Source organism: Pseudohalioglobus lutimaris (assembly GCF_002866825.1).
GTDB lineage: Bacteria > Pseudomonadota > Gammaproteobacteria > Pseudomonadales > Halieaceae > Halioglobus > Halioglobus lutimaris.
Genome location: NZ_PKUS01000041.1, coordinates 1 through 48,000, shown reverse-complemented (window position 1 = coordinate 48,000; position 48,000 = coordinate 1). Strand labels below are relative to the sequence as shown.

The 48,000-nt window shown below is 58.5% G+C and carries 40 protein-coding genes and 1 tRNA gene; 25 read left to right on the top strand and 16 right to left on the bottom strand.

Annotated features, from left to right (window positions below; translation table 11 throughout):
- The first annotated feature begins 252 nt into the window (after nt 1-252).
- Both cgtA and proB read left to right on the top strand, forming a co-directional pair.
- On the top strand, nt 253-1,449 hold the full coding sequence (gene cgtA, locus C0039_RS19370; RefSeq protein WP_101519016.1) for an Obg family GTPase CgtA: 1,197 nt from the start codon (nt 253-255) through the stop codon (nt 1,447-1,449).
- A 1-nt stretch (nt 1,450) separates the two neighbouring features.
- The gene (gene proB, locus C0039_RS19365; RefSeq protein WP_101519015.1) at nt 1,451-2,572 is read left to right on the top strand and encodes a glutamate 5-kinase; all 1,122 of its coding nucleotides are present in this window, start codon (nt 1,451-1,453) and stop codon (nt 2,570-2,572) included.
- Nucleotides 2,573-2,636: 64 nt separating this feature from the next.
- On the opposite strand, the gene C0039_RS19360 is transcribed toward proB, so the two are convergent.
- Nucleotides 2,637-4,178 (bottom strand): aldehyde dehydrogenase family protein, encoded by a 1,542-nt coding sequence (locus C0039_RS19360; RefSeq protein WP_101519014.1) that lies wholly within the window; start codon nt 4,176-4,178, stop codon nt 2,637-2,639.
- A 35-nt stretch (nt 4,179-4,213) separates the two neighbouring features.
- On the bottom strand, nt 4,214-4,357 hold the full coding sequence (locus C0039_RS21140; RefSeq protein ID WP_165787196.1) for a hypothetical protein: 144 nt from the start codon (nt 4,355-4,357) through the stop codon (nt 4,214-4,216).
- Here C0039_RS21140 and C0039_RS19355 point away from each other — a divergent pair.
- Together C0039_RS19355 and C0039_RS19350 are read left to right on the top strand one after the other, a co-directional pair.
- Nucleotides 4,356-5,204: a ZIP family metal transporter gene (locus C0039_RS19355; protein ID WP_075998783.1), complete on the top strand. Its 849-nt coding sequence runs from the start codon at nt 4,356-4,358 to the stop codon at nt 5,202-5,204. The two genes, C0039_RS21140 and C0039_RS19355, sit on opposite strands and share 2 nt — an antisense overlap.
- A 12-nt stretch (nt 5,205-5,216) precedes the next feature.
- Nucleotides 5,217-5,672, top strand: a complete 456-nt coding sequence (locus C0039_RS19350) for a methyltransferase family protein (protein ID WP_133126052.1) — start codon at nt 5,217-5,219, stop codon at nt 5,670-5,672.
- Here C0039_RS19350 and C0039_RS19345 read toward each other — a convergent pair.
- On the bottom strand, nt 5,587-5,994 hold the full coding sequence (locus C0039_RS19345; RefSeq protein ID WP_101519011.1) for a rhodanese-like domain-containing protein: 408 nt from the start codon (nt 5,992-5,994) through the stop codon (nt 5,587-5,589). The two genes, C0039_RS19350 and C0039_RS19345, sit on opposite strands and share 86 nt — an antisense overlap.
- 105 nt (nt 5,995-6,099) lie before the next feature.
- On the opposite strand from C0039_RS19345, the gene C0039_RS20970 reads away from it, so the two are divergent.
- Nucleotides 6,100-6,342, top strand: coding sequence for a hypothetical protein (locus C0039_RS20970; RefSeq protein WP_133126051.1), 243 nt, complete (start codon nt 6,100-6,102; stop codon nt 6,340-6,342).
- A 21-nt stretch (nt 6,343-6,363) separates the two neighbouring features.
- Here C0039_RS20970 and hemH read toward each other — a convergent pair whose 3' ends face one another.
- The 6 genes from hemH to C0039_RS19315 all read right to left on the bottom strand — a co-directional run bounded on the left by hemH (nt 6,364) and on the right by C0039_RS19315 (nt 15,801).
- On the bottom strand, nt 6,364-7,401 hold the full coding sequence (gene hemH / locus C0039_RS19340; protein ID WP_075998780.1) for a ferrochelatase: 1,038 nt from the start codon (nt 7,399-7,401) through the stop codon (nt 6,364-6,366).
- A 140-nt stretch (nt 7,402-7,541) separates the two neighbouring features.
- Nucleotides 7,542-9,812: an OmcA/MtrC family decaheme c-type cytochrome gene (locus tag C0039_RS19335; protein ID WP_101519010.1), complete on the bottom strand. Its 2,271-nt coding sequence runs from the start codon at nt 9,810-9,812 to the stop codon at nt 7,542-7,544.
- A gap of 38 nt (nt 9,813-9,850) precedes the next feature.
- Nucleotides 9,851-12,121 (bottom strand): MtrB/PioB family decaheme-associated outer membrane protein, encoded by a 2,271-nt coding sequence (locus C0039_RS19330; protein ID WP_075998778.1) that lies wholly within the window; start codon nt 12,119-12,121, stop codon nt 9,851-9,853.
- On the bottom strand, nt 12,118-12,951 hold the full coding sequence (locus C0039_RS19325) for a DmsE family decaheme c-type cytochrome (RefSeq protein ID WP_165787195.1): 834 nt from the start codon (nt 12,949-12,951) through the stop codon (nt 12,118-12,120). The genes C0039_RS19330 and C0039_RS19325 overlap by 4 nt, the downstream gene beginning before the upstream one ends.
- A 364-nt stretch (nt 12,952-13,315) precedes the next feature.
- Nucleotides 13,316-14,812, bottom strand: coding sequence for a cytochrome c3 family protein (locus C0039_RS19320; protein ID WP_101519009.1), 1,497 nt, complete (start codon nt 14,810-14,812; stop codon nt 13,316-13,318).
- Nucleotides 14,809-15,801 (bottom strand): prenyltransferase, encoded by a 993-nt coding sequence (locus C0039_RS19315; protein ID WP_075998775.1) that lies wholly within the window; start codon nt 15,799-15,801, stop codon nt 14,809-14,811. Before C0039_RS19315 ends, C0039_RS19320 begins: the two co-directional genes overlap by 4 nt.
- Before the next feature lie 294 nt (nt 15,802-16,095).
- Here C0039_RS19315 and C0039_RS19310 point away from each other — a divergent pair, with 294 nt between their 5' ends.
- From C0039_RS19310 to C0039_RS19290, 5 genes are all read left to right on the top strand, one after another.
- Nucleotides 16,096-16,662: a cytochrome c3 family protein gene (locus tag C0039_RS19310; protein WP_075998774.1), complete on the top strand. Its 567-nt coding sequence runs from the start codon at nt 16,096-16,098 to the stop codon at nt 16,660-16,662.
- Nucleotides 16,659-17,972: a multiheme c-type cytochrome gene (locus C0039_RS19305; protein ID WP_075998773.1), complete on the top strand. Its 1,314-nt coding sequence runs from the start codon at nt 16,659-16,661 to the stop codon at nt 17,970-17,972. The genes C0039_RS19310 and C0039_RS19305 overlap by 4 nt, the downstream gene beginning before the upstream one ends.
- Before the next feature lie 182 nt (nt 17,973-18,154).
- On the top strand, nt 18,155-18,787 hold the full coding sequence (locus C0039_RS19300) for a glutathione S-transferase family protein (protein ID WP_075998772.1): 633 nt from the start codon (nt 18,155-18,157) through the stop codon (nt 18,785-18,787).
- A gap of 37 nt (nt 18,788-18,824) precedes the next feature.
- A complete protein-coding gene (locus tag C0039_RS19295) occupies nt 18,825-20,240 on the top strand; it encodes an ABC1 kinase family protein (protein ID WP_075998771.1) in 1,416 nt (471 codons plus the stop codon).
- Entirely contained in the window at nt 20,221-21,543 is a 1,323-nt protein-coding gene (locus tag C0039_RS19290; RefSeq protein ID WP_232334865.1) for an ABC1 kinase family protein, read from the top strand. Before C0039_RS19295 ends, C0039_RS19290 begins: the two co-directional genes overlap by 20 nt.
- Here C0039_RS19290 and C0039_RS19285 read toward each other — a convergent pair.
- From C0039_RS19285 to C0039_RS19275, 3 genes are all read right to left on the bottom strand, one after another.
- Nucleotides 21,540-23,000 (bottom strand): WS/DGAT/MGAT family O-acyltransferase, encoded by a 1,461-nt coding sequence (locus C0039_RS19285; protein WP_101519008.1) that lies wholly within the window; start codon nt 22,998-23,000, stop codon nt 21,540-21,542. The two genes, C0039_RS19290 and C0039_RS19285, sit on opposite strands and share 4 nt — an antisense overlap.
- A gap of 77 nt (nt 23,001-23,077) precedes the next feature.
- A complete protein-coding gene (nagA, locus tag C0039_RS19280; protein WP_101519007.1) occupies nt 23,078-24,253 on the bottom strand; it encodes an N-acetylglucosamine-6-phosphate deacetylase in 1,176 nt (391 codons plus the stop codon).
- 324 nt (nt 24,254-24,577) lie between these two features.
- The gene (locus C0039_RS19275; RefSeq protein ID WP_101519006.1) at nt 24,578-25,825 is read right to left on the bottom strand and encodes an MFS transporter; all 1,248 of its coding nucleotides are present in this window, start codon (nt 25,823-25,825) and stop codon (nt 24,578-24,580) included.
- 427 nt (nt 25,826-26,252) lie between these two features.
- On the opposite strand from C0039_RS19275, the gene C0039_RS19270 reads away from it, so the two are divergent.
- From C0039_RS19270 to C0039_RS19255, 4 genes are read left to right on the top strand one after another with little or no spacing between them, the layout of a single operon-like run.
- Entirely contained in the window at nt 26,253-27,923 is a 1,671-nt protein-coding gene (locus C0039_RS19270) for a formate--tetrahydrofolate ligase (RefSeq protein ID WP_101519005.1), read from the top strand.
- Nucleotides 27,924-27,981: 58 nt separating this feature from the next.
- Nucleotides 27,982-28,365 (top strand): hypothetical protein, encoded by a 384-nt coding sequence (locus C0039_RS19265; protein ID WP_075998765.1) that lies wholly within the window; start codon nt 27,982-27,984, stop codon nt 28,363-28,365.
- 32 nt (nt 28,366-28,397) lie between these two features.
- Entirely contained in the window at nt 28,398-28,865 is a 468-nt protein-coding gene (gene ybaK / locus C0039_RS19260) for a Cys-tRNA(Pro) deacylase (RefSeq protein ID WP_101519004.1), read from the top strand.
- A gap of 12 nt (nt 28,866-28,877) precedes the next feature.
- Nucleotides 28,878-29,933: a phosphotransferase family protein gene (locus C0039_RS19255; RefSeq protein ID WP_101519003.1), complete on the top strand. Its 1,056-nt coding sequence runs from the start codon at nt 28,878-28,880 to the stop codon at nt 29,931-29,933.
- Between the two features lie 10 nt (nt 29,934-29,943).
- Here the strand turns inward: C0039_RS19255 and C0039_RS19250 are convergent, their stop codons facing one another.
- Together C0039_RS19250 and C0039_RS19245 are read right to left on the bottom strand one after the other, a co-directional pair.
- Nucleotides 29,944-31,830, bottom strand: coding sequence for an autotransporter assembly complex protein TamA (locus C0039_RS19250; protein ID WP_101519002.1), 1,887 nt, complete (start codon nt 31,828-31,830; stop codon nt 29,944-29,946).
- Nucleotides 31,831-31,852: 22 nt separating this feature from the next.
- Nucleotides 31,853-35,449 carry a translocation/assembly module TamB domain-containing protein gene (locus C0039_RS19245; RefSeq protein ID WP_101519001.1) on the bottom strand — a complete coding sequence of 1,199 codons (3,597 nt, stop codon included), beginning with the start codon at nt 35,447-35,449 and terminating at the stop codon, nt 31,853-31,855.
- A 109-nt stretch (nt 35,450-35,558) separates the two neighbouring features.
- On the opposite strand from C0039_RS19245, the gene C0039_RS19240 reads away from it, so the two are divergent.
- From C0039_RS19240 to C0039_RS19195, 10 genes are all read left to right on the top strand, one after another.
- Nucleotides 35,559-36,017 carry an RICIN domain-containing protein gene (locus C0039_RS19240; protein ID WP_101519000.1) on the top strand — a complete coding sequence of 153 codons (459 nt, stop codon included), beginning with the start codon at nt 35,559-35,561 and terminating at the stop codon, nt 36,015-36,017.
- A gap of 185 nt (nt 36,018-36,202) precedes the next feature.
- Nucleotides 36,203-37,321 carry an AI-2E family transporter gene (locus C0039_RS19235; protein WP_243391671.1) on the top strand — a complete coding sequence of 373 codons (1,119 nt, stop codon included), beginning with the start codon at nt 36,203-36,205 and terminating at the stop codon, nt 37,319-37,321.
- The gene (locus C0039_RS19230) at nt 37,318-38,841 is read left to right on the top strand and encodes an efflux transporter outer membrane subunit (RefSeq protein ID WP_101518999.1); all 1,524 of its coding nucleotides are present in this window, start codon (nt 37,318-37,320) and stop codon (nt 38,839-38,841) included. Before C0039_RS19235 ends, C0039_RS19230 begins: the two co-directional genes overlap by 4 nt.
- Nucleotides 38,842-38,859: 18 nt before the next feature.
- Nucleotides 38,860-40,002 (top strand): HlyD family secretion protein, encoded by a 1,143-nt coding sequence (locus tag C0039_RS19225; protein ID WP_101518998.1) that lies wholly within the window; start codon nt 38,860-38,862, stop codon nt 40,000-40,002.
- Complete coding sequence (locus C0039_RS19220) at nt 39,986-41,044, top strand: DUF2955 domain-containing protein (protein WP_243391670.1); 1,059 nt, start codon at nt 39,986-39,988, stop codon at nt 41,042-41,044. The genes C0039_RS19225 and C0039_RS19220 overlap by 17 nt, the downstream gene beginning before the upstream one ends.
- Nucleotides 41,045-41,186: 142 nt before the next feature.
- Nucleotides 41,187-42,023 carry an SDR family NAD(P)-dependent oxidoreductase gene (locus C0039_RS19215; protein ID WP_075998756.1) on the top strand — a complete coding sequence of 279 codons (837 nt, stop codon included), beginning with the start codon at nt 41,187-41,189 and terminating at the stop codon, nt 42,021-42,023.
- Between the two features lie 72 nt (nt 42,024-42,095).
- The gene (locus C0039_RS19210; RefSeq protein WP_075998755.1) at nt 42,096-42,977 is read left to right on the top strand and encodes an SDR family NAD(P)-dependent oxidoreductase; all 882 of its coding nucleotides are present in this window, start codon (nt 42,096-42,098) and stop codon (nt 42,975-42,977) included.
- A 74-nt stretch (nt 42,978-43,051) separates the two neighbouring features.
- On the top strand, nt 43,052-44,227 hold the full coding sequence (locus tag C0039_RS19205; protein WP_075998754.1) for a saccharopine dehydrogenase family protein: 1,176 nt from the start codon (nt 43,052-43,054) through the stop codon (nt 44,225-44,227).
- Between the two features lie 9 nt (nt 44,228-44,236).
- A complete protein-coding gene (locus C0039_RS19200; protein WP_101518996.1) occupies nt 44,237-45,349 on the top strand; it encodes a DUF2855 family protein in 1,113 nt (370 codons plus the stop codon).
- 79 nt (nt 45,350-45,428) lie between these two features.
- Nucleotides 45,429-46,232: an enoyl-CoA hydratase gene (locus C0039_RS19195; RefSeq protein ID WP_101519017.1), complete on the top strand. Its 804-nt coding sequence runs from the start codon at nt 45,429-45,431 to the stop codon at nt 46,230-46,232.
- Between the two features lie 68 nt (nt 46,233-46,300).
- Here C0039_RS19195 and C0039_RS19190 read toward each other — a convergent pair whose 3' ends face one another.
- Together C0039_RS19190 and C0039_RS19185 are read right to left on the bottom strand one after the other, a co-directional pair.
- Entirely contained in the window at nt 46,301-46,630 is a 330-nt protein-coding gene (locus C0039_RS19190; RefSeq protein WP_075998752.1) for a hypothetical protein, read from the bottom strand.
- Between the two features lie 111 nt (nt 46,631-46,741).
- Entirely contained in the window at nt 46,742-47,629 is an 888-nt protein-coding gene (locus C0039_RS19185) for a LysR family transcriptional regulator (RefSeq protein ID WP_101518995.1), read from the bottom strand.
- Nucleotides 47,630-47,817: 188 nt separating this feature from the next.
- On the opposite strand from C0039_RS19185, the gene C0039_RS19180 reads away from it, so the two are divergent.
- Nucleotides 47,818-47,894 (top strand) — tRNA-Met (locus C0039_RS19180).
- Nucleotides 47,895-48,000 lie beyond the last annotated feature (106 nt).

Below are 48,000 nucleotides of genomic sequence, written 5' to 3'. Positions count from 1 at the left end.
AAGCCTTCCAAGGGCGTGGACGTTTGTTTTCAACCGAGGAAGGCTTACCCCATTCGTGGTGTCGGCTTTGTTTGAATGCCTCATTTCCCGCTAATGTGCGATGAACCTTTTTTTATGCCGCTGACTTGTGATGATGTGGCGATTAGAGTGAGATGTATTCGGTGGCGATATACTGTTAACAGCAGATTACGTTCCGGACCTTGTCACGGCACGGAACTACAAGGGTAAAAAGGCCCACGAGGGCAGCAAAACATGAAATTCGTAGATGAAGCAAGTATCACCGTATACGCCGGAAAAGGCGGGAACGGCAGCCTCAGTTTCCGTCGGGAGAAATACGTTGCCAGAGGTGGTCCCGACGGCGGCGACGGGGGTGATGGCGGCAGCGTTATTCTCGAGGGTGATGAGAACCTCAATACCATGGTGGACTACCGTTTCGTGCGCAGCTATCGCGCCGAGAACGGCGAGGGAGGTAAAGGGCGCAATTGCACCGGTAAAAAAGGCGAAGACCTCATACTCAAGGTGCCGGTTGGCACAACGATTCTCGATGAAGATACCGGTGAGATTCTCGGCGATATCCAGAGTAGCGGACAGCAGTTGAAGGTCGCCCAGGGAGGCTATCACGGCCTGGGAAATACCCGCTTCAAGTCCAGTACCAATCGCGCGCCGCGCCAGACCACCCCGGGCACCGAAGGCGAAGTGCGTTCGCTGAAACTCGAGCTAAAAGTGCTGGCGGACGTCGGCCTGCTGGGCCTGCCCAATGCAGGAAAATCAACCTTTATTCGCGCCGTCTCCTCAGCCAAACCAAAAGTGGCGGACTACCCCTTTACCACCTTGGTGCCGAACCTGGGTGTGGTGAAGGTCGAGGCGCATCGCAGCTTCGTCGTCGCGGACATACCCGGACTGATCGAAGGCGCTTCTGAAGGCGCAGGTCTGGGGATTCGCTTTCTAAAGCACCTCACGCGCAACCGTATTCTCCTGCATATTGTTGATATGGCACCCTACGACGGCGTCGAGCCGGCAGATGCCGCGGTGGCGATTGCCGCTGAGCTCGGGCGCTTCAGCCCTACGCTGGCCGAGCGCGAGCGTTGGCTGCTTCTGAACAAGATCGATATGATCGATGCAGAGACACTGGCGGAGCGCAAAGCAGCCGTTCTGGAGGCGTTGGATTGGCAGGGGCCAGTGTATGAAATCTCCGCCATCAGGGGAGAGGGGACCGATGCGCTGTGCGGCGACCTGATGACTTACCTGGAGGAAATGCGTGAGCGCGAGGCCGCCGACCCGGAGCTGGCCGAGGCGGACGTGGCTCTTCAGCATCGGATGCAGGAAGAAGCCAGGCTGCGCATCGCCCAGCTGCGTGCGCAGCATCGACGGGCCCCCGAAGAGGAGGACGGCGCCGACGATGACTGGGATGAGGACGATTACGACGTGGACGTAGAGTACGTGCCCTGAGATGACCGAACGAACGGAAATTACCGCCAGCCGGCGCTGGGTAGTCAAGGTGGGTAGTGCGCTGTTGACCGACGACGGGCGCGGTCTGGATGATGTGGTAATCAATGACCTGGTCAGCCAGCTGGCGCGCTTGCGCGATCAGGGCTGCGAAGTGGTACTGGTTTCCAGTGGGGCCGTTGCCGCCGGCATCGTGCGCCTGGGCATGGCGAGTCGACCACACCTTTTGCACGATCTGCAAGCTGCCGCGGCCGTGGGCCAGTCCGTGTTAGTGCAGAGTTATGAGAATGCGTTCAAGCAGCATGGCATTATCTCCGCCCAGGTGCTGCTCGGTCATGACGACGTGATTGCGCGCGACCGCTACCTCAATGCACGGGGTACGCTAAATACCCTGCTGGCTCTCGGTGTCGTCCCGGTGATCAATGAGAATGACACCGTGGTAACGGACGAAATACGCTTCGGCGATAACGACACCCTGGGCGCCCTGGTCGCCAACCTTATTGACGCAGATGCGCTTCTACTGCTTACAGACCAGCAGGGCCTGTACGAAGCAGATCCAAGGAAGAATCCTGACGCAGCGCTGGTGGAGTCAGCCGATGTGCATGCCCCGGAACTCGATGCCATGGCCGGGGAGGGTGGTAAGCTTGGTCGCGGTGGAATGGTGACCAAGCTGCGTGCGGCGAGATTAGCCGCCCGCTCGGGCACAGAGACGGTTATCGCCAGTGGGCGCGAGGAGCACGTTGTCGCCAGAGTCGCCGCGGGCGACAACATTGGCACCTGGCTGCGCACCGGTAAGCTGCCGCAGAACGCACGCAAACAGTGGCTGGCCAGCATGATCAAGATACAGGGTAGTGTCGAACTGGATGCCGGGGCCGTGCGCGTGCTGCGCGAGTCCGGCCGCAGCCTGTTGCCGGTAGGGGTATGCAGCGTCCAGGGACGCTTTGCTCGTGGCGATATGGTGTCCTGCCGTGACGTAGACGGCAGGGAAGTCGCGCGGGGCCTGGTCAACTACAGCGCCGATGAGACCCGGCGCATCCTGGGCTTGGCGTCTACTGAAATAGAAAGCATTCTGGGATACGCCGGCGATGAAGAACTGATCCACCGGGACAACCTTGTGCTGGTTTGATCCTTCAGAGCGAGGTGATGGGCGTGTTTTGCTGAAGCTGCTTTCCCGGGGCCCAGGCAACGCGTCAGCTCATCCATTTCCCCAGCGGCGTCTTCACCCAGAGTAAGTCCATTAACTTGCGCATCCCCTCCGCACTTTTGGTGCTATAGGGGTAGCCGTTTTGCATCTTGCCGCCAAAGCGGTCAATCACAATAGGCATCTCGTGGCAGTAACCGCGCAGGCCCTTCTTGCCGTTGACCTGCCCCAGGCCAGAGTTCTTCCTGCCGCCAAAAGGTGCCGCTGGAATGCCATAGCTCAGCGCCATGTCGTTGACCGAGCAGGAGCCTGTATCGATAGCTGCAGCGAGGCGATAACCTTTCTCCTTGTCCTGCGTCCAGACATTGCCGTTCAGACCAAATTCAGAATCGTTGGCCAACTGCAGCGCTTCCTCTTCCGAATCTACCTTCTGGATGCAGAGTACCGGTCCGAACGTCTCCAGCACCATGATATCCATGCTGTTGTCCACCTCGGTAATGACCGTGGGTTCATAATAGAGCCCGGCCAGGTCAGGATTACGGCGCCCGCCCATAAGAATGCTCGCTCCCTTCGCCCGGGCGTCCTCCACATGGGCTTCAATGATCGCCATCTGCCGGTCCCAGAACACCGCGCCCACATCTTCATCCCAGCCATGCTGACTCCCCTGGCGTAGAGCCTTGCCCTTTTCCAAAACCAGTTTGAGGAACTCGTCATAGACCTCCTTCACTACGTAAATGCGCTCTGTGCCACAGCAGTAGTGTCCCGTATTCATGCAGGAACCCACCCAGGCGCCATCCGCGGCGCGGTCAAGGTCGGCGTCGGCGCACACAATCATGGCGTCGTTACCGCCCAGTTCCAACGTACAGGGGATCAACTGCTCGGCACTGGCCATTGCCACCTTCCTGCCGGTGGCCACACTACCGGTGAAGGAAACCTTGTCGACACCGCCGCGAACAATCGCGGCGCCTGTTTCGCCGTCTCCCAGTAACACCTGCAGTACGCCCTCGGGCAGGCCTGCTTCGCGGAAGATGTCCTCGGCCAGCTTCGCAGAATAAGGCGTAACCTCCGATCCTTTGGCGACGACGGTGTTACCGGCCAGTACCGCCTGACATGCTTGATTCATAACCAGTACGAAAGGGCCATTCCAGGGGGTGATGAGACCAACAACCCCCAGCGGCTTGTAGACGATACGCAACTGTTTCATTAAGCCAAGCAGGCCGTGAACCTTGCGTTTGTGTGGTTTGAGGAACTTCTCCGCGTTCTTCGCGTAGTAGCAGAGCTGGTCTGCTACCGAAAATATTTCCATGCTCATGGCGTCTGTGCGCGCCTTACCCGTTTCCTCGACCACCGTATCGATGATCTGGTCCTGTTTCGCCAACACGATTTTCAATGCGCGCTCCACGATTGCGGATCGCTCCTTCATACTGGTGGCTGCCCAGGCGGGTTGTGCCGCCCGGGCGCGGTTTATCGCGGCTGCGACATCTTCGCGGCTTGCGCATATCAGTTCACCAGTGGTTTCCAGTGTCACCGGGCTGCGCAATTGCAGATGGCGGCGAGAATCTGTGGATTCAATCGGTTCGTACAGGGACACAGGTCTGCTCCAGGCTGGATAATCAGAACTCCAAGCTAATGGTCGATAGCCGGCGCGTCAATGGCAGCTTCCGCCAGCCGCAAGTGACCTCTGCGCTCATCGACGGACCGCAACGCTATGCGTTGCGGTACCGATTGTGAAATAATCGCGCGTCCGTTAATCAGGTTGCTCCTATTCATGTTGGCGTCACCCACGCTCACCCTGTTCGTTTACTGTCTGGCCATCGCCTGCTTCTCGCTGGTGGGCGGGCTGTTGCCCGGTTGGGTAAAGATGACGCATACACGTACGCAAATGGTGATGAGCCTGGTGTCAGGCCTCATGCTGGGCGTGGCTTTTTACCATCTGCTCCCGCACAGTATTGTGCTTTCCGGGCCTCGCAATGGTATCGATAATGCGGTCTGGTGGGTGATGGTCGGTTTGATCACCATGTTCCTGTTGTTGCGCATGTTTCACTTCCACCAGCACGATTTCAGCAGTGATGAAGAAGGGCATCACGATCACGCTCACCCGCATCACCATGAACCCGCCGCGCACCGCCTCAGTTGGGTGGGGATTGCCCTTGGGCTCGCCCTGCACACGCTGATCGATGGCGTGGCGCTGGGCGCGGTGATGCTGGGTGAGGGCCATGGCCACAGCACCGTGAGCATGGCGGGTTTCGGGGTGTTTCTGGCTATCCTGTTACACAAGCCGCTGGATGCGATGTCCATTACCACCATTATGGAGGCGGGTGGATGGGATAGAACCGCCAGGGCTACCACCAATGTGCTTTTCGCCCTCATGTGTCCGTTGGGCGCGGTTTTGTTCTATTTCGGCGTCGACATGCTGACCTTGTCTCGCGATGCCATTGTTGCCGCGGTGCTGGCGTTTTCTGCCGGCGCTTTTATTTGTATCGCGCTCAGCGACCTGTTACCGGAAGTGCATTTTCACAGCCACGACAGGGGCAAATTGACCCTCGCATTCTTGCTGGGTATTGTCATTGCTTATGCTATTGGCGCGGTAGAGCCCGCGGCAATGCACCACGGGTAGAGGAGGCAGGTAGTGGCCCGAGTGAAACGTTTTATTTATCCGCCAATGTGGCTGGCCTTCGGTATTGTTGCCCAGTTTGTCTGTAATGAGTATGTGCCGGGTTTACGTTTTACCAGTGTGGCGGGGCAGGTGGCCGGTAGTGTTGTTCTGCTGCTGGGCCTGGTCCTGCTGGTATTCGCCGGTGGCCTGTTCAAGCAGGCGGACACCGACATGGTTCCCTTCAAAAACGTCAGCGCTCTGGTGACCACCGGGGTTTATCGGTTTACCCGTAATCCAATGTATCTCGGTATGGCGCTGATTCTGTTGGGTTGTGCGGTGATAGTGGGCGTCGCCACTGCTTTCATCGTGCCCGTGGTGTTTATGCTGATTATCCAGTACCGCTTTATCCTCCCCGAGGAGCAGATGCTGCTGGAGTTGTTTCCTGAAGCGTATCCGGCATATTGCAGCCAGGTGCGTCGCTGGATCTAGCGCACAACTGCATTTGTGCCGAGGTTTGCTCTGCGTTTTCCAGTGTTTCCAGGTTGATCACGTGGGTGTAGCCCAATGAGCGCAGTGCATCGGCAGCGATGCCAGCCCTGCGTCCGCTGCGGCAGTACAGGTAAAGGGGGGTATCCATCCCCGGCTGCAACTTCGCAATGCCTCCCTCGATCTGGTCGTAAGGTATCAGTTCAGCACCTTCCAGGTGGCCCTGGTTAAATTCCTCGGCACTGCGTACGTCGATGAATACGGGAGCCTGAGCCAGACTGACGCCGGTGTAGAACAGGGCTAGCAGGGTAATCAAGGTTTTCATGCGGGGATGCCTCCGGTGAGTTTGGGCAATAATACACGTGAGCTATGCACTGCTCCAGCCGGTGTACTATAGTCTTGGCATTAACAATTGAAGCGAGGTGTGCCTGTGAACCGTCTGTATAAATCTGTGCTTGTTGCCCTTGTTATGGGGCTTTCGTTTTCTGCCTGGGCAGGAGACGAAGAAATATGTATGGACTGCCATGAGCCAGCCGAGGACTGGGAAGGAATGAGCGCCGAGGAGATTTATACCCAGGCCGCTGATACCTCGATCAAGCGTCACGCTGATAATAGTGAGTTCAGCGAGGATGAACTCAAGGCGATGATTGCCAAACTACTCGCAGACTCCTGAGCGGCGGTGTCCCGGCCGCGGTCAGTTCAGGCGGCTCTCCAGCCAGCCCGAAAGTTCCTCTTCGGCCAGCTGTGCCAGTACGGAAATGTGCTGGGGGTCGCTGTTCAGGCAGGGTATGTAGGTGTATTCCTTGCCCCCTGATTGCATGAAATACTCGCGATTCTCTTCGCCGATTTCCTCTAGCGTTTCAAGGCAATCCGCACTGAAACCGGGGCAGATGAGCTGTACAGAGGTAACCCCTTCGCCCGGCAGGCTTTTCAAGATTTCGTCAGTGTAGGGCTGCAGCCAGGCCTCTCGGCCGAAGCGTGACTGGAATGTCGTCATGTAACTGCCTTCGGGCAAATCCAGTAATTCGGCAACCAGCTGCGTGGTGTGTATGCACTCACAGTAGTATGGGTCACCCTCATCGCAGTAGCGCTGGGGCGTGCCATGATAGGAGAAGATGAGCCTGTCCGGGGTCCCGTGCTCCTGCTGAAACGTGCGAATACTCAGTGCCAGCGCACCGATGTAGTCCGCGTGGTCGTAATAGCGGGAGATAAACTTTAAAGAAGGCAGGTTGCGCCTGCGGGTAAAGTCCGCCGCGATAGCGTCGAAGGTGGAGCCTGTGGTGGCACAACTGTATTGCGGGTAGAGCGGCATGACCAGTAATCGTGTTACCCCGGCTGCCAGCATGCGGTCCAGCACCTCGCTGATAGAAGGCGAACCGTAACGCATGGCGAAGTCGACAACGATGTCATCCCCGTAGCGCTCTGCCAGCGCTTCCTGTAGTCCCCTGGCCTGGTCCTGGGTGTGAAACATTAGCGGCGAACCACGGTCTGTCCACACGGTTTTGTACGCCGCCGCGGAGCGGGACGGGCGAATGTTCAGAATCACCAGGTTGAGAATCAGCCACCAGATCAGGCGGGGTACTTCTACCACACGGGGGTCTGACAGGAACTCTTTCAAATACCGGCGCAGAGGTGCCTTTTCGGGTGCATCCGGTGTGCCGAGGTTGGTGATTAGAACTCCAACCTTGTCCGGTCCCCCCGGTACTGTACGTGCTGTGTTGACGTATTTCATGGGGCGTTAATATACGTGCGTGGACCAGGCTGGCCAAGTGTTGGATGGTGAAATATCGCGATTCACACGCTTGCGCGCGTGGTCTGCGTGAGCAGATGCCTGAGCCCGGGTAAACCCGGGCTCAGCGAACAGCTGAGTGCTTAGTGCGGGTTGTGCACTGCCGAGACATCGGCACTGCGTCCCTCGGCGTGACAGACGGAGCATTCTTCCACCACTTCACCGGTATCGATCGCTCCCTGTGTCGTCGAGAAGCTGCCGCCATTGGATTCCATGTGCGCGATGGCGACCTTGTCATCGTGGCAGCTGGAACAGACCGCGGAGGCGGGCGTGATCACCACATCGTCGTTCGGGTCAGCGCGGTCCGCACCCGTATCGACAGTGGTGCCCAGTACGCTGTCTGCCAGCGGCAGCGTGTAACCGCTGCTGGTATGACATGCGGTGCAGTTGCTGAGGTCGCCGGGATAGTGCACTGCCTCTTCGTTATAGCGGTGTGTGCTGAAACCGCGGAAGCCGACGATCTCCAATGCGTTCTCACGCATTGACGGTGCGTGAATGCCGTGAATCATGGTCTTGAAATCAATGGACTCCTCATCCTTGCCATCGGTGGGCGGGTCCATGGCGATTTCCCTGACGCGCTTGTCTGTATTGCGCGGATTGTGGCAGGTAGCACAGCCATCAATATCATCGGTGCGGTTGCTGCCGTGCAATACCAGTGTGCTGTGGCAACTGTTGCAACTGGCCAGTTCCACCGAGGTTCTGCGCGGTACCGGTGTGCCGTCGGGCTCATCGATAGAGAAAAATGCATGCGCATTGGTCAGCGGAATATTCTCGGCCTCTCCGTCGCCGTCCACGTCCGCCACCGGGTGCCCCTCAATGGTGGCGGTACCACTGCCGCTGGCAGCAATACCCGGCGACTGGCTGCCATCAGGGATGGCAACGGGCAGGGTTACCGTATAGGTGCCATCCCCATTGTCAGTAGAGGCAAGGATGGCATCCGACTGGGCATTGCTGGCGTTGTCTCCACCGTTGCCGGTGTTGGTGTAGTCAGCAGTATTCCAGGCGACACCGATGCGCACGCCAAAGGGCTCGAACACCGGGTCATTCTTGATGTCGTAATCCTCATTGGTGAGCGGGTTGCTGATACGGAAAGTGATCTGCGGGTTGTCGCCCGGCATGGTATTGGACACATCGGTGATCACCGCTGCAAACGACTTGCTCGCCTCGGTGATGAGGTTAACGTGACTCTGGGCGATGCTGCCGGCAAAGCCTCCCTCGGCGTGGCAGCTGGCGCAGTTGTTAGCGTCCTGGCCGTTGATATGGCCCTGGGCGCCATCGCTGTCATGACAGCTCCCACAGGCTGCGGGAGACGCGTATTCAGCCCAGTTGTCCCCCTGAGCTGTCAGCACCAGGTCGTCACGGCCACCTCCGGTGGCGGTGCCGGCGTGGCAGTTGACGCAGTTACGTATGTCCTGGGGATAGTGCAGCATGGAGTAGTCGTGCTTGCTGTCGCGAAAACCCCAGATCGCATACTCCCCGCCAGCCTGGACGCTGGGCAGGCTGGCACCGCGGTGGATCTTGTGAATCATCACCTTCATATCCACGGTATTGCCGCTGTTGGCGTCTGTAGAGCCGCCATTGTGGCAGGTCACGCAATACTGAATCTCCTGACGGCTGCCGCCGTGAATCGCCAGTGGGTCATGGCAGTTGTTACAGTTGGCAGTGGCGGCAATGTCCATGGTGAAGATGCCGCTGGTGGCGCCCGTGGCGGGCACCCAGTCATAGAATGGATTGGCTTTGCCGGGCGCACCGTCGAACTGCATGGACACCCGGTGGGTGCGATCCGGCTCAAAGCTGAGGTCCAACCCTTCGACCGCGGCCTGAGCGAGGACCTCCTCCGGCAGGTTGGTCAGATCGGTGGCGAATGTGTAGGTATAGGTCCCATCTTCATTGTTAAGGAGGCCATCTTCATTGCGCTCGTAGGTGGCCTGCAGCTTGTCGTCGGTACCTGGGCCGACACTGCCGGCAGACTCGATCCGGTTAACGTAAGACTGCCAGTTGCCGGTGAGGTTGCCCAACGCGCTGGCCTGTAGTCTGGCAATAGTGAAACGAATGTTATCCACCGCGAGGTCGAGGATGGCTGTTCCTTCCCCGTTAGTCAGCTGGAATTGCACAACGGCCTGGTTGCTGTCGTTGAGGGCGACCCCGGTGATGGTGGCCAACAGCACCGTCTGCTCGGCGTAAGGGGCCGGGCCGGGATCCGGTACTACCGGTGGGGGTATCACGGGAGGCTGTCCGCCGCCGGGAGGTCCGGGCTCGACACCTGTCGCCCGGTCACCGCCACCCCCGCCGCCACAGGCGACCAGGAGGCCGAGCATCGCTGCCATTGTCCAGTTGCGCGTAAGTGTTCCCATGGTTCCTCTCTCCCGCCCCTCCGGGGGCCTGGTTGGTGCTATTCCCAGCGATAAACCGCCGATACACCTACGTAGTGAATCTGTTCGTTGGGGTTGCTTGCCCCCAAGGTGAGTACCTTGTCAATGGTGTCTGCCCGCACGCCCTGCAGAGCCCAGTCGTCAGCACGGTAGCGGTAGTACTGGTAGTCCAGACGCAGGGACAGGTCTTCTCGCATATGCCAGGTACCGCTGGTCTGGAAGTGGTGCAATGTTGTGTTGACACTGGGAAGATTCTGCGGGCTGACATCGGCAGCACCGTAGCTGCGAAAATCCTGCTTGCTTTGTGTATCGACGAAGCTGTAGTCAGCTTCCACCTCAATCGTTTTGGTGATGCTCCAGAGCAGGTTGGCACCCACGGTGAGGCTGGTATCGGTGGTGTCCATGCGCCAGTCGCGATCAGGGTCGCTGGCCTGGGGCAGGGGTGGGTAGATCTCGAAGGCATTCTTTTCCGCCCCGCCCCGAAAGCTGCGGCCCATCTGCTCGGATTCAAAGCGATCGTAGCCGCCGTAGATTGAAGCAGAGAAACTCGCGGACGGGCTGTAGCTGGCACTGGCATGGTAACGTTCCCAGTACGAGTAACGCAGGCCGGTGTACGTCTTGTCGTAATCGTCGTTGCGCGCGAGCAGGTTGAAATTCAGGCTCCAGTTGTCTGCAGGAAGCCAGGTCAGGTCCAGTTTTCCCTGTTCCTGGTCGCGGTTGGCCATGTAGTACTGGCTCAACTCCGGGTGATTGATAAACCGCTGGCTATCGGGCGTTGCATTAATCAATTCCACATCGAGCAGGGCATAGTAGCGCTGGTCCCAGTTGTAGGTATCCGCGCGGCGATTGCCATAGAGCAGTTCCAGGCGGGCCGTGAAGTTGCTGATTGGCTGGATGCGATAGCCAACAGTGATCCGGTCCTCTTCGGTTTCTTCTACCGCGGTGTTTTCACGCTCCACCAGTTCATAGGCGTACTCCACCTGCAGCCGACTACGCAGGGGCATGCGGTAGGTGCCCTCGACGCCCATTGTCTGTGAGACCACGTGGTGTGACGTGTTGTAGACTGTTAACGCAGGGTCAGGTTGCCTGCTGCCGTCGCCGCGTAGGTAACGATAACCGTCCCGTGGGTTGTCGTAGTCACGTTCCCGCGCCTTGTAAAAAAGCTCAAGATCCAGTTTTTTCAGCGGCCGTAGCCACAGTTTTCCGTTGAGGGTGCCCGTCTGGGCTTCACCGTCGAACGCGTCCCGGGGCAGCGGCTCGCTAATGCTTGCGGCCGGGTTCAGGCTGTAGTCAAGATACTTCTGATCCTGGTTGGCCACGGCATAACTGCCATCAAATTGCAGGCGCGCCGTGGGGCTGATGATGTACTGCCCGGTGATGCGCCCCTGCAGCTGGTCGTTGTCAGGGGCCAGGCCGAGGCCACCGGTGCTATCTGGATAGCGGGAGCGATAGGGGTTTTCCCAGATCAGGATACTGTCTTTGTTGTCGAAGTCCGAGTAGTCCAAACGGCCTTGCAGGTTCAATTTCCCGCTGCTGTAAGTTACGCCTACATCAAACTCAGTGGTGCGGTAGTCTACCGGCATGGGCAGCAGGGTAGCGTCACCTGACGATGCATCCACATACATGGCGCCAGCCGTCACGCTGGTGCCCTGGCGCTCTTCATAAGACAGGCTGCTGTCAAAGTGCCATTGATCATTAAGCTTTATCGCCAGTGCTGCGGTCAGCTTGTCCCGCTCCAGCTCCTGGTCGAACCGGTGGAGGCTGGCATCCAGCTGACTGAAGTCCCCAGTCGTCGAGCCCGCTACCCAGTTCTCCGGTAGCCCCAGCGGGCTGTCATTACCGCGAAAAGGTGTCCGGCCACTATTGTTACTCACCTGTACCTGGGAGTCGAAGCCGAATGACAGCCGCAACTTATCGCTTCTGCCCCAGGCGATCTCTCCCTCCCGGGTGTCCAGCCCCAGGTTATCCACCGACGCACGCCAGTAACTGTTGCCGTCGCTGAAGTCCTGCCAGCGCAGATTGCCGATGACCGTCGTACCTTGCTCATACAGGCCGTTGTATTGGCCAAACATGAAATTGTCATCGGCTGTATAGCCCAGCCCCAACTGCAGGTTACCAGCGTAGTCGCCCTGCCAGCGCGTATCCACAGCGCGTGTGTTGATCAGCAGCGGGACGTAGTGCGCAGCAGCGCTTGCCGACGCCTCTTCGGTCTGGGCCACAGCAGCGCTCGCGGCCAACACGGCGGTGCCGATGAGGGATAACTGGAACGGTATCTGCTTGCGCTTCGTCATCGTGTCAGTCGCGCTCCTGACGGGTGGTTGGAGCCATGTACCTGGCTGTGACAGTTCAGGCAGTTCTTGCCCAGCAAGTTCTGGTTTCCGCCGGCGGAGGGCAGGCCTTCGGCACCGTAGGGAACGCTGGGGTGAAAGGCCGCAGAGTGGCATTGTTGGCACAGGGCCGGACCGCGTGCGGTCAGCAGCCCCCCATGTACAGAGCCATGGGGTTTATGGCACAACGCGCAGTCCTCAGTGACTGGTTCATGTTCCCACAACAGCGGGCCGCGCTTCTCCTGGTGGCAGCTGTAGCAGTTCTCGTTCAGGGTGACCTGGTGCAGGCTTGCGTCGCTGGCGCTACCGTGAGGGTTGTGGCAATCAGTGCAGGCAGTCTTCCCTTCAGCGATGGGGTGTCGTGAGGGCAGGTGTAGCTGTGCTTTCACCTGTGCGTGGCAATCTGTGCACTGCGCCTGGGCGGTGGACTGGTCAAGTGCAGGGTCACGCAGTTGATGGGATTGGTGGCAGTCAGCACAGGCCAGGTTCTCCTGTTCATGCTCGCTGCCGGCCCAGAGCATCTGGGCACCGTTCTCGTGGCAACTCTGGCATGCGCCATTGCGCTGCTCCAGCGGTGACACCCACTTGGGGCCGAAACTGACGTCCGGTTGATTGCGGCGGCCGCGGCGGTCGTGCGCCTCCGAAGGGCCGTGGCAACTGGTGCAGGCAGCTGCACCGCCCCCGGCGAGGTTGCCGTGCGCGGTGTTGAAAACAGTATGCACAGATGAGCCGTCATCGGCTTCATGGCAGTCGAGGCAACCCGGCTCTTCCGCAACAAGCAGTGGTGCAGCCAAACAACAGCCGGCACAAAGTAATATTCTGGCGAGTCTTCTTATCATTTTTTGTTTGCCCGGCTCAGTTACGAGTATCGTTTCACTGGATCTGCCGCAATGCGGCAAATCTGTGTTGCTCAGGGGTCGCTTCTGTGCCTGATCACCGCACAAAAAAACCCCAATATCAGGAAATGAACCACGTCCAGTATTGTCCAGATTCCGGGTCAGTGCCACTAGGCAATTGCGTATATTACGATTTTGTTGACATGGATTAAGTTTCCCCCGCCAGGGTCAATACCTGAGCGGTGCGGGAGGTTGCGTTCCGGGAGCTGAAGCGGTCTTCGCAGCGATGCGGCTGCGGCACCGCAGCCCTCTGGTGCAGTGCTTACTCGGCAACAAAATCGGTAGTGTTGCCCGAGAGGCTGAGTGTCAGCGGCAGGGATACCCAGTGTTGCCGTCCCGGGTTGTCGATGCCATGCAGCGCAACGCCAAAGGTATAGCGCTGATCAGCCCTGAACCTTGTCTCTGCATCGCCATCACCGGTGTCTACTGAGAAGCGGACTGACCAGTCTTCGCCGTGGTGCCGCGCGGTCGCGGTCACGCCCGGCCTCGCTTGTGGGCTCACGCCGGCGCCGACGCGCGCCATCTCCAGCACGCCTGTTTCCAGCGAGACCCGCCACAGTTCGGCCCCCGTTGTGAGCGCTCCCATAGTCGTGGTGGGAACGCTCCCGCCGCCGTGAAACAGCACGCGGCTGGCCTGGCTCTGGCCGTTGTCGTGGCAGGCGGCAAAGCAGCCGCCGCGACGAAACTCCATGTTGCGGTCATCGCCCCACATCAGTGCCAGGAAGGCGTCTCGCTCACTGCCTGTCCAGGTGATGTCGATCAGCAACTTGTCCGCCTGGCGAGAGAACGCAACACCCAGCTGGCGCGCGGGGTGGCTGAGGTCAGTGCCAAGGCTCGCCCCCAGTTGTGCCTCATCGCCGCGGTGACAGAGCGCGCAGTCTGCGCCCTGGCGCAGTGGCTGGGAACCGGGGTGTTCACTGGTCAACCACTGTCGCGTGGCGTTGCCGGGATAGAACAGGGTTACCTGGCGGCCTCGCACCGGCTGTGGATGCAGCAGCGCAGCACTGTCTTCCGGGGCGTGGCTGATGCCATGATGGCAGTCGAGGCATCCGCGCTTGCCATTGTCGAACGCGCGATGATAGTTGCCGGCCTTGGGGTTGAGGGCTGCGAGCGAAGCCATCTGTTCTGTGTTGTGGCAGAAGGTGCAGCCCGCTGACTGGTTGGCTGCCATATGCGGTTGGGCCGCCTCATGATTGTGCGGGTTATGGCACAGGCTGCAAGGCGGATTCTCGGGCCCCTGGTCGCCGAGATCGTGAATGCCTGTTTTTTGTGCTTTGTGGCAGGTAGTGCAAACCTGGTTTTGCTCGGCTGTCACCAGTACCCGGTCCTGCTCGGTATGAATGTCGTGACAGGTGACGCACGTCAGACTGTTATTCATATGCAAGGCGTGCTGCCAGTTGCGGGCTGCGTCCTGCTGGTGGCAGCTCAGGCAGGGTTCGTCCTGGGCGCTGCCAGTAGCACTCCAGCGAGGCCCGTAACTGAGGTCAGGGCCGCGCTCGCCAGGGTTTTCGCTATGTGCGGTGCTGATACCGTGACAATCCAGGCAACCGCGCCGACCGGCCATTTCAGTGGCATCGCCATCGATGCCGTGTGAGCCCAGCATGACCTGGTACGCCGGGGCACCTTCGCCGTAGTCATGGCAGTCGAGGCAGGCTTGAATGGCGCCAGTTGAATCTTGCGCACTGGCCTGTCGGATGACTATCAGTGAAATCAGTAGCAACGACGCCAGTAGGCCTGAGCGCGCAATCAGCGACTTCATACCAGCACCGTGTCGACGATTACACCGAGCAGGAACAGGGACGTAAACCGACGGGTGTGGCGGAATGCGTGAGCAGAGAACCACAGGGGCCAGACCCCCTCGGGGTAGTTACCGGGCGGACTGGACGGTTTGGGTTTGCCAAAGACTGCCAGCAGCACTGGGAGTACTGGCAAGCTAATCAGCACCACCAGCAGAGGCCAGCCAAAGCTGCCAGCCAACACCAGCGCAATGCACAGCAGGTACTGAGCACTGATCATGGCCAGTACAAATAAACGGGACAGGCGCTCACCCAGCAACACCGGCAGAGTGTTGACACCCTTGCTGCGGTCCGCCTCCAGTTTATCAGTATGCTTGCCGAACAATACGGTAGTGGGTCCCAGCGCGAACACCAGGCTGAGCCAGGTCACGTTCCAGCTCCAGCTGCCGGCCAGTACATAGTAACTACCGCCGACCATCAGCGGCCCCCATACCAGCAAAACGGCGGGCTCTCCCATACCGTAGTACTTCAGCGGCCAGGTATAGAACAGCACAAAGAAGGCCCCTGCCAGCATCAGGTCCATGGTAAGCCCGCTGCGCTGGTAGATAAGCCAACTACCCAGGGCCAGGGCAATGCCTGCAGTTACGCCGACGTAACGCCAGAACTGGCCCTCACTCATCAGCCCGTCTTCCAGCACATGCACCCCGTACTGGTTGCGGTAATAGTTATCCTTGTCGATTCCGCGGCGCGAGTCGGTGTAGTCGTTCAGCAGGTTATTGGTGGCATGAGCGAACATTAGTCCCAATACGGTGGCCAGCCACAGGTCCCAGTGAAAGCTGTCAGCACGCCAGGCCATCAGCCCGCCCAGAGCGGCGGCGGTGAAGGTCATGAACAGCACGGAGGCGCGACAGGCGATTAACCACCTGGCCACGGGATCCAGTGCCTGCCACTCGTGCTCGGACAGCTTGGGCATCTGGTTGAGGGCTTTGCCCCACATTGTTACGTTGATCATCTACTGCGTGTCCCTGCGATGGGCAAAAGCATGTGTGGTTTGCCCCCGGTTTTCCAAGGGCACAAGGTTACCGCTTCGGGAAGTTCACTGCGAGTCCGGAAACGCAATCCTTGCGGCAGCTCGTGGTCTTATGCCGTGCACAGGTCCTGCCTGGCGCAAGGCTGCTCCGAATTGTCGTTGCGAGATTACAGCGCTCTGCTATTATTCCCTGAAAGTTTGTGTGTGATTGGAAGGTGATGTCCTTGCCCTGATCATCACTGCAACGATAATGAAATAAGCAGGGATGGGTATTCAGTGAGTTTTTTCAGCAAACCTGTCGTTAAAGCACTGGCAGTGCTCGCAGTGGTCGGTGTGGGGGTGGTTGCCAGTTGGGCTGTTATGGATACTGCCTTCCATGCCACGGGCGATTACGAATTCTGCACCAGCTGCCACGGCTATGAACCGATTGCAGCTGCCTACCGCGAGGACGTGCACGGCGGGAACAACCCCTACGGAGTCCGTGCCGCCTGTAACGACTGCCACCTGCCACATGACAACTCCCTGCATTACTTCTGGGTAAAAGCCAGGAACGGAGTCGTTGACCCGATAAAGTCACTGCTCAAGGAACCCCACGAAATAGACTGGCACGGTATCCGTGAGCGTCGCAAGCAATTTGTCTACGACTCATCATGCCTTAACTGTCACAAATACTTGCAGGAAGCCAGTGAGGGCAATCGCAAAGCCTTCCGCAGTCACCGCAGGTACTTCAACGACCCGGATGACTACAGCTGCGTGGAGTGCCATGAGCATGTTGGTCACAACCGCCTGGGCTATCATCTGGAAGAGATGGGTTGGCCAAAACCTGTAGAGGAAGAAAAATGAAGCAACTATTTCGAATGAGCCTGGCGGTGATTATGCTGGCAGTCATGCCCGCCACCCTGGCTGACACCGCATTCAGTATTGCCTCCGCCAAGACGCTCAAGATCAACCGTGATTTGAGTGAGGAAGGTAAGGCCTGTATCACCTGTCACCAGCAGGTGTCGCCGGGCCAGGTCGCGGATTGGGCCGATAGCCGACATGCCCACGCGGGTATCTCCTGTATTGATTGTCACCAGGTGCCCGAGGACGCACCCCACGCAACGCGACACGCCAATGTGGAAGACACCCCCGTTTTTGTCTCCGCGCTGGTGTCGCCGGCGGTGTGCGGCCGTTGTCACGTCGATGCCAAGAAGCAGTTTGATGCTTCCGGCCACTTCCGCTCCTATCACCAGATTATTCCCAAGGACAACCTGCATGCCCTGCAGATTGTCCACGAGGGCCAGAACCATCCGGAATTGTCGGGCGCGCCGGGCGAGACCGGCTGTATGCAGTGTCATGGTACCGAAATTAAGCTGGATGAGAACAATCGGCCGACTCCGGAGACCTGGCCTAATAATGGCATGGGCAATATTTATCCCGATGGCAGCACTGGTAGCTGTAATGCCTGCCACAGCCGACACAAGTTCTCTATCGCCGAGGCCCGCCACCCCAACGCCTGTGCCTCCTGTCACCTGGGGCCAGATCATCCGAATATCGAGATTTACAACAACTCCAAGCACGGCCATCTCTACAATACAGAGGGTGACGAGTGGAAAATGGACTCTGCGCCGGATGCCTGGGAGCCGGGTGATTATCGCGCACCGACCTGCGCCACCTGTCATATGAGTGGTATCGGCGAATTGAGCGTTACTCACAATGTTAGCGAGCGCCTGTACTGGAACCTCTGGGCGAAGAAGTCCAATGTACGTGGATCGGATGATGTGATGAGTCCCTTACTGGGCGACGGCCCGGCGGGCCGGGAAAAAATGAAGATGGTGTGCAGCAACTGCCATACCGCCAGCCATACCGAGGGCTTCTTCAAGCAGGGCGACAAGGCGGTAATGCTCTACAACGAAGCTTATTATGAGCCGGCCACGGCCATGCTGAATGAGCTCAAGGAGAAGGGCCTGTTGCGAGAAAACCCCTGGGCCGATGAATTCCAGATCGTTTATTACCACCTCTGGCACCATCAGGGCCGCCGTGCTCGCCAGGGCGCCATGATGGGCGCACCCGACTATGCGCACTGGCACGGTTTCTTCGAGCTGCAACAGGACCTTTACAAGCTCAAGGGTATACACGCAAAGCGGCTGGAAACAGGCGAGATAGAGGACTGATCTGCAAGGTCTGGATCGGTAATCGTCACAGTCACGCGCCGGTCGCGTGACTGCTCTTCGCGTCAGCTGTTGTGGTTCCGCAATATCACGAATTTCATGATCTGTCGCACTGTACTACCGGTGAAGCACTCCGGTAGTATGCGCGTCCCATACTCACCGCTTATCTGAAACGGAGGCTCTCCATGAAGCTTTGGCACTGTGCGGGTGCTCGTTCCCTGCGTCCCCTGTGGGCGATGGAGGAGATGGGCCTGGAATACGACGTCGAGATACTGCCTTTTCCGCCACGCATCCTGCAGCGCGATTACCTGGAAGTAAATGCGCTGGGTACGGTACCCTATTTTGTCGATGGCGATACGCACATGACCGAATCCTCGGCTATCTGTCAGTATCTGGTAGATCGCTACAAGCGGTATGAATTCGGTTTGCAGGCCGATCATCCGGAGTACGGCGCTTACCTCAACTGGCTGCACCATGCCGACGCTACGCTGACATTCCCGCAGACGATCTTTTTACGTTACCACTACCTTGAGCCCGTGCCGGAAAAGCAAGCTGTGGCTGATGACTACGGCAAGTGGTTTTTCGCGCGCCTGCGACGCCTTGACGGGCATCTGGAGAGCAATGATTACCTGGTGGATGGCCGTTTTACCATCGCTGACATTGCCGTGGGATACGCGCTCATTTTCGCGCGATCAATGCAGTTACATGAGCAGTTCAAGCCGCAGACACTTGCCTACCTTGAGCGGATCACCGCCAGGCCTGCGTTCAAGCGGGCTGACGCTCAGGGTGAGCCCATGCAGTTGCCCGCTCGTAGCTAGCCCGAAAGATGTGATTGGCAAGAACCTGAGGTAATCCGTGGTAAAAAAAGACAAGCCGTTTCCCACCCGTGCCCTGAGGCGTAGTCTATCGGTGTCCATGGCCGGCCTGCGTGCGGGTGGTGCCCTGGCGGTAGACAGCGCGATGTCGAGGGTGCTGGGGCGCAGTGAAGATGACCCCCAGTCAGAATTCGCCCGTCGTGAGGCCCAGCGTTTTGCAGAAGAGCTCGGTCGCCTGAAGGGGACCTACGTCAAGATCGGGCAGATGCTGGCGCTGTTTGGGGAACACTTCCTGCCACCGGTGTTAGTGGAAGCCCTGCGTAATCTGTCTGATGCGACGGAGCCTTTACATTGGGACGCGCTGGAGTCTTTTGTGCGTGGTTCCCTGGGTCCGGTATTTGATGAATTGGAAATTGACCCTGAAGCAATCGCGGCGGCGTCGCTGGCCCAGGTGCACCTGGCGAAAGTTCGTCACACCGGGGAGTGGATATGCATCAAGGTGCAGTACCCCGGGCTGGCGCAGATGATTGATAGCGACTTCGACGCAGTGGTGAAGATGCTGGTACTGGCGCGCTGGGTCAAATCCGGACGCGACCTTGACGACTGGATGCAGTCCTTACGCACACACCTGCACAATGAGATTGATTACCGTCGCGAAGCGCGCCTCACTGTTGCAATGGCCGAGCGGGTAAGTGGTCATGAGATGGACGGCGTACGCTACCATGTCCCCGAGCTTTATCCGCGCTTCTGCAGCACTGAAGTGCTGGCAATGGAGTACATCGAGGGCTACTCGGTGGTAGAGGAAGAAGTCGCCGCACTGTCGCAGACACGCCGCAACGCGCTGGGTCGTGCCATGCTGGAGCTGTTTTTCTGCGAGCTCTATGACTGGGGAATGCTGCAGACTGACCCCAATTTTGGCAACTACCTGCTGTGTCTTGATGATCGCCGCAGAAAAGAGGCCCACGACGTGCTGGCGCTGCTGGACTTCGGTTCCGTGCTGGACTGCTCGGACGACTTCCTCTATCACCTGCGACATACGATTGCCGCCAGCCAGCGCGGGGACGAGGCAGCTATTGTCGACGGACTGACAGGGCTGGGGTGCCTGCAGCCTGATGCCAGCGAGGAGGCTCGTCGTATGTTTTCTGACTTCTGCCTGCATCTGCTGGAACCGCTGCGCGCACCAGAAAAGCTGCCTCCAGAGTACTTGAATGATCAGGGAGAGTACTGTTGGGGACGCTCGCGACTGATGAAGCGCGCGGGTAAGCAGGCCGCTGCCTCTGCTGCCAGTCGTCACTTCACCACCCCGTCGCGTGATTTTGCATTGATCGCCCGCAAGCTAACAGGCGTATTTAACTTTATCGCGGTACTGGACGCCCAGTTCAATGCCTGTGAAATGATTGAGGCCCATGTGGCTGCCTGGCAGGAGCGAGAACAGCGTGGCAAAAAAAGACGATGAGGACGATCACAAGGCGATCCCGACATCCAGAGTAGGCAGGTTTGCCCGCGTGGCACGAATGGCCGGTGGCGTCGCCGGCGGTATGCTCGCCGAGGGCACCCGGCAGTTGAGGGCGGGCAAACGACCGAAAGCGCGGGACATGCTGCTCACGCCGGCCAATGCCCGCAGGGTGGCAGACCAACTGGCGACCATGCGCGGCGCAGCGATGAAGGTAGGGCAGATACTGTCCATGGATACCGGCGACTTCCTGCCTCGTGAGCTCGCCGATATTCTTTCCCGCCTGCGCTCGAATGCGCGCTACATGCCACCCGGACAGCTGGATAAAGTGATGTCTGGTGCTTATGGGGAAGAGTGGGAGGCGCTGTTTTACAATTTCCAACATCGTCCCCTGGCCGCAGCATCTATCGGCCAGGTGCATCGTGCAATGTCGCCTGATGGTCAGGATATTGTGCTCAAGGTTCAATACCCTGGTGTGTCAGACAGCATTGATGCAGATGTAGACAACATCGCCTCCCTGCTGAAGCTCTCTGGCCTGCTGCCGGCGGAATTCAATATTCAGCCCCTGCTTGACGACGCCAAGGCGCAGCTCAAGGACGAAGCGGACTACAACAAGGAAGCGGAGTTTCTAGCCGCTTTCGGTGATCTTCTCTCCGGTGATGAGCGCTTTCTGGTACCCGAGGTGATTCCGGATCTGACTCGCAAGACAGTACTCGCCATGACCTATGTCAGCGGCGAGCCCATCGAGTCTATCGCCGGCCTTGAGCAGGCAGAAAGAGACCAGGTTATGAGCGCACTGATAGAGCTTATGTTCAAGGAGTTGTTTGAACTGCGCATGGTGCAGACCGACCCCAATTTTGCCAATTATCAGTACAACCCCGTCAGCGGCAAAATCATCCTGCTGGACTTCGGTGCTACCAGGCGTTTCAAGGCCAGCTTCGTCAACGCCTATCGCAGCCTGATCAAGGCGGCCATTGCCGGGAACGAAAAGCGCCTGGTCGCAGCCGCGGAAAAGGTGGGTTATGCGATGGGTGATGAAGACAGTGAGTATCGAGAGCTGGTTTTGTCGCTCTTTCTGTTGGCGCTGGAACCCGTGCAGGAGGATCAGCCCTATGATTTCGCCGCCTCTGATATGGCGGCGCGCATGTCAGCAATGGGCGAAGACGTTACCGGCTTCCGTGACTTCTGGCAGACACCGCCCACTGATGCAGTTTACTTTCATCGCAAGCTCGGCGGCATGTTCCTGTTGGCCAGCAGACTCAAGGCGAGGGTCAACGTCCACGCCCTGGTCAAGCAGTTTATCTAGCGCGCCTTCGACTTCTTGCGGGGGCGCGACGGCTTCGTTTTGCCCACAGTCGCGGCATAGAGTTCATCGAACGAGGCTTTCAGGCAACTGCTGTAGAACTCCGGGTCCGGCATCATGTCGCGACAGGCGGTGAATGAAAGAACGATAGAGCCTTTCTTGTTCTGCACCGAACTGTAGACAATCTGGAACAACCCCACGTTGGGTAGTAATGGCCCCAGGCTGATGGCGTCGATCAGGGCAGCGCCACACAGGTACAGCTGGAACGGCGCCCCGGGAACGTTGGTGACAATAGTGTTGAACATCACACTGGCCTCGGACAGGCCGGTCGCTGATGCGGTGCGCACTGCCAGCGACAGTACATTACCCGGCAATACATCGGTTAGATCCACCGCAAAGCGTGGCCCCAGTGCTTCAGCGTAGGTTTTGGCGTTTTTGGATTCCTCATGAATCGCCGCCAGTTGCTGTACAGGATCAGTGATTTCAGTGCGCATGGACACGTTCATAAAACCCACCATGTTGCCGCCCGCCGCTTTTTCCTCCGCGGAGCGCACGTCGATGGGGCAGCCGGTTACCAGTGACTCATCCGGCATTTCGCCCTTGTCCTGGAGGTAGCGGCGCATTGCCCCGGCGACGATCGTCAGCATGGTGTCATTGATCGTGGCGCCCGGGCAGGTGTTCTTGATGGCCCGAACCTGCTCAAAATCAAACTTTTTGGCACCGACAACGCGATGGCGTGAAATCTTGCCCTGAAACCGGGTAGCCACCTTGTCTTCAATAGAATGGAGAGATCCTTCCTTGCTGCCTTTACGAATGCGCAGGGCCGCGGGAATGGATCCACGGATGAATCCCAGGGCCTTTCCCGGTTTGCGCCAGGCGTCGAGGTAGGCCCGCCCCAGCATACGCGCTTTTGAGGGGCGCTCCACGATCCACGCAGGGGCATCGCCGGGGTCCTTCGTTTCCGGGGTCAGGTCGTGAACGATGTTCATGAACTGGGTGCCGGTGGCTCCGTCCATGGCGCAGTGATGGACCTTGAGCAACAGGGCGAAGCAATTTGAAGGATAACCCTCCACGTTGTTCAGACCTTCGATCACATACATTTCCCACATGGGCTTGTCACGGCGCAGGGGCACGGCGTGTATGCGCGCCGCCAGGATGCACAGCTGACGCCAGTCTCCGGGTTTGGGCAGCGCGATGTGGCGCACATGGTATTCGAGGTCGAAGTCTCCGTCCTCTACCCAGTAGGGGCGGCCCAGGCCACCGGGCACAAACGCCAGCTTACGCCGGAAGATAGGAGAGAGGTGAAGTCGTCGCTCAAGCATTTTCAGTATTTGCTTGAAGCGGACCTTGCCTTCCGGTGCGGTAGATTGGTCGTAGATGCTGACACCGCCGATGTGCTGCGGCAGGCCATCGATTTCTGCGTGCAGGAACATGGCGTCCTGGCCAGAGAGCTGTTGCATGGGCTTTCCTGTTGTTTAAAGTTATCCCTTAGGATTGCTGGAATTGAGAGTGGGGTCAATCTACTTTTAACACGAGTTCACGCGCATGCAGGATGTACGTGCGTCGCATGTTGACCTGCAACCCAGGTGTCGGTGACGCGGTAGCCGGCGTCAAAACACAGTAAATCAGCTCGATAGCCCCGCTGCAGGCGGCCAAGCTCCCCCTCCAGTTTGAGGAATGCTGCGGGATACAACGAGGCCATGCGCAGGCATTCACCCAGTTCGATTCCCGACAGCTGGTGGGCAATGCGTACCGCATCAATCAGCGCAATGGCGCTGCCGGCCAGCTTGCCCTCGGCGTTCACCAGGCGTCCGTCCTTAGTCTGGATGCGCTCGCCGTAGAGCTCAAAGCTGTCATCGGCGGCGCCCACAGTTGCCATCGCGTCACTGACCAGCAACAGCTTCTCCGGCGATTTGCAGCGCTTTGCCAGGCTGATGGTCGTCGGGTGTACATGGTGCCCATCGGCGATGATGCCAGCCCAGGTGTTGCTGTCGTCCAGTGCCGCGCCAACGGTGCCGGGTTCGCGCGCAGTCAGCGGACTCATGGCATTGAACAGATGGGTAAAGCCGCGCAGTCCGCAGTCGATGGCGCGGCGTATGTCCGCGTAGTTTGCATTGGTGTGGCCAGCACACAATAACAGTCCGGCCCTGGCCAGCGCGCGCAGCTGGTCAGAGGTAACGTGCTCGGGTGCGATCGTCAGCATTACCGGGAAGTCTTGCAAGGTGCACAGCCAGGCTAGATCCGCATCTTCCAGCGGGCGAATCATCTCCGCCTTGTGAGTGCCGCGTCGGCCCGGTTCGAAGAACGGGCCTTCGATATGTAGACCAAGAATGCCCTTTTCGCCACTGTGGCGAGCCTCACTGATTGCCTTTGCAGCCGCGCGGTGCACCGCAGGCGTGTCGCTGATGATGGTGGGCATCAGGCCGGTCGTGCCAAAGCGTCGGTGCGCTGCGGCAATTTGGCTTACAGCTTGCGCGTCCGCTTGATTATTGAACAACTGGCCGCCGCCGCCGTTGACCTGTATATCGATCAGTCCCGGCGCCAGGATGACGTCACCCAGATTGTTAACCGGTACACCTTGGGGCACTTCGTCAGCAGGGCAGATGTCTTCGATGTACTCTCCGCGCAGCAGTACTGCATGGTCCCACTGCCAGTATTCGCCGTCGAAGACCTGACGGGCCTTGAGCGCCGTTGGCGGACTGTGGCCGGGCATGTTTAGTCCTTCACCATACGACCGGGTATGAATGCGCTTCTTTGCGGCACACTAGGCGTGTCGCGCTGACACGCAATCGCGCGTGCTCTCAACAGCTGTGGATGCCAGTTTGATCGCTGGGGATATGCTTGTTAATAGATCACCAGTGCAGTTTACCGTGTCTCTAACACTTGCTTTCATGTAGTTTCCCGTATGCGTATTATCATTATCGTCAGGACCCTTTCAGCTGGGAGTTTACTGGGAAATCAACCACCGCACTACTCATCCATCCGGCTTTTTGCTGCTTCTTTGAACTCTGCACGGCCAGGGGAAATACCGCCGCACTCAGGCGGCGGTGGTAGCAGATCGCTCGTTGGCCTCCTGGCCCTGCTCGCGGTGAATGCGCACCACCAGCGGTACCAGTACCAGGCCCATTAGCGGCGCGAAAATAGCCAACAGACCAAATAGCGTGGTTTCCATGCCCTGTTTGTCCAGTGCCATTCCGAGCAGTGGCCCGGTGACGATAAAAATCGAGCGCACCCCCAGGCTGACAAGGGAATTCACCGTCGCGCGGAACTCACCGGGCACCCGGCGGTTGAGCGCTTCGTAGAACAGGCTCATGGACAGTCCGCGCGAAACCTGTATGGCGAAGCCGAACATGACGCCCCACCAACCGCTGCCCAGCGCCATGCCCAGCAGTCCGCATAGGGGCAGGATAGCGATAAGCACCAATAACTGCCGATAGCCCAGACGTTGTTCGACTGCTTCGCTGAAACGCGCGGACAGGCTCACGGTGAGCGCGAACGCCGCCCAGATATAACCAAACCAGGAGACCGGCACACCCTGCATCTCCCAGTACTTCTGGTAGATCCAGAATACGTAGACGGCCAACAGCCCGAAAACGGCAATAGCGAAGGCAGTCCACAACACGACCGGTTTGCCGAACAGCAACAGGTCGATGATGCGCCTGGCATTTTCACCGTGACCAGTTGTGCTTGTATCCTTACCGGATCCCGGGCGTGGGGCTTCCACCAGCAGCATCGCCAGCAGGAATGGTGCAAATCCAGTGAAGGCCTGTACCACAACAACTGAATCCATGGACCACAGCAACAGCAGGCTGGCGCCGATACCGGCGATGCCTGAGGCCGCCGCCTCGACTGCGATCAATCGGCTCAAGGACTTCCCCGGCCCCGCGCCACCACGCAGGCCACGCTCCCGCAGGTACACTTCGGTGTCGTAAAGCAGGGCAAGGTCAGACCCTGAAATCAGGCTGAAGCCCAGCCCCAGTATGAACTCATAGGCGAGAAAATCGACGAAACTGTCGGCCCACAGCAAGGAAAAAAAGCCAAGCGCGTTGAGACCGGAGCCCACCAGTATGGCGTTGCGACGTCCCCACAGATCCGCCAGGTAGCCGGAGGGGACTTCACACAGGGCGATGGTGAGCGCAAACAGCGCCTGGGTTTGCAGCACCTGACTCATGGACAATCCGTGGCCCTGCAGCAGCGGCACGAAAACGGGTATGACTACCATGAAGCCGGTAAAAAACCCCAGCAGGTAAATCGCTTTGATGTTGTTTTGCAGTGACCTGGTCACGGTTCTATTCCCTGTTTGGGAGAACCCTGAACGGTGACGCAGATATTTTTATCAAGAATAAAAAAAGGCCTCCGGAATCAGGGTTCTCGGAGGCCTCTTTTACTAATCAGGATGATTACAAATGCTTCCTCAAACCACGCTAACCGCCCACATACAGACGGGCGATACGACGTATCGTTTGCTGCTGTATGTTTGATGTAGTGTGGTCATGTATTCAGCTCAGTAATTTCGGTAACGATGCCCGTGGTTGCAAGGGGTGGTGGAAATTGCACAATTGCACGCCTGCCACCCTGGGCCAGAGGGGTATACTGCGTGTGAGTTTGATCATGGTCAATGGTAATCAGCGCAAGTGTGAAAAAATTCACAGCCAGCGCCGCCGAATGGCGGCTTGCCCCTGGGCGCTGGCAGAAAAATAAGGAGAAGCTGCGTGAAGTCCGATATAGAAATCGCCCGCGAGGCGACAATGCGCCCGGTTATCGACATTGCCAGTGATCTAGGCGTGGATCGCGCCCAGGTCATTCCCTACGGACATTACAAGGCAAAGATCGAGCTGGATTATGTTAACTCATTACAGGACCGCCCCAATGGTAAGCTGGTGCTGGTCACTGCGATGAGCCCGACGCCGGCGGGGGAGGGCAAGACCACGGTGGCGATTGGTCTCGCCGATGCCATGAACCAACTGGGCAAAAAGGCCTCCGTATGCCTGCGCGAGCCCAGTCTGGGCCCCTGCTTCGGGCTCAAGGGTGGTGCGGCCGGCGGCGGCATGTCGCAGGTGGTACCAATGGAAGATATCAATCTGCACTTTACCGGCGATATGCACGCTATTGGCGCTGCCCACAACCTGCTGGCGGCCATGATCGACAATTACATTCACTGGAGTAATGAGTTGCGCCTCGACCTCCGCAGGGTGACCTGGCGCAGAGTGGTGGACATCAATGACCGCCAATTGCGGCAAATCGTCACCGGCATAGGCGGTCCCGGCAACGGTTTTCCCATGGAGGGCGGCTACGACATTACCGTTGCTTCCGAGGTCATGGCCATCTTTTGCCTCGCACAGAATATCGAGGACCTGCAGCGGCGCCTGGGTAGCATAGTTATCGGCTATACACGGGATCGCGAACCGGTGACCGCTGCGCAGCTACAGGCATCGGGCGCAATGACCGCGCTGTTGCGCGATGCGCTGGCACCCAACCTGGTGCAAACACTGGAAAACAATCCGGCGTTTATTCATGGCGGCCCGTTCGCCAATATCGCGCATGGTTGTAACTCGGTTATCGCTACACAAACAGCGCTGAAACTTTCTGATTATGTGGTCACTGAAGCGGGTTTTGGCGCGGACCTGGGCGCGGAAAAGTTCTTTAATATCAAATGCCGAAAGTCAGGGCTGACGCCCGATGCAGCGGTTATCGTGGTGACTGTGCGCGCCCTGAAAATGCACGGTGGTGTGGCCAGAGACGCCCTGACCGAGGAAAACCTGCCGGCGCTGGAGGCCGGGCTGGAAAACCTGGGCCGGCACATCCGCAATTGTGGTCAGTACGGTATTCCCCTCACGGTGGCTATCAATCACTTTGCCGATGACACAGAAGCGGAAATCGCGGCGATCAAAACCTATACACAGAGCAGGGGCCTGGAAGCACACTTGTGCACGCATCACCGGGACGGCGGAGAGGGCGCGATTGATCTCGCCACCCAGGTTGCAGACCTGGCCGACAGTAGTCAGGCGCAGTTTCGCACACTCTACGATGACCACCTCAGTCTCTGGGAAAAAGCACGTACAGTGGCGCGCAATGTCTACGGGGCCGACGACCTGGATGCGGACCAGAAGGTTCGCGAGCAGTTTGATCAGTTTGAGGCGGAAGGCTATGGCCATTTCCCGGTCTGTATGGCCAAGACCCAGTACAGTTTTTCCACCGACCCGCGTTTAGTGGGTGCCCCCGGGAATCACCGTGTTAAAGTGCGCGAGTTGGCCCTGGCGGCCGGAGCCGAATTCCTGGTGGTTGTCTGCGGTGACATCATGCGCATGCCGGGCCTGCCACGCTCCCCGGCGGCAAATAATATTTACGTGAACGCACAGGGACAAATCGAAGGGCTGTTCTGAATGAGTGAGTTCATCGCCCGGGTGTTTAGACGATTATTCGACAATCAAGGAGATAACAATGCTTTTCCCCCGTTTACTTAACGTCGGTGCAGGGATGGCCCTGCTGCTCGCGATGACCACAGCCAGCGCGGAAAGCCTGGAGTCTGCCGCCAATGACCTGTGTGAGAAAGTGAAAGCCTGTTCACTGGCGGAACTCAACCAACAGGAACTCACCCCGGAACTAAAGGCTATGATGGAGCCCATCCTGGAGGGTATGTGCGCGGCCATGAGCGAGGGTATTCAGGAAGTGCCTGTGGAGCATGAACTCTATGCTTCCGCTGTCGCCTGTATGCGCAGCATGGCGAATCTCAGCTGCGCGGACTTTCGGGACGGGTCCAGGGTGGAAACACCGGAGTGTCTCTCCTATCGGGAAAAAGCAGAAAAGATCTATAACGGGTCCTGATGTACCCCGTTTTACCGCTGTAGCGCTCTGCGATGACACCGGCGATCAACATGGTCAAGCAGCTAGCCATCGCGCATACCATTCACGCCTACGAACACGATGCAGACAACGAGTCCTATGGGCTTGAGGCGGCGCAGAAGCTACAGCTTGCGCCCGCCAGGGTATTCAAGACGTTGGTGGTCAGCCTGGAGGGGGCCGGGTTGGCGGTAGCGGTCGTGCCGGTAGACAAGCAGTTGTGCATGAAGAGTATGACCCGGGTGCTGGGGGCGAAAAAGGTGAACATGGCCGCCCCGGATACTGTGCAGCGCAGCACCGGTTATGTGCTTGGGGGTGTCAGCCCAATGGGGCAAAAGAAGCGCCTGCGCACGGTGATTGACAGTTCTGCCGCGGCCTTTGCGACAATTTTCGTCAGCGCCGGTCGGCGCGGCCTGGAGATTGAGCTATCACCCGATGACCTGTCTCGTTTGCTCAGCGCCAGCATGGCGACGATTCAGAAATAGTCGGGGGCCAACATGGCGATACCGCAAACCATATCAGAGCTGACCCCGGCGTGGCTGGGTGATGCCCTGGGGGTAATGGTCAGATCGGTTCGGGTCGAGGGCACGGATAACGGTACAACGGGTCGGGCACAGATCGCGGTAAACTACGCAAAAGATTGCGGCTTGCCTGCGCGCCTGTTTGTGAAACTGCCCCCGGCAGACCCACAGCAACGAGCGTTTGTGACCTCCAGCGGTATGGGCCTGCGCGAGGCTCGCTTTTACCGCGAGTTGTCCGTCGACTTACCGCTGCGTGTGCCTCATTGTTATTTTGCCGACTGGAACCAGAGCGGCGAGCGTTACGTGATGGTGCTGGAGCAACTGCAGGATAGCGGTTGCACTTTCCGCAATGCCGCGACCCGCTATTCACCGAGTTATTTGTGTGAAGTGCTCTCCGCTTTCGCCAGCCTGCATGCAGGCTACTGGCAGTCCCCCCGCTTTGATGACGATCTCAGTTGGGTAGGCCCGATCAGGCAGCATGAGATAGCCCGTCAGTTACTGCCGCGTGCATTGAGTGCACACGGCACTAGCATGCCACCATTATTCAGCCAACTGTGCGAGATGTACCTGCAGCATGAGGACGCGGTACACAGGCTGTGGCGCGAGGGAGAGGTCACGCTGATTCATGGTGACGTGCACGACGGCAATCTGTTTTACGACGAACGGCGCGCTGCGCCGGGTTTCCTTGACTGGGCACTATTGGCGCAGGGTCCGGCCCTGCGTGACGTGGGGTACTTTCTGGCGGGCACGCTGGCACCGGATAAGCAGTTGGAACAGTCGCCCGCGCTGCTGCAGTTTTATCGCGATGAATTGCACAAGGCTGGCGTAAATGCTCCGGATTTGGCAGAGCTGCAGCGACAGTACGCCATTCAGGCGGTCTACCCCTGGTTGGGCGCCGCTGTCACCTTGGCCATGGGAGACGCCTGGCAGGACAGCAACTATGTGCTGCGTACGCTGGAAAGAATACACTTTACGCTTGCGTCGTTGCGCTCACCTGAGCAACTGCGTGATGCGCTGGGTCTGCGGGCCTGATGTTTGAGACCTAGAATTCAGGTCCTACCGTAATATAGATCTGGAAAGAGTCCTCGGCATCGTCCAGCGGGAAGCCCACATCGATGCGTGCCAGCCCAACGGGTGAACGCCAGCGCAGGCCGAATCCAGCGCCCAGTTTTTCATCGATATCATCGAAATCGTTAAAGGCGTTACCCGCATCCAGGAAAACGGCGGCACTGAAGTTGCTGATGAACTCGTGTTCATATTCCACACTGGCAACGGCCAAGTGTTTGCCGCCGGTAATGGTGTCTGCCGCGAATAGTTCTTCAAAACCATAACCGCGTACGCTGCGTGCGCCACCGGCGCGAAATTCGAAATACTCGGGTACCTGGTTGAAGTTGATGCCCAGCGCGGTTTTGCTTTCTGCGTCTGTATAGCCCCAGGCAGAGCGCAGCAAAAGCCGGTTGCGGTCTCCTACCGGCAGTATATTCCAGGTGTTCAGCCGCGCTTGCCAGAAGCTGGTGTTGGAACCAAAGCTTTCCTCGGTGCCCAGCAATTCAAGGTTGTAGAAATCGCCGCGGCGAATGTACAGTGGATCGTCGCTGCGGCGAAAGTTAAGTTGCAGTCTTGGCACCAGGGCTTCGAAGTCCGGCGCCAGCGTGTTGTAGGCCTCTGGGCCGATAACGTCGATTAAGTCATCTTGCGAACGGGAGGGCAGGTTGCCGAATAGCACTTCGAAGACGTCATAGGTCTCACCTACCAAGCTGAGACCGATACTGTGCCGGAATTCGAATCCACTCCACTGGCGATTGGGCCTGTGCCAGATCAGCGAGGCGATGTTGGTCGCGATGCGGCTCTCTCCGCCCTCATCCAGATCCACTTCCTCGAATGTCAGGTCCTTGCTTTCGTGACGGGCGGCGATCTCCAGGCTGCCGCCGGATAAGGGGTCCAGCGGTATGGTGTAACTCGCATCGCCGGCCAGCCGCTGGCGCTCTTCTACTACAGAGCCGCCGAGGTTGAAGTAGTGACCGCGTTTGCCCACGTAGCGCCGGGTCCAGTCAAGCTGTACACCAAAGCCGTAGTCGGTGCCCCAGCCCAGGCGCCCCCGGTAGCGATTGGGCTTAAATGGAGTCAGTTGGATATGCAGTGGAATGGCCGGCCGTTCCGCATCGGCAGGTTCACCCGTTACGATCGTGACTTCGCGGAAGTGTCCGCTCTTGCTCAATGCGGTGCGCTGCCGGGAGATTGCTGCCGGGTCGAATGGTTGGCCCGGGGTGATCACCAGGTAGTGCTGCAGGTAGTCCGTTGCAAACTGGTTTTGCGCGAAAGTGATTGGCCCGAAGACATAGCCCGGGCCGGTGTCCACACGCAATGCGATGCGGGCGCTGTAGGTGGCCATATCAACCTCCACCTTATGCGCGGTAAACACCGCATCCAGATAGCCGAGGTTACGAAGTTGTTCCATCAACTCGCGCTTGGTGTGTTCATACCGCCGGTGGTCCAGGGTGGAATCCCGGCGCAGTGGGAAACCCTCTGACAGAGCCTGCACCTCGTCATTGTTCTGCCCCGCTCCGACTACTGTCAGTTGCATTTCGGCTATAGGTATTTTTTCGCCTGCATCTATTTGATAGCGGGCCCGCCAGTCCGGGCTGCTCTCGGTGGGGGGCTGTAGCAATGAGGTGATTTGCGGACGATAGTAGCCGAACGGCTCCAGCGCCCGGCTAATCTCCAGCTCGGCCTGGTCATGCAGTGCCTGGATGGTGGCCGCGTCGAGTTCCGGGTCCTGCTGGCGCCGGGCGATACTGAGCGAGGCGCGAACGTTATCACGGGCGACGCCCCGTAGTCCGTCTACTTGCACCTGCAGTGCTGCCTGGGCGCTGGTCTGCACGCAAAGCAGCAGTGCAAACAGCGCTGCAAGGACGGGTGCGATCGCCACGACGGATTGCTTACGGGAGCTATCAGCGTTCAAGGGTAAAGGTCACGTTGATGTTGTTGTCTGCTTCCCCGAGGTTGGCGCCCAGCCCATACCGCGGTGTAACGGTGAATAGCGAGTTGAACTCGCTGGTTTTTTCCACCATGTTGTAGCCGTAACCCACATAGATGCGCGGACTCACGTAGGTGCCCAGGCTGAGTACGCTGTCATCGGAGCGGGGCGAGCGACCGGTGAGCAGATAGGACTGGATCTCACTGGCTTCCAACTGCGGCCGGGAAAAGAGTTCCAGCACGGGCTGGGTCAACGGCCCGGTGACCGTGACACCTGCTGCTGTTACCTGCGGATCGTTGTCGATCCAGCGCACTGCGCGCAGGTTAAGTTCGGGCTCGGTAGCCGGGACTTTGGCAAAAATAATCTGGCCGTTCTCGATTTCCAGATCCTGTCCGAATGAGCGGAAGGTGCCCCCCGACAGTGTGAGCCTTCCGTCAGCAATTGGAATGACCCCGGCCTGTTCCGGCGTATTGGTGAACCTGACTGCCCCGGTAATCTGGCTGATGAACCCGACTGCATTGACGTTTACAGCATCGCCGAGCACAAAGTCGATCTGGCTGTCGATACGAAACGGGGCTGCCGTCTCCAGGATATCCTGTGGCGATTGTACTTTACGGTTGATGACGACAACGTCAGGAGAAGTTCTGATGGTCTGCACCGTCGATGCGGTGTCATCCTCTGCAGCGGAAAACGCCGCCGGGTTCAGCTCCAGTCTGGGGGTGATAGCCGCTTCCGGAACCGTGAGCTGTCCGCGTACTGACAGCATGTCATCGCGCCATTTCAGTGCGAGATCGGGAGACATCCACACCCGGGCATCAGGTGTGTCATAAAGCTTGAAGCGATCTCCGAGGATGTGCATGTCCAGGGTTCCCTCCAGCGGGCTGGCTGTCCCGGAAAGGTCCAGCCGCCCGCCACCGGAGCGCATGCCGCCGCTGAGGACCAACTGCCCCGCAGCGGTGGGCTTGCTGAGGGCGCGCAAGTCGATCTCTCTCAATTTTAGACCTGCGAGCGGGACATTGGCGGCACCGTTCTGCAGTGAGAGTTCACCTGTTATTGCGGGCCGTTGCACAGAGCCACCAAGATTGAGGTCGGCGTTGAGGCTACCGGCAAGTGACGCGACCTCGGGCACCAGGGCAGCGAAGCCGGCAATATCTGGCATTACCGCCTGGATGCGGCCGATGATCGGTTGCTGCTCAACCAGGGGCAGTGTCCTGAGAGCGGGCAGGGCGATGCTGGCGTCTAGACGCCCCTGTTCTGGTGCTGCGAGATCTGCCCTGGCGGTGAGGCCTTTATCGTTGATCTCTAAAGTGATATCGCCACCCGCGAAGGGCAGCGACTGCAGAGCCTGGTCCAGTTGAATGCGCACCTCGCCCGGGCTTAACTGCAGTGTTCCGTTCGCGCGCAGGGCGCCATTGGCAGCGACACTGCCCTGAACGTCCGCGGAGATATCTCCGGTCGCCTGCTCCAGGAACATATCCAGCGGTAACCCGTTCAAACTGGCCGACAACTGCATCGCCCCGTCTGCATTCCAGTTGCCGGTGGTGCACAGGGTACTGCCGACTGAGCGCTCGCCCAGGCAGGCCTGCGTCAGTGAAATATGCTCGCCGGCGAGCTGCAGGGACGCCGGCGCCGTCAGTTGCCAGTTGCCATAGTCAGCGGTAACCGCATCCACCGACTGCAAGTTGCCCACCCAGGCGAGTGCAGCGGTATCCAGGCCGCCGACGAGGCCGAGTTGCAGTTGTTCACTACCTGTGTCGGCGCTGAGATCGAGGCGGTGTTGTGCATTGGACCCGGCTACGCGCAGTTGCATGGTGTGAAACAAAGCCGTCTCACCGGCAGTGGCAGCCCCGGCGTCAATCGTCAGCTCAAGGGCATCCTCAGCGGCAAGTCCGGCCTGCACCCTGGCGGTGACTGAGGTCACAGACAGGTCATCCAGCTGCAGTTGCTGCGCTTTAAACTGTGCCGCCAGCAGAGGGGAGTTCGGGCTGCCGGTCAGCGTGCCGCTGGCGGATGCGACACCACTGGCACCGGGCAGGAACGTAGCGGGATGTGGCGCAGCCAACGTCCAGTCAATCATCAGGTCCTCTGCCGATAGCTGGCCACGGGCGCTGAGCTGGTTGCCATCGCTGCTGGCCAGGAGCTGCCTGAGCTCAACTGATTCACCGATTAAGCTGGCATCAGCGGTCAGCTGCAGGGGATAGTTCAATAAAAATCCTTCGAGGCGATGTAGAGCGACCTCGGCTTCAATGGGTGAATCGGCCCGCAAGCTGCCGTGGGTGTCCAGTGCAAGTGACAGCGTGCCGCTAACCGCCGGGTCCAGTTGAGCGGGATCAAGGTCGGTACCTGTCAGTTCCAGCTGCCAGCTCGGATAAGGTTGCCAGCTTACCGGACCGCTCAAGCGCAGCTCGCCGCCCAGCACCTGTCCCCTCAGGGCAGAGATCTGTAATTGCTGGAGGTCCCCGCTGCCGCTGAGCTGCCAGTTGCCCGGGGGAATGTCCTGGCCGGTCAACGCTGCGTTCATCTCGACCGCGAATGCCGCGCTGTTGCCAGTGACTGTCAGTTTCCCCGTCTCGCTGGAGACCAGGGTCGCAGTCGCAGCCAGCGGCCACTGCAGGTGCTGCCAGGCCAGTGTGGCTGCGACTACCGGTGATTCGCCTGACAGAGCCGAAATTTCTGCGCTCGACTCCAGCTGCAGATCGGTTTCCTCCAGTGCCAGCGTGAGGCGCGTTATATCCACTTTGTCGCTGGCCTGATCACCTCGCAACAGACCCATCGCCGTCAACGCGGCTGGTATCTGCGGGTCGAATGCGTCCAGTCCCCGGGCGTGCAACCGGTAATCCAGGTTGAAGCCGATGTTGTCGCTCCAGTCCAGACTGCCCTCAACATGTGCGTTCCCGTTAAGTGCAATGGCGTCGCCCTGCGCAGCTGCGTCTTCCTCGGGAGGCAGCAAAACGTTCCATTTTGCCTCCAGTGCCAGTGGCATACTGTTGCTCAGCTGTATGCGGCCCAGCAGCGATACAGCGCCCTCCGGCATGGCAACTGACAGCGAATGCAGAATGAGTGCATTGCCAGCCAGCTCGGTATCCAGTTCAAGTGTGTCGACACTGAGCACAGGTTCGCCTGCCGACTGTAATTGCAGCTTGCTCAGCGAGATGTTGCGCAGGGAGATGTCCAGGGGTAGCTGCAGGTCATCGGGCCTGAAAGCCTCAGTGGTCTCCTGGGGCTCCGTCTCGGTCAGGTTTACCTGTATGCTGTCGGCCTGTAGTTCAGTGACCAGCAGCTTGCCCTGCAGCAGGGCGGTTGGCTGCCAGTCAAGCGCCAGCGATCGAATCTCTGCGTCCAGGCCCGGTTGCGACACGCGCACGTTCTCCAGGCGCAAAGGCCCCAGTAGCGAGCCCTGAAGCCGCTGCCAACTTATCTCTTCCCCCAGCTGCTGTTGCAGCTGGCGGGCGAGAAATGCTGTGCCATTGTCAGTACCGGCTAAAGCCAACAGCATCATTGCAGCCAGTGCGGGGAGCGCCAACAGCAGTACCAGCAGCAGGGCCAGGCTGAATCTCAAAGCTTTAGACAAGGTTGTACTCGTTTGAGAAAGTCAATTATGTGCGCCGTCAAGTGTTGTCAGTCGGCGTGTTAGCAGCTAATTTGCCAGCTGTCCTCATATTAGTGAAAGGAACAGGTCGATGAAACAGCTAACCGGGCTTAGCGTACTTTTTCTTGGACTGAGTGCTCAGGCAGTAGCCGTAGAGTTCAACAAGGATGCGCTTAAGTCTATGCAACAGGAAGGTCACAAGATTGTGGCAGAGTCCCAGGGCGGAAAACAGTTCAAGACGCCCAACGGCCTGTGCCTTGATTACGCCGGCAAAGTGCTGATGGTGAAGAGCTGCAAGGGCAGCGGGAGCAGCCAGACCTGGCACTTCGATGATCAGGGCCGCCTCGTGGCCAGCGATGGCCGCTGTGTTGCCGGGGCCAATCTGGCCAATTGTGGCGGGGGTAACAACCAGAAGTGGGAATTCGATGACCAGGGACGTATCGCCGGTAGCAATGGCAAGTGCCTGCAAACTCAGGGTAATCCGGCTAAAAGCGGTGCCAAAGTGGTTGCGGCCGGGTGCAGCGCCGCGGCTAACCAGGTGTGGAAGTAACGCCATATCGGCCAGGTATTCCCTGAGCGGCCCATCTCGCTCCCTGGTGGTGCTAAAGTGATGCAAAGCGCACAGCCGACGCCCGCTACGCAGCCCGAATTGGCTGTCGCGTGCGGTCGTATAGTGTTTAGTGTTTCAAAAAATAATGAGTTAAACCGGCACTGACCGGACAGAAGGGGAAACAGATGAGTGAGTTGGAAAAGCGGAACCACCCTATGACGGCAGCTGAATTCACAGACGGTTTGATTCGCGTCAGCCTGATTTTGCTGATGGTGGTGGCCTCATTCAGGGTTTTCAGCCCTTTTATGAACCTGATGCTCTGGGCCCTGATTCTGGCGGTGACGATATACCCCACGCACCAGAAGCTGACGGCAAAGATGGGCGGCAAGCCGGGTCGAGCGGCCACAGTGATCGTACTGATTGCCCTGCTGATACTGGGCGTACCAATTGCCCTGATTGCTTCCTCACTTGCTGATCAGCTAACCAGCTCGGTGCAATCCTTCCGGGCGGGTACGCTTGAGCTGCGGGCGCCGAATGAGGCCGTGGCGGAGTGGCCGCTTATCGGCCAGCAGGTTTATGACCAGTGGAGTGCGGCATCCAGTAATTTGCCCGCGTTCATCGAGGCAAACAAGACGGCGATGGAGGCGCTGGCAGCCAGCGGCCTCGCCATGGCCCAAAGCACCGCGGGTGATGTGTTGACGTTTGTAGGTGCACTGATTGTCGCTGGTATCATGATGGCCTTTGGCACGCGGGGCAGTCAGGCGCTTTACGCCATTCTGAGCCGCCTGGCGGGTAAGGAGCAAGGCCCCAGGGTATACAACCTGGCAACGATGACCACACGCTCTGTGGCGGCTGGGGTGCTGGGAGTAGCGTTGATTCAGGCTATCCTGGCTGGAGTCGGGTTTATACTGGCGGGTGTGCCAGCGGCGGGTTTGCTGGCTTTCGCAGTGCTGCTTCTGGCCATTATGCAGCTACCGGCGATTCTGGTGATCCTGCCGGTGGTGCTCTGGCTCTGGAATGGTGGCGACTCAGGCACGGTAATGAACCTGGTGTGGACCGTTTACCTGGTGCTGGCGGCGCTCTCAGATAATATTCTCAAGCCGATGCTGTTGGGCAGAGGGGTGGACGCGCCCATGCCGGTTATTCTTATCGGTGCTCTGGGCGGCATGATTTCAACGGGCTTTATCGGGCTTTTTGTGGGTGCCGTTGTACTTGCTGTGGGCTACCAGGTATTCATGCAGTGGGTGGCCATGCAGGGTGATGAAGTCGAGACGGACAAAGAGGGCCCTGAGGCCGCGGAATGAGGCGTTTGCGCAAAGCCGCTGCGACCGTCTGCGCCGTTGTTTCCCTGCAGGCCTGTACCAGTCTGGGTCCCGATTATCAGGAACCCGATGTAGCATGGCTGCAGGAGTGGGAAACGGATCTCTACGGGCAGGCTATGACCAGGCTCCCGGACGAAGCTGAGGATCTCAGTTTCTGGTGGCAGGCGTTTAACGACCCCACACTTAACCAGTTGATCGAAACGTCGCGAAAAGAGAACCAGACCCTGCGCATAGCCGGCCTGGCTATTCTGGAGAGCAAGGCCTTGCTGGGCGTTGCCACCGGCAGTAGGTATCCGCAGGTGCAGCGTGCGACGGGCTCCTGGGCCAGGGTGGATAACTGGCCGACCGAGGGCGGTAACTCGGGAGATCGCTCGGGTTTCAATAGCTACAATGCCGGCTTTGATATTGGTTGGGAGCTCGATTTCTGGGGGCGGTGGCGACGCGGCATCGAGTCCGCTGATGCTGCATTCTTCGCCTCTGTCGCCAACCAGCAAAACGCGCAGGTGCTATTGGCTGCGCAGGTCGCGCAGGCCTATTATGCTTACCTCACAACGGCTCGCCAGATCGAGATTGCGCGGGAAAACGCCGCCCTGCAAGAGCGCAGCCTGGAAATCACCACCGCGCTGTATGAGAGTGGGCAGTCTGCTGAGCTGGACGTACAGCAGGCGAGCACACAATATCTTGCGACGCTCGCCAGTATCCCCGAACTGGAAATCAGCCTGCGACAGGTCGAGAATGCCCTGTGCGTTTTGCTGGCACGCTCCCCCGGCGACTTACCCGAATTGGCAGGCGCCGCGACAGAACTGCCTGCATTAAACCCCGTTTTCATAAATGCTTTTCCCGCCACTCTGCTGATGCGGCGCCCCGATATTCGCAGCGCAGCCTGGACCGTCGCCGCGCAGTCTGCACAGATCGGGGTGGCCAGGGCTGACCTGTACCCTTCCATCTCCCTGTTTGGCAGCATTGGCTGGTCCGGTAATTCACTGGATGCCACCACGGATACGCTGAGCACCGGAATTGGCCCCAGCTTCAGCTGGAACTTATTCAACTATGGTCGCATTGAGAACAATGTGCGTATCCAGGACGCACGTTTGCAGCAGGCCATTGAAGCCTATCAACTGACCGTGCTCGCGGCGGCATCAGAAATCGACAACGCCGCCATCAGTATTGTGAAAACCAAAGACCAGCAGGACATCCTCGCCGGCGCACTGCAGGCGGCAGAGCGCTCCCTGACGCTTTCCACCAAGCGCTATCAAGAGGGTTACTCCGATTTTCAGCGCGTATTGTCGGCCCAGCAGGCACGCGCGGCCCGTTCCGCCAGTTACGTGGCGAACCAGGGTGCTCATATCAATTCGGTTATTGCCTTTTACAGGGCACTGGGTGGTGGTTGGCAGCCAGCCAGTGCAGACGACCTGGTTCCAGAAAGTATTCGCGCCGTCATGGAAGAGCGCACGGACTGGGGCGGTATGCTGGATGAACCGATTGAGGTTCCCGTTCAATGATTACAAGGGTCCACAGCGATGAGTGAAGCAGAAGTGAACACCGATACTGCCGGGCCGCAAGCTGCGGCGGAAGACGAGGCGCCCAAAACGGTCAAGCGCGGCGGTGTTGTCATCGCCATTCTTATTCTGTTGAGTTTGAGCTGGTACCTGGCAGCCGATCGATTCACGCCCTACACGACGCAGGCGAGGGTGCAAGCCTATGTGGTGGGTGTTGCGCCGCAGGTCTCGGGTTATGTAGTGGAAGTAAATGTAGAAAATAACCAGCAGGTGGAGGCAGGTGAACAGCTATTCCGTATCGACACAAGCCAATACGACATTGCACTCGCCAAGGCCCATTCTGACTATGAAAACGCGTTGCGCCAGGTCGATGCCGGTGATGCCGGAGTGGAAGCGGCACGAGCAAATTTGCGCTCTGCCCAGGCAAACCTGGTAAAAGCCGAGAAAGATACGTCTCGACTGGAGCGCCTTTACAAGGAGGACCCCGGGACTATCTCCACGCGTCGTCTTGAGGTTTCCAGGGCCACGCTTGATCAATCCCGGGCAGCGGTGTCAGCCGCGGAGGCTGCTATTGCACAGGCCATCGAGGCCAAGGGTGGTGCTTCTGACGAGGAAACCAATACTATACTGAGAATTGCTCGCACCGCAGTAGAGAAGGCGGAACTTGATTTACAGCGTACGGTAGTCACAGCCTCCTCGCGTGGGGTGATTACCGACCTGCGCACGGATATTGGCATGTTCGCCGGTGCCGGCGGTCCACTTATGACTATGGTTTCGTTTCACGATGTCTGGGTACAGGCGGAGTTTACCGAGAATAACCTGGGTAACATGCAGCCCGGCACCCCCGTGGAAATCATTTTCGATGTGTTGCCCGGGAAGGTGTTTGCGGGGGAAATTGGTAACCTTGGGCTGGGTATAAGTGCGTCGCAACCGCCGCCACCCGGCACCCTGCCCAGTATAAGTAACAACCGTGACTGGCTAAGGCAGGCACAGCGCTTCCCGGTGGTCGTTCGCTTCCCTGTAGACCAGGACCCCGACCTGCGCCGTAACCTGCGGGTGGGTGGTCAGGCGTCTGTTATCGCCTACAGCGAATCGTCCTGGCTCACTGCGGTGCTGGGCAAGCTGTATATCCGCATAATGAGCGTGTTTGCTTACGCATACTAGCGCTCAGATGCATATTGCCGCCAAGCGTGTCTTCCGCCTCAGCCTGACAGTGGCATTGTCGCTGGCGGTCGCTTACGGCAGCGCGCAAACGATGCCCTTTATGGCACCGCTGTTTGCCTTCATCCTGGGAGCGGCCCCCAGGCCGCCCATGGGCCCCAAGGGGCTGCTGGGCCTGCTGTTGGCACTGTGTGTGATGCTCAGCAGCGGCCTATTGCTGATTCCGATGTTACTGCATTATCCGGTAACGGCGTTGCTGGTCGCACTTTGCGGCTTGTTTTTTGCCAACTATGTGACGCTGCACCTGGGAAAGCCCCAGGTGGGCGTCCTGCTCACGATAGGCGTCACCCTGATCTCCGCCATGGGGTTGATGGGCTACGGCATCGCGGTGCTGCTGATCAAGGCGATGTGTATCAACATCGCAGTGGCAGTATTATGTCAGTGGCTGGTCTACCCCTTGTTTCCAGAGGAGGGTCCGACGCCCGCACCCCCACCGCCGCCCAGGCCCTTGCAGTCCAGCTGGTTGGCGCTGCGTGCGACACTGATTGTGTTTCCCAGTTATCTCCTGGTGTTAAGTAACCCCGCCATGTACGCACCTATCATCATGAAGTCCGTTGCACTGGGCCAACAGGTGTCCGAGACGGATGTCAGGTCAGCGGGCAGAGAGCTTTTAGGGTCTACGCTGATGGCGGCGCTACTGGCTATCATCATGTGGTACTGCCTCAAGTTACTGCCGAACCTCTGGATGTTCTTTCTCTGGACGCTGGCGTTCAGCGTATTTATTGTGGCCCGGGTTTACGGCGTGGCAAAGACCCGTTACTCCCCTGGCTTCTGGTCCAATGTGCTGATCACGCTGCTGATATTTATCGGGCCCGCAGTGGGCGACACTGAGTCGGGTAAAGACCCATACAAGGCATCCGCCGTGCGCCTTGGGCTTTTTGTTGGCGTTACTCTTTATGCCTGGTTGACGCTGGTATTCCTGGATTGGTTGCGAGAGCGCCAGGAGAGCCGGCAGCAAGCTTTGCCAGGCGCAGAGACTGAATGATGATCGTCAATATGTTAATAGGGCTGGCGAGAAATGTGCTTGTCGAAGGGTTGGATTGGCTCAGGCGCGATGCATTATCAATGCTGACCTGCAGTGCCTGAATGGTTTGTTCAGAGAGCTGAAATTGATTGGGAAGTAATGTATGCAACTCGAAAAGCGTTTCCCTGACCAGCGTGCTTTTATCACTGGCGCGGCAAGTGGCCTGGGGCTGGAAATATGCCGGCAATTGGCAGGGAGAAAGTGGAAGCTTTTTATTGCGGATATCAACGCACAGCGGTTGAGCGAGGTGGAAAACCAGCTCATTGAACTGGGCGCCGAAGTTATTGTTCGGGTGCTGGATGTCACCCGCCCCGAGGACCTGGAAGCGGCTTGCGGCGAGGTTGAGCAGGCCTGGGGTGGTGTTGACCTGGTGTTTAACAACGCCGGCATTGCGGTGGCGGGTGAACTGAATGAGGTGGCCCTGGAAGACTGGCATCGGGTGATAAACGTGGACTTGTGGGGAGTGATTCACGGCTGCCGGGCTTTCGTACCCTTGCTGAAAAAGCAGGGTGCGGGCCATATCATTAACACTGCCTCCAGCGCCGGCACCTTGTCCGCGCCGGAAATGGGACCGTATAACGTGGCCAAGGCGGGGGTAATCTCTCTGTCGGAAACGTTGCGGGTTGAACTCTCGCGATCTAGCGTCGGCGTGACGGTGGTATGCCCGACGGTATTCGCCAGCTCCCTCGGCGAGAGCTTTGGTGAGAGCACCCGTGGAGAACAGATGCTGCATAAGCAGTTGAACCAATCCAGGGTCACCGCGCGAGAGATCGTTGAGGATGTGCTCAAGGCCGTGGAGCGAGAGCGTTTATATGTGATGACGCAGCCGGATGCCCGCTGGGGCTGGCGGATGAAACGCTTGTTTCCGGAGTATTTTGCCAGCTCGTTGGGCCGCATGTACCGCGACCGTAAAGGTATCTTCTCCGAGGACAAGTTCTAAAGACGGGGCTTCGCATGTTAATGGCGTCTGGCTTTTACCAGGCGATACGCATCTAAGCAGGAGGCATATTCTATGCAAGAGTTTGACGGAAAGACCGCGGTCATCAGTGGTGGCGCAGAGGGCATTGGGCTCAACCTGGCGCGCACCCTGGGGGCTGCAGGTATGAATATTGTGCTGGCTGACATCGAAGCGGCGCCGCTGGCAGCCGCTGAAAAGGTACTGCAGGAAGCGGGAATACCTGTGCTTGCGGTGGAAATGGATGTTGCCTTGTTCGAGGATTGGCAGCGCACCGCGCAAGCGGCTACCGAGCGTTTTGGCGCTGTGCATGCGCTGGTTAACAATGCCGGGGTAAGTGGTGGCATAGGCGCGATTGAAACACTTGACGACCCCGGTTGGCGCTGGACGATTGATGTGAACCTCATGGGCGTGGTGTATGGCGCCAACGTGTTTGTACCGCTGATGAAGCGGCATGGAGAACAGTCCTGGCTGATCAATGTTGCATCCATGGCCGGTATGGCCGGTGCGCCGTTGGGCGGAGCCTATACCGCGACCAAGGCTGCTGTGGTCGCGCTCGCGGAAGCCTGGTTCGAAGAGTTGAAGGGGGAGAATATTCAGGTGTCGGTACTGGCGCCGGCGTTTGTTAAGACCCGTATCCACCAGTCCTACCGTAACCGCCAGCCGCGCTACGCCACCGATGTCGCCCCCACGCCCGACGTGTTCAAGATCGCCAAGGTAACCACCGAGGCAGTGAATAACGGTATAGATGTGGAGATTGTTGGCAAGCGTGTGGTGGAGGCCATGAAGGCCGGTGAGTTGTATATCTTCACCCATCCCAGTTACCGGGTGGTGACCGACCACCGCAGCGCAGTGATTGCCGATGCCTTCGACAAGGCAACGGCAAGCCCGGAGTTGCAGGGTGTGCTAAACGAGAAGTTAATCTCGTTTGCGGATTAATCCGCATCGCTGATGCCTTGGTTCCAGCGTTATCAACCTGCAAAACCACAAGAAATTAAATAGGTGAAGAAAAGATGAAAGAGAGCAGAGAGTTTGATGTCATTGTCTATGGCGCCAGCGGCTTTACCGGGCAGTTGATAGCGGAGTACCTGAATCAACGTTATGGCGTGGGTGGGGACTTGCGCTGGGCACTTGCCGGGCGCAATGCTGACAAAATTAGCCAGGCCGCGATTGCTTCCGGCCTGCCGGAGAAACTGACGGTGATTGCAGCCGATTCAGCCGATAAAGCTGCCCTGGCAGAGATGGTTGCGCGAACGCGGGTTATGCTGACCGCTGTCGGCCCGTATCAATTATACGGTTCTGCCCTGCTGGAAGCGTGCGCCGTTGCTGGTACCGATTACGTTGACCTCTGTGGCGAGACCAACTGGATGCGTGAGATGGTCATTGCACACTCGGCAGCGGCGCAAGCGTCCGGTGCGCGTATCGTTTTCTCTTGTGGCTTCGACTCAATCCCCTTTGATCTGGGTGTCTACTACTTGCAGCAGGTCGCGAAGGAAAAGACCGGCTCGGTGGTGAAAGATGTGAAAGGCAGAGTGCGGAAGATGAAAGGTCACGCATCCGGCGGTACCGTGGCAAGCATGAAGGCGACCATGGCAGCCGCGATGAAAGACCCGGCCATACTGGAGCAGCTCAAGAACCCTTATTGTCTGGTGCCTGGCTTTGAAGGTGTGCCCCAGCCCGCTAGCCACAAGCCCACTTACGACGAGGAGATCGGCAGTTGGGCAGCCCCCTTTATCATGGCGCAAATTAATATGCCCAACGTGCACCGCTCAAACGCGTTGCTGGGCCACGCTTACGGTGAGGACTTCACCTATACAGAAATGCTGCTCACCGGTCCCGGTGAAAAAGGTGAGTCGATTGCCAATTCGATGGCAGAGCCCGGCATGACCTCCGGGGACAAGGAGCCTCAACCGGGAGAAGGACCCAGTCGCGAAGAGCAACTGGCCGGTTTTTACGACATCCTCTTCCAGGGTGAGAGCGCCGGCGGTGAGACGGTTGCCGTATCGGTAGCCGGTGATCGTGATCCGGGCTATGGCTCCACGTCGCGGATGATTGCTGAAAGTGCGGTAGCCCTGGCATGCGATGATATCGTCACGCCAGGCGGAATCTGGACGCCCGCGGCAGCGATGGGCGACCCGTTGATCAAGCGTCTTGTGGATAACGCAGGACTGGTGTTCAAGACAGAGTAGGGAAGGGTAATGAGCGACGCGATAGAGTTCACCGTTAATCGGCAACAATTTGCGAAGACCGGATTAAACGAGGCCGCAGCGCCGGATGCGGCGAGCCTGCGGGAAGGCGAGGTGCTGTTGCGCGTTGACCGCTTCGCGCTCACCGCGAATAACATCAGTTACGCTGCGACCGGCGAACTCCTGCGGTACTGGGAGTTTTTCCCGGCCGGAGAAGGCATGGGTATTATCCCTGTCTGGGGCTTTGCCGATGTGGCCGCCAGCAAATGTGAGGGTATAGACCCGGGCGAGCGCGTGTATGGATATTTTCCCATGGCCACGCACCTTGTCGTTATCCCCGGGAATGTGTCTTCCGGAAGCTTTATAGACGCCAGCGAACATCGCGCTTCGCTGGCAATAATCTATAACCAGTATCTGCGCTGCGCCCATGACCCGCTGTACACGAAAGCTACGGAAGCACTGCAGATGTTGCTGCGTCCATTGTTTACCACTTCATTCCTGCTGGACGACTTTCTTGAAGATAATGACTTTTTTGCTGCTGAAACGGTTTTACTGACCAGCGCGTCCAGTAAAACGGCTCTGGGCATGGCCTATCTCCTGCACGCCAACCGCGCGAGCAGAGAGCGCGATTATGAGGTTGTGGGACTGACATCTGTTGGAAATCGGGCATTTGTCGAGGGGCTGGGCTGCTACGATCGTGTACTGTGCTATGACGAGCTGGAGAGTCTCGACGCTGCCAGGGCAGCGGTTGTTGTCGATTTCGCCGGCGACGGAGAACTGCTGGCAGGTGTGCATGATCACTATGCGCAGCAGCTGCGCTGCAGCTGCCTGGTCGGTGCCTCGCACTGGGAAAAGCTGGGTGGCGCGACGCAGCCGTTAACAGGCCCTGAGCCGGTGATGTTTTTTGCCCCAACGCAGGCCGAGAAGCGCATCGGTGAATGGGGTGCTCCCGATTTCCAGCGCAAGCTTGCGCAGGTGTGGGGGGAGTTCACTGTTTTCGTGAATGGATGGATGCGGATTGAGACCCATCTGGGCGTGTCCGCGACGGAGCACGTGTACCAGGAAGTGCTGGCGGGTCGGGTGCGCCCTGACTGCGGTCATATTGTTTCGCTCTGGAACACCTGAATCGCTGACCGGTAAGGCCATGGTCTGCAGTTTGTGCATGTTCTAGACTGTGGGCTTAATCAATGACAAGAGCAGTTTCATGTCTTTCGTTAACGTGGAAAAGCCCAGGCCAGGCGTTTGCCTGATCACCCTTAATCGACCAGAGCGCATGAACGCCATGGCCTTCGATGTCATGGTGCCCTTCAAGGAAGCTCTGGAACAGGTCAGCTTTGATAATGACGTGCGCGTGGTAATCGTCACGGGAGCCGGCGAGGGTTTCTGTGCAGGTGCGGACCTGGAGGACCCGGGTTGGCTGGATATTTTTAACGGGCTCACGGTGCCGGGCATTGCCCGACGCGCCATGAAGATACTCGATGACGTGATCAAGACGATTCACGATATGCACCAACCCGTCATCGGCGCGATCAATGGCCCTGCCATTGGTGGCGGTTTCTGCCTCGCCATGGCGACTGATATCCGCGTCGCCTCCGACAAAGCCTATTTTCGCCCCGCCGGCATCAACAACGGACTGACCTCCGCTGAGCTGGGTTTGAGCTACCTGCTACCCCGGGCAATCGGCACCAGTCGGGCCTTCGAAATCATGCTCACCGGTCGCGATGTCGGAGCACAGGAGGCGGCAAACCTGGGAATCGTGTCGAAGTCTGTGGAGCCTGGTCAGCTGCTGGACGAGTGCTACCGGATAGCCGAGCGCATCTGCGGCTTCAGCCAGCTTGGCGTTGAGCTCAGCAAGCAGATGTTATGGGCGGGAGTGGATGCGGGTAGCCTGCATACTCACATGAACCACGAAGGCCACGCCCAGCTCTTCCTGCGCATGACCACGCAGAATTTCGAAGAGGCCATCAAGGCACGCAAGGAAGGGCGTCCACCGGATTACAAAGACTGACCGGTTGCAATCGGTCTGCTTGATCACCGCAAAGCTCCAACCCCTCCAGCTGTATTGGCCACAAGCGTTTAAAACAGTTCGCCCAGGACTTTGCTGCCTTGCTGCTCTGGCATGGCCAGGGCGATGCCGTAACGATCCATCATGCTGATGCCACCGTCTGGCGTGCGCGTGCAACTAACCCGCAGATGCCTTTCACCCCTGGGGTGCACGCTGAACGTCATAACCGGTTCCCGCACTGAGGCTTTGCCGATGACGCGTACATGGGTATCAGCACCGTAGACCGCTGTCAGTTGTGTTTTGCACTCTGCCACTTGCTGGCCCTGCTCGCTGCCTGCGTGGGCCGCGCTTGTTGTCGCCAGAACCAATCCCATTGCCAAACTCGCCGTTACATTTTTCATCTTCGCACTCCTTTATTTGTGGTGCGAGGTTGATACTAGGCGTGTCCGTTTGTGATTAAAATATCCGTTTATGAATCGAAGGGGTGCAATTATGGGCACCCCGGGGCAGGCTCAGGCGGTTCTGCTGTCCAGATGGAGGCGCAGTTGGATAAATTCGTCGGCGATAACCTCCCGCAAGGCCCGCAGTCGTGCGCTGAGTCGAAGGTCTTTATGGGTCAGCACCCAGATATCTGAATGGTGCACGGTGATGGCGCCGGGGACCTGTACGATCTCATCATGGTCAGTTGCAAACAAACAGGGCATGAAAGCCATACCCATCTTTGCCCTTACCGCCCCCACCACCAGTGACAGGTCCAGGATAGCGTGGCGTACAGGGTTGTCAGGTAAGTTTGTGTGCTTGAGCCACTCCTCTTTTTGCCCGGCAGGCGCTTTGCCTATCCACTGTAGGTGGGAGACATCCTCGGGGTTGTCCTCGCGAAGCAGGTCGCGGTGTACATAGGTGCTGGCAGAAAGGGGAGAGAGGTGGCGGCCAATCAAGTAATCAGGCGGTTTGGTACCAGCGGGCATAACGCGAACCGCAATATCTGCTTCCCGCCTGCTCAGATCGAGTGCCTCTGTGCTGGCGGAGATTTCCAGTTCAATCCCGGGATACTCCTGCGCAAATTGCGCCAGCCGCTTCATCAACCGGCCCATAACCTCGCTGTCTGGCAGTGTTACGCGGATTGGGCCTTCCAGGTGCTGGTCTTCACCGTGAACACGACGTTCCGCTGCGAGGATCAGCTCTTCGATATGCTCGGCCGTAGGCAGCAACTGTTCAGCTGCAGCGGTCATTCGGTAGCCGTCAGGTGTGCGGTCAAACAGATGGGTTTTCAGTGCGCCTTCAAGGTCATCGAGACGCCTGGTGACGGTTGACTTACTGACACCTAAAACCTGCGACGCACTTTTGGCAGAGCCCTTGCGCGCCAGCGCTAAAAATACCTTGATGTCATCCCAATCCATGCTGGCCTCGCTAGTGATTCACTGAGGCAGTTTGAGGTAGCGCTGTAGTCCGTGCAAGTGGGGGGCAGGGGGCCTGCGCCGGACCACGACACCCCTTAACCTAAATTACTGCGAGACTGTCTTGACTCGCGGCCTGGAAATAAGGAAAATTCGCGCCTCGTTGGGGTGTCGCCCCGATAAATGATTGTGGCTACGTAGCTCAGCTGGTTAGAGCACAGCATTCATAATGCTGGGGTCGGTGGTTCAAGTCCACCCGTAGCTACCAATTTTTCTCTTCAAAAACAGCAACTTACAGGTCGATCAAACCAAGGCTCTTCCCCATTAAGGGGGGATGCACCGATATTCACTAAACCCGGTTAATGATACCGTCC

Excerpts from the sequence above, each read along its gene's own strand:
- C0039_RS19330 (WP_075998778.1), bottom strand. The coding sequence starts at position 12,121 with ATGACGAAGCGCAAGCAGATACCGTTCCAGTTATCCCTCATCGGCACC.
- C0039_RS19240 (WP_101519000.1), top strand. The coding sequence starts at position 35,559 with ATGAAACAGCTAACCGGGCTTAGCGTACTTTTTCTTGGACTGAGTGCT.
- C0039_RS19345 (WP_101519011.1), bottom strand. The coding sequence starts at position 5,994 with ATGAAAACCTTGATTACCCTGCTAGCCCTGTTCTACACCGGCGTCAGT.
- hemH (WP_075998780.1), bottom strand. The coding sequence starts at position 7,401 with ATGAAATACGTCAACACAGCACGTACAGTACCGGGGGGACCGGACAAG.
- C0039_RS19285 (WP_101519008.1), bottom strand. The coding sequence starts at position 23,000 with ATGCAACAGCTCTCTGGCCAGGACGCCATGTTCCTGCACGCAGAAATC.
- C0039_RS19255 (WP_101519003.1), top strand. The coding sequence starts at position 28,878 with ATGGCGATACCGCAAACCATATCAGAGCTGACCCCGGCGTGGCTGGGT.
- ybaK (WP_101519004.1), top strand. The coding sequence starts at position 28,398 with ATGACACCGGCGATCAACATGGTCAAGCAGCTAGCCATCGCGCATACC.
- C0039_RS19320 (WP_101519009.1), bottom strand. The coding sequence starts at position 14,812 with ATGAAGTCGCTGATTGCGCGCTCAGGCCTACTGGCGTCGTTGCTACTG.
- C0039_RS19185 (WP_101518995.1), bottom strand. The coding sequence starts at position 47,629 with ATGGATTGGGATGACATCAAGGTATTTTTAGCGCTGGCGCGCAAGGGC.
- C0039_RS19305 (WP_075998773.1), top strand. The coding sequence starts at position 16,659 with ATGAAGCAACTATTTCGAATGAGCCTGGCGGTGATTATGCTGGCAGTC.
- C0039_RS19205 (WP_075998754.1), top strand. The coding sequence starts at position 43,052 with ATGAAAGAGAGCAGAGAGTTTGATGTCATTGTCTATGGCGCCAGCGGC.
- C0039_RS19265 (WP_075998765.1), top strand. The coding sequence starts at position 27,982 with ATGCTTTTCCCCCGTTTACTTAACGTCGGTGCAGGGATGGCCCTGCTG.
- C0039_RS19300 (WP_075998772.1), top strand. The coding sequence starts at position 18,155 with ATGAAGCTTTGGCACTGTGCGGGTGCTCGTTCCCTGCGTCCCCTGTGG.
- proB (WP_101519015.1), top strand. The coding sequence starts at position 1,451 with ATGACCGAACGAACGGAAATTACCGCCAGCCGGCGCTGGGTAGTCAAG.
- C0039_RS19190 (WP_075998752.1), bottom strand. The coding sequence starts at position 46,630 with ATGAAAAATGTAACGGCGAGTTTGGCAATGGGATTGGTTCTGGCGACA.
- cgtA (WP_101519016.1), top strand. The coding sequence starts at position 253 with ATGAAATTCGTAGATGAAGCAAGTATCACCGTATACGCCGGAAAAGGC.
- C0039_RS19235 (WP_243391671.1), top strand. The coding sequence starts at position 36,203 with ATGAGTGAGTTGGAAAAGCGGAACCACCCTATGACGGCAGCTGAATTC.
- C0039_RS19195 (WP_101519017.1), top strand. The coding sequence starts at position 45,429 with ATGTCTTTCGTTAACGTGGAAAAGCCCAGGCCAGGCGTTTGCCTGATC.
- C0039_RS19225 (WP_101518998.1), top strand. The coding sequence starts at position 38,860 with ATGAGTGAAGCAGAAGTGAACACCGATACTGCCGGGCCGCAAGCTGCG.
- C0039_RS19200 (WP_101518996.1), top strand. The coding sequence starts at position 44,237 with ATGAGCGACGCGATAGAGTTCACCGTTAATCGGCAACAATTTGCGAAG.
- C0039_RS19230 (WP_101518999.1), top strand. The coding sequence starts at position 37,318 with ATGAGGCGTTTGCGCAAAGCCGCTGCGACCGTCTGCGCCGTTGTTTCC.
- C0039_RS21140 (WP_165787196.1), bottom strand. The coding sequence starts at position 4,357 with ATGAATAGGAGCAACCTGATTAACGGACGCGCGATTATTTCACAATCG.
- C0039_RS19210 (WP_075998755.1), top strand. The coding sequence starts at position 42,096 with ATGCAAGAGTTTGACGGAAAGACCGCGGTCATCAGTGGTGGCGCAGAG.
- C0039_RS19215 (WP_075998756.1), top strand. The coding sequence starts at position 41,187 with ATGCAACTCGAAAAGCGTTTCCCTGACCAGCGTGCTTTTATCACTGGC.
- nagA (WP_101519007.1), bottom strand. The coding sequence starts at position 24,253 with ATGCCCGGCCACAGTCCGCCAACGGCGCTCAAGGCCCGTCAGGTCTTC.
- C0039_RS19315 (WP_075998775.1), bottom strand. The coding sequence starts at position 15,801 with ATGATCAACGTAACAATGTGGGGCAAAGCCCTCAACCAGATGCCCAAG.
- C0039_RS19355 (WP_075998783.1), top strand. The coding sequence starts at position 4,356 with ATGTTGGCGTCACCCACGCTCACCCTGTTCGTTTACTGTCTGGCCATC.
- C0039_RS19335 (WP_101519010.1), bottom strand. The coding sequence starts at position 9,812 with ATGGGAACACTTACGCGCAACTGGACAATGGCAGCGATGCTCGGCCTC.